Annotated in this window: 56 protein-coding genes and 1 other RNA gene (1 of these 57 only partly in view); 22 read left to right on the forward strand and 35 right to left on the reverse strand. The window is 61.7% G+C overall.

Features of this window, described 5'->3' with window-relative positions:
* The 5 genes from ACR0NY_RS08585 to ACR0NY_RS08605 form a co-directional block, all read left to right on the forward strand.
* Positions 1 to 606, forward strand: partial view of an FAD-dependent oxidoreductase gene (locus tag ACR0NY_RS08585; protein WP_170368114.1) — the end only. 759 nt of this gene lie to the left of the window's left edge; only the last 606 of its 1,365 coding nucleotides appear in the window; its start codon lies beyond the left edge, outside the window; the stop codon is at positions 604 to 606.
* Positions 606 to 1,580 carry an isopenicillin N synthase family dioxygenase gene (locus tag ACR0NY_RS08590; RefSeq protein WP_170368112.1) on the forward strand — a complete coding sequence of 325 codons (975 nt, stop codon included), beginning with the start codon at positions 606 to 608 and terminating at the stop codon, positions 1,578 to 1,580. The genes ACR0NY_RS08585 and ACR0NY_RS08590 overlap by 1 nt, the downstream gene beginning before the upstream one ends.
* A gap of 87 nt (positions 1,581 to 1,667) precedes the next feature.
* Positions 1,668 to 2,741 carry an AI-2E family transporter gene (locus ACR0NY_RS08595; RefSeq protein WP_170368108.1) on the forward strand — a complete coding sequence of 358 codons (1,074 nt, stop codon included), beginning with the start codon at positions 1,668 to 1,670 and terminating at the stop codon, positions 2,739 to 2,741.
* A complete protein-coding gene (locus tag ACR0NY_RS08600; protein ID WP_170340214.1) occupies positions 2,742 to 3,431 on the forward strand; it encodes an HdaA/DnaA family protein in 690 nt (229 codons plus the stop codon).
* Positions 3,432 to 3,480: 49 nt separating this feature from the next.
* Positions 3,481 to 5,016, forward strand: a complete 1,536-nt coding sequence (locus ACR0NY_RS08605) for a Ppx/GppA family phosphatase (RefSeq protein ID WP_170340212.1) — start codon at positions 3,481 to 3,483, stop codon at positions 5,014 to 5,016.
* Positions 5,017 to 5,031: 15 nt separating this feature from the next.
* Here the strand turns inward: ACR0NY_RS08605 and ACR0NY_RS08610 are convergent, their stop codons facing one another.
* The 6 genes from ACR0NY_RS08610 to scpA form a co-directional block, all read right to left on the reverse strand.
* Positions 5,032 to 5,391: a hypothetical protein gene (locus tag ACR0NY_RS08610; RefSeq protein WP_254432848.1), complete on the reverse strand. Its 360-nt coding sequence runs from the start codon at positions 5,389 to 5,391 to the stop codon at positions 5,032 to 5,034.
* Positions 5,392 to 5,442: 51 nt separating this feature from the next.
* A complete protein-coding gene (locus tag ACR0NY_RS08615; RefSeq protein ID WP_170340536.1) occupies positions 5,443 to 6,456 on the reverse strand; it encodes an endonuclease/exonuclease/phosphatase family protein in 1,014 nt (337 codons plus the stop codon).
* Between the two features lie 4 nt (positions 6,457 to 6,460).
* Positions 6,461 to 7,141: a molecular chaperone DjiA gene (locus ACR0NY_RS08620; protein ID WP_170340209.1), complete on the reverse strand. Its 681-nt coding sequence runs from the start codon at positions 7,139 to 7,141 to the stop codon at positions 6,461 to 6,463.
* Positions 7,142 to 7,186: 45 nt separating this feature from the next.
* The gene (locus ACR0NY_RS08625; protein ID WP_170340207.1) at positions 7,187 to 7,675 is read right to left on the reverse strand and encodes a GNAT family N-acetyltransferase; all 489 of its coding nucleotides are present in this window, start codon (positions 7,673 to 7,675) and stop codon (positions 7,187 to 7,189) included.
* On the reverse strand, positions 7,672 to 8,274 hold the full coding sequence (locus tag ACR0NY_RS08630) for a VOC family protein (RefSeq protein WP_170368106.1): 603 nt from the start codon (positions 8,272 to 8,274) through the stop codon (positions 7,672 to 7,674). Before ACR0NY_RS08630 ends, ACR0NY_RS08625 begins: the two co-directional genes overlap by 4 nt.
* 156 nt (positions 8,275 to 8,430) lie before the next feature.
* On the reverse strand, positions 8,431 to 10,596 hold the full coding sequence (gene scpA / locus ACR0NY_RS08635; protein ID WP_170368104.1) for a methylmalonyl-CoA mutase: 2,166 nt from the start codon (positions 10,594 to 10,596) through the stop codon (positions 8,431 to 8,433).
* Between the two features lie 144 nt (positions 10,597 to 10,740).
* Between scpA and ACR0NY_RS08640 the strand changes: the two genes are divergently transcribed.
* Positions 10,741 to 11,178 (forward strand): DUF4174 domain-containing protein, encoded by a 438-nt coding sequence (locus ACR0NY_RS08640; protein WP_170368102.1) that lies wholly within the window; start codon positions 10,741 to 10,743, stop codon positions 11,176 to 11,178.
* A gap of 115 nt (positions 11,179 to 11,293) precedes the next feature.
* Here ACR0NY_RS08640 and ACR0NY_RS08645 read toward each other — a convergent pair whose 3' ends face one another.
* The 5 genes from ACR0NY_RS08645 to ACR0NY_RS08665 form a co-directional block, all read right to left on the reverse strand.
* Positions 11,294 to 13,339: an acetyl-CoA carboxylase biotin carboxylase subunit gene (locus ACR0NY_RS08645; RefSeq protein ID WP_170368100.1), complete on the reverse strand. Its 2,046-nt coding sequence runs from the start codon at positions 13,337 to 13,339 to the stop codon at positions 11,294 to 11,296.
* A 117-nt stretch (positions 13,340 to 13,456) separates the two neighbouring features.
* A complete protein-coding gene (locus ACR0NY_RS08650) occupies positions 13,457 to 13,660 on the reverse strand; it encodes a hypothetical protein (RefSeq protein WP_093964781.1) in 204 nt (67 codons plus the stop codon).
* 485 nt (positions 13,661 to 14,145) lie between these two features.
* Positions 14,146 to 14,499 (reverse strand): hypothetical protein, encoded by a 354-nt coding sequence (locus tag ACR0NY_RS08655; RefSeq protein ID WP_170368098.1) that lies wholly within the window; start codon positions 14,497 to 14,499, stop codon positions 14,146 to 14,148.
* 127 nt (positions 14,500 to 14,626) lie between these two features.
* Positions 14,627 to 15,112 carry a DUF6497 family protein gene (locus ACR0NY_RS08660; protein WP_170368097.1) on the reverse strand — a complete coding sequence of 162 codons (486 nt, stop codon included), beginning with the start codon at positions 15,110 to 15,112 and terminating at the stop codon, positions 14,627 to 14,629.
* A gap of 70 nt (positions 15,113 to 15,182) precedes the next feature.
* Positions 15,183 to 16,715, reverse strand: coding sequence for an acyl-CoA carboxylase subunit beta (locus ACR0NY_RS08665; protein ID WP_093964779.1), 1,533 nt, complete (start codon positions 16,713 to 16,715; stop codon positions 15,183 to 15,185).
* A gap of 172 nt (positions 16,716 to 16,887) precedes the next feature.
* Between ACR0NY_RS08665 and ACR0NY_RS08670 the strand changes: the two genes are divergently transcribed.
* On the forward strand, positions 16,888 to 18,093 hold the full coding sequence (locus tag ACR0NY_RS08670) for a multidrug effflux MFS transporter (RefSeq protein WP_170340193.1): 1,206 nt from the start codon (positions 16,888 to 16,890) through the stop codon (positions 18,091 to 18,093).
* Between the two features lie 65 nt (positions 18,094 to 18,158).
* Complete coding sequence (locus ACR0NY_RS08675) at positions 18,159 to 19,559, forward strand: helix-turn-helix domain-containing protein (RefSeq protein WP_093964777.1); 1,401 nt, start codon at positions 18,159 to 18,161, stop codon at positions 19,557 to 19,559.
* 46 nt (positions 19,560 to 19,605) lie between these two features.
* Here the strand turns inward: ACR0NY_RS08675 and ACR0NY_RS08680 are convergent, their stop codons facing one another.
* The 6 genes from ACR0NY_RS08680 to ACR0NY_RS08705 form a co-directional block, all read right to left on the reverse strand.
* Positions 19,606 to 19,845 carry an HP1242/YdcH family protein gene (locus ACR0NY_RS08680; protein ID WP_093964776.1) on the reverse strand — a complete coding sequence of 80 codons (240 nt, stop codon included), beginning with the start codon at positions 19,843 to 19,845 and terminating at the stop codon, positions 19,606 to 19,608.
* A 127-nt stretch (positions 19,846 to 19,972) separates the two neighbouring features.
* Positions 19,973 to 21,631: a choline dehydrogenase gene (betA, locus tag ACR0NY_RS08685; RefSeq protein WP_170340191.1), complete on the reverse strand. Its 1,659-nt coding sequence runs from the start codon at positions 21,629 to 21,631 to the stop codon at positions 19,973 to 19,975.
* An 86-nt stretch (positions 21,632 to 21,717) separates the two neighbouring features.
* Positions 21,718 to 23,226 (reverse strand): choline-sulfatase, encoded by a 1,509-nt coding sequence (gene betC, locus ACR0NY_RS08690; protein ID WP_170368095.1) that lies wholly within the window; start codon positions 23,224 to 23,226, stop codon positions 21,718 to 21,720.
* Entirely contained in the window at positions 23,223 to 23,795 is a 573-nt protein-coding gene (gene betI / locus ACR0NY_RS08695; protein ID WP_170364644.1) for a choline-binding transcriptional repressor BetI, read from the reverse strand. The genes betC and betI overlap by 4 nt, the downstream gene beginning before the upstream one ends.
* A 94-nt stretch (positions 23,796 to 23,889) precedes the next feature.
* Positions 23,890 to 24,798 (reverse strand): DMT family transporter, encoded by a 909-nt coding sequence (locus tag ACR0NY_RS08700; RefSeq protein ID WP_170357230.1) that lies wholly within the window; start codon positions 24,796 to 24,798, stop codon positions 23,890 to 23,892.
* Between the two features lie 40 nt (positions 24,799 to 24,838).
* Positions 24,839 to 25,438 carry a LysE/ArgO family amino acid transporter gene (locus ACR0NY_RS08705; RefSeq protein ID WP_093964771.1) on the reverse strand — a complete coding sequence of 200 codons (600 nt, stop codon included), beginning with the start codon at positions 25,436 to 25,438 and terminating at the stop codon, positions 24,839 to 24,841.
* A gap of 84 nt (positions 25,439 to 25,522) precedes the next feature.
* Between ACR0NY_RS08705 and ACR0NY_RS08710 the strand changes: the two genes are divergently transcribed.
* Positions 25,523 to 26,407: a LysR family transcriptional regulator ArgP gene (locus ACR0NY_RS08710; protein ID WP_170368093.1), complete on the forward strand. Its 885-nt coding sequence runs from the start codon at positions 25,523 to 25,525 to the stop codon at positions 26,405 to 26,407.
* Positions 26,408 to 26,428: 21 nt separating this feature from the next.
* Here the strand turns inward: ACR0NY_RS08710 and ACR0NY_RS08715 are convergent, their stop codons facing one another.
* Together ACR0NY_RS08715 and ACR0NY_RS08720 are read right to left on the reverse strand one after the other, a co-directional pair.
* Positions 26,429 to 27,694: an MFS transporter gene (locus tag ACR0NY_RS08715; RefSeq protein ID WP_170368091.1), complete on the reverse strand. Its 1,266-nt coding sequence runs from the start codon at positions 27,692 to 27,694 to the stop codon at positions 26,429 to 26,431.
* Between the two features lie 180 nt (positions 27,695 to 27,874).
* The gene (locus tag ACR0NY_RS08720) at positions 27,875 to 28,615 is read right to left on the reverse strand and encodes a YebC/PmpR family DNA-binding transcriptional regulator (protein WP_170340180.1); all 741 of its coding nucleotides are present in this window, start codon (positions 28,613 to 28,615) and stop codon (positions 27,875 to 27,877) included.
* 110 nt (positions 28,616 to 28,725) lie between these two features.
* Here ACR0NY_RS08720 and ACR0NY_RS08725 point away from each other — a divergent pair, with 110 nt between their 5' ends.
* The 4 genes from ACR0NY_RS08725 to ACR0NY_RS08740 all read left to right on the forward strand — a co-directional run bounded on the left by ACR0NY_RS08725 (position 28,726) and on the right by ACR0NY_RS08740 (position 33,876).
* The gene (locus ACR0NY_RS08725) at positions 28,726 to 30,498 is read left to right on the forward strand and encodes an SLC13 family permease (RefSeq protein WP_170368089.1); all 1,773 of its coding nucleotides are present in this window, start codon (positions 28,726 to 28,728) and stop codon (positions 30,496 to 30,498) included.
* A 40-nt stretch (positions 30,499 to 30,538) separates the two neighbouring features.
* Positions 30,539 to 31,273: a glutamine amidotransferase gene (locus ACR0NY_RS08730; RefSeq protein WP_170368087.1), complete on the forward strand. Its 735-nt coding sequence runs from the start codon at positions 30,539 to 30,541 to the stop codon at positions 31,271 to 31,273.
* 72 nt (positions 31,274 to 31,345) lie between these two features.
* Complete coding sequence (locus ACR0NY_RS08735; protein WP_170368085.1) at positions 31,346 to 32,203, forward strand: bile acid:sodium symporter family protein; 858 nt, start codon at positions 31,346 to 31,348, stop codon at positions 32,201 to 32,203.
* 11 nt (positions 32,204 to 32,214) lie between these two features.
* On the forward strand, positions 32,215 to 33,876 hold the full coding sequence (locus ACR0NY_RS08740; RefSeq protein WP_170368083.1) for an FAD-binding dehydrogenase: 1,662 nt from the start codon (positions 32,215 to 32,217) through the stop codon (positions 33,874 to 33,876).
* A 13-nt stretch (positions 33,877 to 33,889) separates the two neighbouring features.
* On the opposite strand, the gene ACR0NY_RS08745 is transcribed toward ACR0NY_RS08740, so the two are convergent.
* The 3 genes from ACR0NY_RS08745 to ACR0NY_RS08755 all read right to left on the reverse strand — a co-directional run bounded on the left by ACR0NY_RS08745 (position 33,890) and on the right by ACR0NY_RS08755 (position 37,408).
* Complete coding sequence (locus tag ACR0NY_RS08745) at positions 33,890 to 34,627, reverse strand: YbaY family lipoprotein (protein WP_170368082.1); 738 nt, start codon at positions 34,625 to 34,627, stop codon at positions 33,890 to 33,892.
* Positions 34,628 to 34,726: 99 nt separating this feature from the next.
* Positions 34,727 to 36,505: an SLC13 family permease gene (locus ACR0NY_RS08750; protein WP_170368080.1), complete on the reverse strand. Its 1,779-nt coding sequence runs from the start codon at positions 36,503 to 36,505 to the stop codon at positions 34,727 to 34,729.
* A gap of 90 nt (positions 36,506 to 36,595) precedes the next feature.
* Positions 36,596 to 37,408 (reverse strand): TIGR00282 family metallophosphoesterase, encoded by an 813-nt coding sequence (locus tag ACR0NY_RS08755; RefSeq protein WP_170368078.1) that lies wholly within the window; start codon positions 37,406 to 37,408, stop codon positions 36,596 to 36,598.
* 128 nt (positions 37,409 to 37,536) lie between these two features.
* Between ACR0NY_RS08755 and ACR0NY_RS08760 the strand changes: the two genes are divergently transcribed.
* Complete coding sequence (locus tag ACR0NY_RS08760) at positions 37,537 to 37,767, forward strand: putative hemolysin (RefSeq protein WP_217354725.1); 231 nt, start codon at positions 37,537 to 37,539, stop codon at positions 37,765 to 37,767.
* 3 nt (positions 37,768 to 37,770) lie between these two features.
* Here the strand turns inward: ACR0NY_RS08760 and ACR0NY_RS08765 are convergent, their stop codons facing one another.
* Entirely contained in the window at positions 37,771 to 38,328 is a 558-nt protein-coding gene (locus tag ACR0NY_RS08765) for a 5-formyltetrahydrofolate cyclo-ligase (RefSeq protein ID WP_093964760.1), read from the reverse strand.
* A complete protein-coding gene (mgtE, locus tag ACR0NY_RS08770) occupies positions 38,325 to 39,719 on the reverse strand; it encodes a magnesium transporter (RefSeq protein WP_170340164.1) in 1,395 nt (464 codons plus the stop codon). Before mgtE ends, ACR0NY_RS08765 begins: the two co-directional genes overlap by 4 nt.
* Before the next feature lie 138 nt (positions 39,720 to 39,857).
* Here mgtE and guaD point away from each other — a divergent pair, with 138 nt between their 5' ends.
* Positions 39,858 to 41,147 (forward strand): guanine deaminase, encoded by a 1,290-nt coding sequence (gene guaD / locus ACR0NY_RS08775; protein ID WP_170368076.1) that lies wholly within the window; start codon positions 39,858 to 39,860, stop codon positions 41,145 to 41,147.
* 7 nt (positions 41,148 to 41,154) lie between these two features.
* Here the strand turns inward: guaD and ACR0NY_RS08780 are convergent, their stop codons facing one another.
* The 3 genes from ACR0NY_RS08780 to ACR0NY_RS08790 all read right to left on the reverse strand — a co-directional run bounded on the left by ACR0NY_RS08780 (position 41,155) and on the right by ACR0NY_RS08790 (position 43,810).
* Positions 41,155 to 42,489, reverse strand: coding sequence for an 8-oxoguanine deaminase (locus tag ACR0NY_RS08780; RefSeq protein ID WP_170368073.1), 1,335 nt, complete (start codon positions 42,487 to 42,489; stop codon positions 41,155 to 41,157).
* A 113-nt stretch (positions 42,490 to 42,602) separates the two neighbouring features.
* Positions 42,603 to 43,394 carry a histidinol-phosphatase gene (gene hisN, locus ACR0NY_RS08785; RefSeq protein ID WP_170340760.1) on the reverse strand — a complete coding sequence of 264 codons (792 nt, stop codon included), beginning with the start codon at positions 43,392 to 43,394 and terminating at the stop codon, positions 42,603 to 42,605.
* Between the two features lie 44 nt (positions 43,395 to 43,438).
* Positions 43,439 to 43,810 (reverse strand): helix-turn-helix domain-containing protein, encoded by a 372-nt coding sequence (locus ACR0NY_RS08790; protein ID WP_093964756.1) that lies wholly within the window; start codon positions 43,808 to 43,810, stop codon positions 43,439 to 43,441.
* Between the two features lie 301 nt (positions 43,811 to 44,111).
* Between ACR0NY_RS08790 and ACR0NY_RS08795 the strand changes: the two genes are divergently transcribed.
* Positions 44,112 to 45,068: an NADPH:quinone oxidoreductase family protein gene (locus ACR0NY_RS08795; RefSeq protein ID WP_170368071.1), complete on the forward strand. Its 957-nt coding sequence runs from the start codon at positions 44,112 to 44,114 to the stop codon at positions 45,066 to 45,068.
* Positions 45,069 to 45,073: 5 nt separating this feature from the next.
* Here the strand turns inward: ACR0NY_RS08795 and ACR0NY_RS08800 are convergent, their stop codons facing one another.
* Positions 45,074 to 45,955: a LysR family transcriptional regulator gene (locus tag ACR0NY_RS08800; RefSeq protein ID WP_093965049.1), complete on the reverse strand. Its 882-nt coding sequence runs from the start codon at positions 45,953 to 45,955 to the stop codon at positions 45,074 to 45,076.
* A 127-nt stretch (positions 45,956 to 46,082) separates the two neighbouring features.
* On the opposite strand from ACR0NY_RS08800, the gene ACR0NY_RS08805 reads away from it, so the two are divergent.
* Positions 46,083 to 46,298, forward strand: a complete 216-nt coding sequence (locus tag ACR0NY_RS08805; RefSeq protein ID WP_093964754.1) for a DUF1127 domain-containing protein — start codon at positions 46,083 to 46,085, stop codon at positions 46,296 to 46,298.
* Positions 46,299 to 46,471: 173 nt separating this feature from the next.
* Positions 46,472 to 47,209, forward strand: coding sequence for a Bax inhibitor-1/YccA family protein (locus ACR0NY_RS08810; RefSeq protein WP_170340154.1), 738 nt, complete (start codon positions 46,472 to 46,474; stop codon positions 47,207 to 47,209).
* Positions 47,210 to 47,348: 139 nt separating this feature from the next.
* Here ACR0NY_RS08810 and ACR0NY_RS08815 read toward each other — a convergent pair whose 3' ends face one another.
* On the reverse strand, positions 47,349 to 47,855 hold the full coding sequence (locus ACR0NY_RS08815; RefSeq protein ID WP_170340151.1) for a lipoprotein: 507 nt from the start codon (positions 47,853 to 47,855) through the stop codon (positions 47,349 to 47,351).
* Positions 47,856 to 48,073: 218 nt separating this feature from the next.
* The gene (gene rpmG / locus ACR0NY_RS08820; RefSeq protein ID WP_007799108.1) at positions 48,074 to 48,241 is read right to left on the reverse strand and encodes a 50S ribosomal protein L33; all 168 of its coding nucleotides are present in this window, start codon (positions 48,239 to 48,241) and stop codon (positions 48,074 to 48,076) included.
* A 292-nt stretch (positions 48,242 to 48,533) separates the two neighbouring features.
* Between rpmG and ACR0NY_RS08825 the strand changes: the two genes are divergently transcribed.
* From ACR0NY_RS08825 to ACR0NY_RS08835, 3 genes are all read left to right on the forward strand, one after another.
* On the forward strand, positions 48,534 to 49,169 hold the full coding sequence (locus ACR0NY_RS08825; protein ID WP_170368069.1) for a DUF1326 domain-containing protein: 636 nt from the start codon (positions 48,534 to 48,536) through the stop codon (positions 49,167 to 49,169).
* Positions 49,150 to 50,010, forward strand: coding sequence for a DUF2182 domain-containing protein (locus ACR0NY_RS08830; protein WP_170340149.1), 861 nt, complete (start codon positions 49,150 to 49,152; stop codon positions 50,008 to 50,010). The genes ACR0NY_RS08825 and ACR0NY_RS08830 overlap by 20 nt, the downstream gene beginning before the upstream one ends.
* Before the next feature lie 77 nt (positions 50,011 to 50,087).
* A complete protein-coding gene (locus ACR0NY_RS08835) occupies positions 50,088 to 50,420 on the forward strand; it encodes a GYD domain-containing protein (RefSeq protein ID WP_170340147.1) in 333 nt (110 codons plus the stop codon).
* Between the two features lie 7 nt (positions 50,421 to 50,427).
* Here the strand turns inward: ACR0NY_RS08835 and rnpB are convergent.
* The 5 genes from rnpB to gatC form a co-directional block, all read right to left on the reverse strand.
* Positions 50,428 to 50,843, reverse strand: an RNA gene (rnpB, locus tag ACR0NY_RS08840) — RNase P RNA component class A.
* Positions 50,844 to 50,855: 12 nt separating this feature from the next.
* Positions 50,856 to 51,605 carry an N-acetylmuramoyl-L-alanine amidase gene (locus ACR0NY_RS08845; RefSeq protein ID WP_367646336.1) on the reverse strand — a complete coding sequence of 250 codons (750 nt, stop codon included), beginning with the start codon at positions 51,603 to 51,605 and terminating at the stop codon, positions 50,856 to 50,858.
* On the reverse strand, positions 51,562 to 52,260 hold the full coding sequence (locus ACR0NY_RS08850; protein WP_093964748.1) for a hypothetical protein: 699 nt from the start codon (positions 52,258 to 52,260) through the stop codon (positions 51,562 to 51,564). Before ACR0NY_RS08850 ends, ACR0NY_RS08845 begins: the two co-directional genes overlap by 44 nt.
* Positions 52,261 to 52,300: 40 nt before the next feature.
* Positions 52,301 to 53,788, reverse strand: a complete 1,488-nt coding sequence (gene gatA / locus ACR0NY_RS08855; RefSeq protein ID WP_170368065.1) for an Asp-tRNA(Asn)/Glu-tRNA(Gln) amidotransferase subunit GatA — start codon at positions 53,786 to 53,788, stop codon at positions 52,301 to 52,303.
* Between the two features lie 3 nt (positions 53,789 to 53,791).
* On the reverse strand, positions 53,792 to 54,079 hold the full coding sequence (gatC, locus tag ACR0NY_RS08860) for an Asp-tRNA(Asn)/Glu-tRNA(Gln) amidotransferase subunit GatC (protein WP_005981734.1): 288 nt from the start codon (positions 54,077 to 54,079) through the stop codon (positions 53,792 to 53,794).
* 227 nt (positions 54,080 to 54,306) lie between these two features.
* Here gatC and ACR0NY_RS08865 point away from each other — a divergent pair, with 227 nt between their 5' ends.
* Entirely contained in the window at positions 54,307 to 54,468 is a 162-nt protein-coding gene (locus ACR0NY_RS08865; protein ID WP_170340142.1) for a hypothetical protein, read from the forward strand.
* The last annotated feature ends 88 nt before the right edge of the window (positions 54,469 to 54,556 follow it).

The raw sequence follows: 54,556 nt of genomic DNA on the forward strand, positions 1-54,556 counted from the left end.
ACCATAGCGGGCACCTGGGGTGCAATGCACGACACGGGCGAGCTGACTTACATGAACCTGATCCACCTGGCCGGGATCGACGGGACGGACCCGGACAGCCTGACCAGGGGCGAAATCGAGGGCCGCCGCCAGACCATGCTGGCGATTGACGCTCTGCGCCGGTTCATGCCCGGATGCGAAAACGCACGGCTGCGCAACTTCGGCATGACCATCGGCATCCGTGACACCCGCAAGATCGACGCGGTCTACAACATGACCGAGGACGACGTGCGCCATCAGGGCCGGTTCGAGGACACGATCGGCATCTACCCCGAGTTCATCGACGGTTACGGCATCCTGATCCTGCCCACCACCGGTCGCTACATGCAGGTACCCTACCGTTCGATGCTGCCAAAGGGGGTGCGCGGGCTGCTGGTGGCTGGCCGGTCTCACGGGGCCGACCGCATCGCCCACGCGGCGACACGCAACATGGCCTGCTGCGCGGTGATGGGCCAAGGGGCCGGCATCGCGGCCGCCATCGCACTGAAAAGCAATCAGGAGCTGTCCGAATTGAACCTGACCCCGGTTCATTCCGAATTGGACAGACAAGGCGTGAGGATCCACTGATGGAACGCATCCCGACGATCGACATTGCGCCTTTGATGCAGGAGAACCACCCTGACCGCGGGAAAATCGTCCAGCAGGTCATGGATGCGTGCACCGGGATAGGTTTCCTTTCGATCACCGGCACCGGCATCCCGCCAGAGCTTGTCGAAAGGGTCCGGATTTGCGTTCGCGCAATCTTCGACGTGGACGAAGCCAGCAAATGGCAGCAGGCGATCACACGCGAGAACTATCGCGGATATATCCCGATGGGGTTCTTCACGCCCAATGACGGGTCGGGACATGCGGACAAGTATGAGGGCTACAAGCTGCACAACGAAGTGGCCGAGGATGCGCCCATCCGCCGGGATTGCGCGCTGTACGGACCCAATCTCTGGCCCGCAGAAGTACCGGATGCGCAGGACATCATCCTTGAATACTGGGTGCGATTGGATCAGGTGACCGACAGCTTGCTGGGCGCGTTGGAGGCCGGGCTGGAACTGCCTGCGGGTTGCCTGCGGAATGCCTTCTGCGACCCGTTGACCAACATGACTTTGCTGCACTACCCGCCGCAGGCCCCCGAAGAAGGCGGCTATGGCATCCACCCCCACAAAGACACTGACGCGTTGACCATCATCGCCCCCGACCCGGTGGGTGGGCTGGAGGTCCAGACGCGGGGTGGCGGCTGGATCACTCCCGACTGCCCGAACGGTGGTTTTGTCGTCAACATCGGGGACATGCTCGAGCTCTGGTCCGGCGGGCGCCTGAAATCGACCCCGCACCGCGTGGTCAACCGATCCGGAAAGGAGCGCTACTCCTTTCCCTATTTCGCGGTACCGCGGCACGACGTGGTGGTTTCTCCGCTGCTGCCGCCGCTGCCGGGATTTGACCGCCCGTCCGTGCATTGCGGTCACTGGTCCGCCGAGATCTGGCGCACCAACTGGTCCGACGAGACCGCCGCCGAAGACACGCCAGAACTGGGCACTCTGCACGACTGAGACACAAAAACACTGATCCATGAACCGCTTGCATCGCGGGCCTTCATCAGCCAAGAACAAGGGCAACGACGCAGTCAGGAGGCCGCGATGGCGTTGCCGGTTCGGGATCAATTCAGATATTGGGGCATCGCCGCTGCGATATTCATATTTCTGTTGTGGCTGCTGGGCGACGTTCTGCTGCCATTCGTGATCGGCGGCGCAGTGGCCTATTTCCTGGATCCCGTAGCCGATCGGCTGGAGAACATGGGGCTTTCCCGCGCGGCTGCGACGGCGATCATTACCGTCTTCAGCATTCTTGCCTTTGCCTTGATGATCCTGATGGTGGTTCCGGCCCTGATCACTCAGCTGATCGATCTGGTAGACGTACTGCCCAGCCTGTTCCAGGAATTGCGAGCCTTCGTCGAGCGGCAATTCCCGTCGCTGCTGGACCGGGAATCGAACACCCACCAGTTCCTTCTTTCAATGGGCGACACGCTGAAGGGCAAAACAGGCGACATCCTCGAAACGGTCATGGCCTCGGTCGGGTCAGCGGTGAACATCGTGGTCCTTTTGGTGATTGTTCCCGTCGTGGCCGTCTACCTTTTGCTGGATTGGGACCGGATGATCGCCCGGATCAACGATTTACTGCCCCGGGACCATGCGCCGACGATCCGCAAACTGGCGGCCGATATTGACGCTGTGCTTGCCTCGTTCGTGCGCGGCATGGGTACGGTTTGCCTTATCCTGGGCACCTACTATGCAGTTGCCTTGATGATCGTCGGCCTACAATTCGGCCTGGTGGTCGGTTTCATCGCCGGGTTGGTCACCTTCATTCCCTATCTGGGCGCTTTGATCGGCGGTACGCTGGCTATCGGCCTGGCGCTATTCCAATTCTGGGGTGACTGGGCTTCGATCGGGCTGGTGGCCGGGATATTCGCCATCGGCCAGGTCGTCGAAGGCAATTTCCTGACCCCCAAGCTGGTTGGTGACTCGGTCGGCCTTCACCCTGTCTGGTTGCTTCTGGCCTTGTCCGTCTTTGGCGCGCTGTTCGGGTTTGTCGGCATGCTGATCGCCGTTCCGGTCGCTGCGGCCTTGGGCGTGCTTGCACGTTTCGGAACTTCGCAATATCTGACAAGTCGCCTGTACACGGGGCGTGACGAGCTGGATCCGGAAAGCGAGTGAATGGCCAAACAGCTGAGCTTTGATCTTCCGGCGATGACGGCGCTGGGGCGCGAGGATTTTTTCGTATCCCCCGCGAATGCGCTGGCCGTCGCAATGATCTCGGCCAATTCATGGCCGGGCAATAAGCTGGTCCTGAGCGGCCCGGCCGGATCAGGTAAAACCCATCTTGCGCATGTCTGGGCCGCCGAGACAGGCGGGCGTATCGTGCAGGCCGCTGATCTGAAACACGAAGATGTTCCCGCACTTGCGCAAGGTCCCGTGGCGGTCGAGGACATCCCCATGATCGCCGGGGATATAGACCAGCAGAAAACCTTGTTTCACCTGCACAATCTGGTTCTGGCCGAGGGGCATGCCTTGCTGATGACCGGGCGCCTTGCTCCCAAATATTGGGAACTTCCGCTGGCCGATCTGCAAAGCCGGGTCGAGGGGGCCCATCATGTGGCGCTTGATCCGCCCGATGATGCCTTGCTGTGCGCGGTTCTGGCCAAGCTGTTCGTCGACCGACAGTTGAACCCGGGGCCGGACGTCATCGCCTACCTCGTCAAGCACATGGATCGCCGGTTTGAAACCGCAGCCGACGTGGTGGCCCAACTGGATCAGGTCGCTCTGGCCGAAAAGCGCGAGATCACACGGACCTTGGCCGTGCGCGTTCTGAACAACGAAATCGACACGGCGGTTTCCGGTGATTGACCCGTGGGGTCCGATTTCGCATCCTGCGCGAGGCAACGTTGGGGAGATCATGGAACAGAGCGCTGCAAGGATCCCGGACTGGGGACCATTCGGAAAACCGCTGTTCGACCATCCGGGAATCCGCGATCTCTCGCGCGTTGGCGTGGTGGATGTCGGGTCGAACTCGGTCCGGATGGTTATCTTTGACGGCGCGGCCCGGTCTCCCGCATATTTCTACAACGAAAAAGTCATGTGCGAGCTTGGCGCCGGGCTGTCGGAAACCGGCAGGCTGAACCCGCGCGGTCGCGTACGTGCGCTGGCGGCGCTGCGGCGCTTTGAGCACCTGTCCCGCGATCTTGGCCTTCCCGGACTGCACGTTGTGGCCACCGCCGCCGTGCGCGAGGCGGAAGACGGTCCGGAGTTCTGTCAGGAGGTTCTGGCCGAGACAGGGCTGCATATCTCGGTCATCGACGGCGAGGAAGAGGCCCGATTGTCGGCACAGGGTGTCCTGCTGGGCTGGCCCGGCGCCTACGGCCTGATCTGCGACATCGGTGGTTCGTCCATGGAGCTGGCAGAGATCGGCGGCGGATCGGTCGGACGGTGCGTGTCCTCGTCTCTGGGGCCGCTCAAACTCCGGGATATCAAGGGCGGACGCCGCGCCCGCAAGGCCCACATCAAGGAAACACTCGAGGCGCTGCGTGACCAGATGGGGCCGCAGCGCGACCGACTGTTCCTGGTCGGCGGAAGCTGGCGAGCCTTTGCAAGGTTGGACATGCTGCGCCGCGGATATCCGCTGAACGTGCTGCACGAATACCGCATGACCACCAAGCAGGTGCGCGAAACGATCAAGTTCATCGAAAAGGGCGACCACGAACACCTGCGCTCTCAGGCCGGGGTCTCAAGCTCGCGGATGGCCCTGATTCCCTACGCCATGGACGTGCTGTCGCGGCTGATCCGCACCTTCAAACCCAAAGACATCGCAATATCCAGCTATGGTATCCGCGAGGGCCTGTTGTACGAGCAGATGCCCCAGATTCTGCGGGATTGCGACCCTTTGATCGAGGCCTGCCGGTTCTCGGAACAAAAGGACGCTCGCCTGCCAGGTTTCGGGCCGCATCTTTATGATTTCGTGATGCCGCTGTTCCGGTCCGCCCCTCCGGCCCGAGTTCGGCTGATCAAGGCGGCCTGCCTGCTGCACGATGTCAGCTGGCGCGCCCACCCCGATTATCGGGCCGAGGTCTGTTTCGACAATGTGACTCGCGCCAACCTGGGCGGCCTGAAACACTCGGAACGTGTCTTCATCGGACTTGCCCTGCAGCATCGGTACCGGAACAAGCGAGAGGGCAACCGGTTCGCCCCTCTGTACGAACTGCTGGACGAGCGCGACCAGAAGCAGGCCGAGATTCTGGGAAAGGCCATGCGTTTTGGCGCAATGCTCTGGATGCAGAACGACGCGGCCACCGGAAAGTTGCGGTTCTACCCCAAGAAACGCGAACTGGAGTTTTATCTGCCCAAATCGCTCAGCCCCTTGTTCAACGAAGTGGCCGAGGCAAGGTTCGAGTCACTGGCGAACGCGCTGAAATCACGCCCGATCGTCAAAATCTAGGGCTGATCTGGACTATTAGATATCCGTTGCGCCTTCGTCGTCCTCTTTGGGGGCAACCTCGTCGGGCTGGTCGGGAACGTCCGGTTTCCTGCGGATGATAATGTCGCCATTGGGCAGCATCTCGGGCGCCTCATAGGCGCTCCAATCCTTGACCTTGCCGCCGATCTCGGCAAGGGCCGGGCCCATCTCCTCGATAAAGGACTGCATGGCCGGGCCGAATTCCTCGGCAAGCCCCAGAAGGTCCTCAAGGGCGGGCTCCATTTCCTTTCGCAGGCCCTCGAAGAACAGTTCGGCCCCCTGCTCCATCAGGGACTTACCGCCTTCGTCCTGGGCCGCGGCCGGCGCGGCAAAAAGGGCCGTGGCACCTATCAGCATCAATCGTTTCATGACCTGAAATATAAGGGGCGCGATCAGTTGTTGAAAGGGTCAGATGTCGATGTCCAGCGTCACCGGGAAATGATCAGAGGCCGTGACCAAGGCATCGCGCAATTCCGGCACCGTCCAGCAGTGCTCGTCCCGGAACGGGTGCCAAATGCGCCAGACCGGATTGCGGACCCTCAGATCCTCGCTGATCATGATGTAGTCCAGCAGCGCCTCCAGATATTGGCCTTCCTTCGGGCGGGCAAAGCGCGCGGTCGATGGGATCCAACCCGGCCGAGGTCGAAGTGCCTGTGCGGGATGCGGATCGTACAGGCCGGTTTCCAGAAGGATTTCCACCGATGACCGCCCGAAAAGATGTTCGAATTCATCCAATCCCGGCCCGTCATTCAAGTCTCCCAGCAAGATCACCGGTTCAGCAGCGGCTGTGTGCGCGCGCACACGGCGCGACAGCCAGACGGCCTGAGCCAACTGCTTGCGTCGGTTCGCGATAGAGATGCGCAAGGCTTCGTCGCGTGATTGGGCTCCGTGCGGCGCCTTGGACTTCAGATGTGCACCGATCAACCGGAACTCGAACCCGGCCCGGGTGCGGACCGCCAGTTCCATGGGGGGTTTTGAAAACCGCACCAGATCCTCGGTCGCGTCAATGTCCAGGTCGATCCGAAACTCGCGGTCAAAGCGTGGAAGATCGTCGGGGTCGTGGCCGCCATCTTGCACTCCTTTTGGGTCGTGCCGGGCGGTCAAGGCATCGGGATCATACAAGAGTGCCAGTTCCTGATGCGTATCGTTGGCGAAACCCATGATCGCATTGGATGTACGCAGATCGAACGTCTCGGCGAAATGCTGCAAGGCGCGCACCGTGTTTTGCGATTTGCCCGTATTCGGCGCCTCGACGATCAGCATGGCGTCGGCGTCGACGGCCGTCAGCACCGTCGCAATGGCCTCGATCTGCTGAGCCTTGGTGACATTGTGCCGCCCCGACCAGCTGTCATCGACAACCAGTTCATCATTGCGGTCGAACAAATTGGCGAACCATTCGATATTGTAGGTCGCCAGACGCATCGCCTCAGACCCGCGCGCCGTTGATTTCATCCCAGGCGCGGTTGATGTCGATCATCTTTTTCTCGGCAAGGCGAATTGCTTCTTCGGGAACACCCCGGGCCATCATCGCATCGGGATGTGTATCACGTACAAGCCTGCGCCAGATTTTTCGGATCTCGGGTAGCGGAGTGTCAGGGGTCACGCCCAGAACGGTGTAAGGATCCTTGGGCGCATCTGGAACGAAGCGCGCACGCAGGGCTTTGAACTGTGCATCAGTCTGGCCGAAAATCCGCGCCACATCCTCCAGAAACTCGTTTTCGTTGGGATGATAGAACCCGTCCGCCATGGCGATGTGAAACAGCCCCTCCATGAGGTCGCACAGGGTGGTGCTGTCTTCGGCGAACATGCGCGCGATCTTGCGTGCGTATTCCTGATACCCGGCCACATCCGTCCGGGCCATGTTGAACACGCGCGCCGCGCCGGCCTCTTCCTCCGGCGGAATGCGAAACACCTCGCGAAACGCGGTCACCTCGTCGCGGGTCACCTGCCCGTCCGCCTTGGCCATCTTTGCGCCCAAAGCGATGACAGCAATCGCGAAGGCCACCGAGCGTTCGGGCGGCGTGCGCAGCTTTTCAAAAACAGCCGTCAGGCTTTCACCTTTGGCAAGCGCGCTCAGCGCTTCGGATATGCGGGACCAGATCGACATGGGCGCACACTAGCGCGCCGAGTACGGACTGTCAGGTGCGACCATTCATTCCGGAGCCAGAATTTTCTGCATCAGCACAAGATCCAGCCAACGCCCCCATTTATGACCAACTTCCGGCATTCGGCCGACCGCCTCAAAACCGACCGCCGCATGAAAGGAAATCGCGCCCGGGTTCTCGGCCGAGATTCCAGCGACCAGAACATGCACGCCTTGCGATCGCGCCACCTCCTCCAAGGTTCGGATCAGCGCGCGACCCGCGCCCCGCCCCCGGCCTTCAGAAGCCAGCAGGATGGTGTGTTCCCGGCTGTGCGCATATCCGGGACCCGAGCGAAAACCGCCGTAAGTCGCATATCCCACGACACGGCCGTCAAGCTCGGCAACTTGGAACGCCAGCCCTCGCTCGTCGATATCCCGCGCGATTTCTTCGGGGCTTCGCTCGGTCGTGGTAAACGTGATCAGCGTCTCGCGGATGATCGAATTGGTGATCTCCGCAATTTCAGCCGCATCCCGGGGCAGAGCCGGGCGAATGATCATTCCAGTACCCGCGGTCCGTGCGGCGTTTCAAATTCAGCCCGCAGAGCCGCAGGCCCGGAATCAAAAACTACCCTGTCGAGCGGGCCGAGCAATTGCGCCAAATCCAGCGCGTCCGGGTGAAAGACCACCAGCCGCCGCAGGTGGCAGCCACTGGCCCGCAGCATGCCAGCCGGATGCAAGTCACCTTGCCATTGAATTAAGGCGGGAAACAGGTTGTCGAACGGCAAACGCCCCGATCCCGGCACCGCCATCCTCCACCGCAAGGCACCACGATCAAGTTCATGGATATCGCCTATGTCGATTGAGAATCCATCGACATAGGCCTGCAGATCCGAAACCTGGCAGACCCAGTTGCTGAGCCTCGGCGGCCCCGAGAAACGATCAAGATCAAACCAACGTGGCCGCCCAGGATCGGCAGCGTCCGGGTCAATCGCGATCGCTTCAAGATACAGGCCCTCGTCCAGCCCAAGAAGCTTGTTGTAGGTGCCGAATTTTCCATGTGTGCCACCGGGCACCATCGGAATACCCAAGGCCTGCTCTACATGCGCGACCGCCTCGTCCAAGGTCGACGCGGCCACCGCCAGATGATCAAGCTCCATAATTCCGCCTCCAGCGTCCAAAACCGACCTCATGCCATCGGATACCATGAAAAGTCCGACTTGGGCACTTCATCTGACACCAAACATCCCCGCGGGCGATGCCCGAGGCCACAGGCATCGCGCACAAGGGGGCAGAAAGCCCCCAAAAGTCACAGCTCAGGCGCGCGCCTCGCGGATCAGGCGCAGAATGTCCTGCGCCGCCTCGGGGATGTTGGTCCCCGGCCCGAAGATGGCCTTGACCCCGTGATCATACAAGAACTGATAATCCTGCTGGGGGATGACGCCACCACAAATCACGATGATATCCTCGGCGCCCGCCTTCTTCAGTTCTTCCACCAATTGCGGTGCCAGCGTCTTGTGGCCCGCCGCCTGGCTGGAAATGCCAACCACATGCACGTCATTGTCGATCGCGTCCTGCGCGGCTTCGGCCGGGGTCTGGAACAGCGGCCCCACGTCCACGTCGAAACCGATATCGGCGAAGGCGGTGGCGATCACCTTGGCCCCGCGGTCGTGACCGTCCTGGCCCATCTTGACCACCAGAAGACGCGGGCGGCGGCCTTCTTCCTCGGCGAATTCCTCGATCGATTTCTGGATGGCGGCAAAGCCCTCGTCACCTTCATAGGCCGCGCCATAGACACCAGCCAGCGTTTTCACTTCGGCCCGATGACGGCCGAATTCCTTTTCCATTGCCATGCTGATCTCTCCTACGGTTGCGCGGGCACGCGCGGCCTCGACCGCGGCTTCCAGCAGGTTGCCCCCCTCTTTCGCGCGCCGGGTCAGTTCGTCCAACGCAGCCTGACAGGCGGCCTCGTCCCGGGTCGCGCGGATGCGTTCCAGCCGGGCGATCTGCGCCTCGCGGACGGCCTGGTTGTCGACCTCGAGGATCTCGATCGGGTCTTCCTTGTCCTTGCGGTACTTGTTGACGCCGACGATTACTTCTTCGCCACGGTCGATCATGGCCTGACGGCGCGCGGCGCTTTCCTCGATCCGCAGCTTGGGCATGCCGCTGGCAACCGCCTTGGTCATGCCGCCCATCTCCTCGACCTCTTCCATCAGGGCCCAGGCTTTTTCGACCAGCTCATTGGTCAGGCTTTCCACATAGTAGGAGCCGGCCAACGGATCGACCACATCGGTAACGCCGGTTTCTTCCTGCAACACCAACTGTGTATTCCGCGCAATTCGGGCCGAGAAATCGGTGGGCAGAGCAATCGCCTCGTCCAGCGCGTTGGTATGCAGCGACTGTGTACCGCCCAGCACCGCGCTCATCGCCTCGTATGCGGTCCGGATCACGTTGTTGTAGGGGTCCTGTTCCTGCAACGACACGCCCGAAGTCTGGCAGTGGGTGCGCAGCATCTTCGAGCGGTCCGACTTGGCCCCGAATTCGGTCATCACCCGGTGCCACAGCGTACGCGCGGCGCGCAGCTTGGCGATCTCCATGAAAAAGTTCATACCTATGGCAAAGAAGAACGACAGACGGCCAGCGAACTTGTCCACGTCCATTCCCGCGTCGATGGCTGCGCGCACATATTCGCGCCCGTCGGCCAGGGTATAGGCCAGCTCCTGCACCAGGTTCGCCCCGGCCTCTTGCATGTGGTAGCCCGAGATCGAGATCGAGTTGAACTTGGGCATCTCGTTCGAGGTATATTCGATGATGTCCGAGATGATCCGCATGGAAGGCTCAGGCGGGTAGATATAGGTGTTGCGGACCATGAATTCCTTCAGAATGTCGTTCTGAATGGTACCCGCAAGAACCGATTTGTCGTGGCCCTGCTCTTCGCCGGTGACGATGAAATTGGCCAGGATCGGAATCACCGCGCCGTTCATCGTCATCGAGACCGAGACCTGATCCAGCGGGATGCCGTCGAACAGGATCTTCATGTCCTCGACGCTGTCGATGGCCACACCGGCCTTACCCACATCACCCACCACGCGCGGGTGGTCGCTGTCATAGCCGCGGTGCGTGGCCAGATCGAACGCGACCGAAACGCCCTGCTGACCGGCCGCAAGGTTGCGGCGGTAGAAGGCATTCGATTCTTCAGCCGTGGAAAACCCCGCATACTGGCGGATGGTCCACGGACGCCCTGCATACATGGTTGCCTTCACACCGCGTGTGAAAGGCCCGAAGCCGGGCAACGACCCGATATGCGGCAGGTTCTCGATGTCGTCCTGCGTGTAAAGCGGCTTGACCTCGATCCCCTCCAGCGTCGTCTTGGAGAGGTCTTCGACAGGGCGCCCACGCAGCTCCTTTTCGGCCAGGGCGCGCCAATCCTTCGTGTTGGTCATAGCGTAATCCTCTTGTCTGTTCCCGTCGCGGGCCCGCATGGCACGCCGAGGGGCTGGGTATGTGTATGAAGGGGCCGACCAGACGCACGGCAGATCCGATCATTCATTTTTTTGATAGTCGCACGCATTTCGCCGGTCGCATTCGCGGCAACTGGGTCTATATTCAAAGGAACAGGAGACCACATGACCCGCACGCTTGCCCTTGTTTTGTCAGCTTTTTTGCCTGTGGCCGCCGTCGCCGCCGACGGTGCGGCCCCGGATGAAACCGCGTATATCCGGCCAGCCGGAGACAGCGATCTGAACGAGTTTCTGTGGACACACCGCCCCATAGTGGTGTTCGCCGATACGCCAGCCGACCCCAGATTCCAGCAACAGATCGACATGTTGCTGGAGGGCGAAGACATGATGCGTGACCGGGACGTCATCGTTCTGACCGACACCGACCCTTCGGCGCGCTCCCCGATCCGGACGCAACTGCGCCCGCGCGGGTTCGCGATGGTCTTCGTCGACAAGGACGGTGTGGTGAAGCTGCGCAAGCCCACGCCGTGGAGCGTGCGCGAGATCAGCCGCTCCATCGACAAGACCCCCCTGCGCGAGCGCGAAGTCCGCGAGCGGCGCTGACGACCGCAATCCGCCCGGCGGAGGGGGTCTGCCACGCCCGCCTCATCCGCACCGACGGTGCAGATGGCGGCCGAACGGGCAAAACCCACATTTTCCGGGCAGGCACACATGGGCGTTATTCGAACTCCATGATCACGTCATCGACGGCCAGGCTGTCGCCCGGACCGGCGTTGATCTTGGAGACAACGCCTCGGCGCTCGGCGCGCAGGATGTTCTCCATCTTCATCGCCTCGACCGTGCACAGCGCCTGACCTTCCTGCACCTCTTGGCCGACCTCGACATCGATCTTCACGATCAGGCCCGGCATCGGGCACAGCAGCATCTTCGAGGTGTCTGGCGGCAGTTTCTCGGGCATCAGCTTGGCCAGTTCGGCAGCGCGCGGCCGGCGCACATGCACCTTCATATCCGCCCCCCGGTTACGGATGCGGAACCCGCCCGAGATCTTGCCGACCTTCAGCACAAGCGGGCTACCGTCCACGTCCAGAACCGCCAACTGGTCACCTGGCGTCCAGTCCGAGCTGACGCGCAGGGCGGATCCGTCCTCGAACTTGACCGTGGCACCGTCGCGGTCTGCATTCACCTGCACCGCATATTCCTGCCCCTGCAGCGTGACCACCCAACGCTTGCCGACTTTTCGCTCGTGATTGTCCATCCGGCCCGACACACGGGTGCGACGGATCTCGGCCACCCGGTGCATCGCAGCGCACGAGGCCGCGATGCGGCGCAGGTCGCCTTCGGGCAGTTCGACACCGTTGAACCCATCGGGATATTCCTCGGCGATGAAGGCGGTGGTCATATCACCACTGACGAATTTCGGATGATCCATCACCGCCGACAGGAACGGCAGGTTGTGGCCGATGCCTTCGACCTCGAAACTGTCCAGCGCCACGCGCATCGCCTCGATCGCTTGCTCGCGGGTCGGCGCCCAGGTGCACAGCTTGGCGATCATCGGGTCATAATACATGCTGATCTCGCCGCCTTCATAGACGCCGGTATCGTTGCGCACAGCTGTCTCGCCACTGGGCGCATCGCCCTGCCATTTGCCGTTTTCCAGCAGCGGCCCCGCGGCCACCTCCTGCGGCGGACGATAGCGGGTCAGCCGCCCGATTGAGGGCAGGAAGTTGCGATAAGGATCCTCGGCATACAGCCGGTTCTCGATCGCCCAGCCGGTCAGCTTGACGTCGTCCTGGGTGATCGACAGAGGCTCGCCTGCGGCGACGCGGATCATCTGTTCGACCAGATCGACACCGGTGATCAGCTCGGTCACCGGGTGTTCCACCTGCAGGCGGGTGTTCATTTCCAGGAAGTAGAAATTCTTGTCGCCATCCACGATGAATTCCACCGTGCCCGCGCTGGCGTACCCCACGGCCTTGGCAAGCGCCACGGCCTGTTCGCCCATCGCGCGGCGGGTCGCCTCGTCGAGGAAGGGCGACGGGGCCTCTTCCACCACTTTCTGGTTGCGGCGCTGGATCGAGCATTCACGCTCGCCGAGGTAGATGCCGTTGCCATGCGTGTCGCACAGAACCTGAATCTCGATGTGGCGCGGTTGCGTCACGAATTTCTCGATGAAGATCCGGTCATCCCCGAACGAATTCGCTGCCTCGTTCTTCGAGCTTTGAAAACCCTCGCGCGCCTCCTCGTCGTTCCAGGCGATGCGCATGCCTTTGCCGCCCCCGCCGGCGCTGGCCTTGATCATCACCGGATAGCCGATCTGCTGGCTGATCTTCACCGCCTCGTCCGCATCCTCGATCAGGCCCATGTATCCGGGAACGGTGCTGACATCGGCCTCCTGCGCGATCTTCTTCGAGGTGATCTTGTCACCCATGGCTTCGATCGCCCCTTTCGGGGGGCCCACGAACACGACGCCTTCGGCCTCAAGCGCTTCGGCGAATTTCGCGTTTTCGGACAGGAAGCCATAGCCCGGATGCACCGCCTGCGCGCCCGTCTGGCGGATGGCGTCCATCACCTTGTCGATCACGATATAGGACTGGTTCGCCGGCGGGGGGCCGATGTGAACAGCCTCGTCGGCCATTTCCACATGCAACGCGTGCTTGTCGGCATCCGAGTAGATGGCGACAGTACCGATTCCCATTTTCCGAGCGGTCTTGATGACCCGGCAGGCAATCTCGCCTCGGTTGGCGATCAGGATCTTGTTGAACATGGAACGTCCTCTGTCTTTGTGTTCTGGACAAACGAAAACGCCGCTGCCGGGCTGATGCCCCGCAACGGCGTTCCGTCAAGTGATGACCGGGACGGCGCGCGCCCCGGAAAACCGGTATCAGTTACAGTTGTTTTGCGTCTTGCAATATAGCACGTTGCCGGCTGCGCCGACCGCAGCCCCAAGGATCGGGTCCGCGCTGAGAACCGCAGCCCCGACAGCCCCGACACCGCCGCCAAGCAGCGCCTGTTCCCCGGTTGAATCGCCGCAGGCTGCCAACCCGCCACAGGTTGCGAGCGCAAGGAAAACTCGTGAGATTCGCATGTATACTGCCCCTTTTGGTTTCTTGTCGAATTGAACAGCAAATGCCTGAATCGGGCTTTGTTATTCAATATCAAACGGGGTGAAACAGGGCTTTGCGCAGGTTTTTGCCGCCTTGGGTCCGCAGTTCGGGCAAAGAAAAGCGCGGGCAGGTCTGTGTTGGAAACACGGTCCTGCCCGCGGAAGGAAGGGGTACGGAATAGTAGGTGCATGTGCGGCGCAGGCAAAGTCGAGCCGCACGGCCCGTTCACCTTGCACAGCAAAAATGCGGCCGCCAACGGATCAATTGCACTGCCGGAAATTCCGGCTGGAAATTGCCCATTCCCGGAAACGGCGCGCAGGTTCGTGCCGAAAGAGCCCGGTTTGCAACGGGTTCCGGCACAGACTTCAGCCATCACTGGGCGCCGACTGGACCGCATATCCGGTCGCCGCCGGATCGCGCTCCAAGCAGATGAACCCATGATATTTGGCTGAAGGCTCATGCCGAACTATGCCTCCTCACCGAAGATATCGGGGAAGGATTGCCGCGCGGTCTCAACGTCGATCATCAGCCACGCATCATAGCTGGCCGGATCGAACGGATCCTCGGCCGGCACGACCTCGCGCCCAAACAGCCAGCTGAGGCGACCAGCGTCCAAATTTCCGCGTTCAAACGGCCGGTCACCGAAATGCTCCCACAAAGCTTCGAGGAATGCCGTATCGGCACGCTTGTCCGCGGCTTTTCGGTCCCGAAAGCGTTCACGGCGGGTCAATGGCGTCACGCCCTTGGGGTTGGCCCGGCGGATCGTGAACTGGAAATCGGTTCCCGGCAGCCGTCCCGGGAATCCACGGTGCTTCAACATGCCGGCACCTCGTTCAAAAAACCGGTCCGCGACGGGCACCCGCGCAGGGATGAATGTGTCATGCGTATCTCCAAAGCCGCATCAGTTTCTCGGAATGCTCCGACGACATGAGATCGGGAAATCATGTTCAGAGTCCCTCCCAGATACATGCGGATTGGTCCAACCGGTAGGCTTCAAAATACTGCGTCGCGTCCGGAGACGAGTTGCCGAATTCCACCGGGCGGTCGGACAGCGAGATCACGACCCGCGCCGGGCTGAGTTGATGGTGCTCGACATAAGGAATGGCCAGAGTCTGACACAGGTGCTCCATGTCGGTCGCGGCCACGTCATAGCCGATACCACCCACCTCATCGCCGATCTTGGGCGCGACAAACCGAAACCGCAGCCAGAGTTCGCCCGGGTTGGTATCGACCAGAACATCCTCAAGTGTCACCGGCTGGCCGGATGGAACCGGCAACAGGTTCCCGTCCTGCGCGATACCGGGCGATCCAAAACACATTAAAGCCAGAACAAGAGCGCGACCCCGGACCCGCCATAGGCAGGCTCCTCCTTCCGGGGTCGCAGGCGCCAGGATCATCTCCTGCGCTGTTCCGTATCTGGTGGCTGGGATCATGAAACGGTTTTGTGTCAGCGGTCAATCGGGAACATTCGTGGATCGAACCGGGGCAAAGCGCCCCGGCGGATTACAGCGGAATGTTGTCGTGTTTCTTCCAAGGGTTCTTCAGCTGCTTGTTGCGCAGGCTGGCAAAGGCCCGCGACACACGGCGGCGCGTCGAGTGCGGCATGATCACCTCGTCGATGAAGCCGCGTTCGGCGGCAACAAACGGGTTGGCGAACCGATCCTCATAGTCCTGAGTGTGCTTCGCGATCTTGCCCGGGTCTCCCAGATCGGCGCGGTGGATGATTTCGGTTGCACCCTTCGCGCCCATCACCGCGATTTCGGCGGTTGGCCAGGCATAGTTGAAATCACCGCGCAGGTGCTTTGACGCCATGACGTCATAGGCGCCGCCGTAAGCCTTGCGGGTGATCACGGTCACCTTGGGCACAGTCGCTTCGCCATAGGCAAACAACAGTTTGGCGCCATGTTTGATAACACCGCCGTATTCCTGACTGGTGCCGGGCAAAAAGCCGGGAACATCCACCAGGGTTAGGATCGGAATCTCAAAGCAGTCGCAGAACCGAACAAACCGTGCGGCCTTGCGGCTGCTGTCAATGTCCAGACACCCCGCCAGAACCATCGGCTGGTTTGCCACCACGCCGACGGTCTGCCCCTCAAGTCGGATGAAGCCAGTGATGATGTTCTTCGCGAAATCCTCCTGGATTTCGTAGAAATCACCCTCATCGGCTACCTTGGTGATCAGTTCCTTCATGTCGTAGGGGGTGTTGGGGTTTTCCGGGACCAGCGTGTCCAGAGAAGTCTCGATCCGCCCCGGCTCGTCAAAGAACGGGCGCACGGGCGGCTTTTCCCGGTTGTTGAGCGGCAGGAAGTCGACCAGCCGCCGCACCTCGGCCAGCGCCTCGACATCGTTTTCGAAAGCGCCATCAGCCACACTGGACTTTTTGGTATGGGTCGACGCCCCGCCCAGCTCCTCGGCGGTGACGACCTCGTTGGTGACGGTCTTCACCACGTCGGGGCCAGTCACGAACATATAAGAAGTGTCTTTGACCATGAAAATGAAGTCGGTCATCGCCGGGCTGTAGACTGCGCCACCGGCACACGGGCCCATGATCACCGAAATCTGCGGCACCACACCCGAGGCCATGATGTTGCGCTGGAACACCTCGGCATAGCCCGCCAGCGAGGCAACGCCTTCCTGGATTCGCGCACCACCCGAGTCGTTGATGCCGATTACAGGCGCGCCGTTCTGCATGGCCATATCCATGATCTTGCAGATCTTCTGTGCATGGGTTTCCGACAGAGAACCGCCAAACACGGTAAAGTCCTGGCTGAACACATAGACCATGCGGCCATTGATCGTGCCCCAGCCGGTCACTACACCGTCGCCCGCAGGTTTTTGTTTTTCCATGCCGAAATCGGTGCAGCGATGGGTCACGAACATGTCGAACTCTTCAAAGCTGCCCTCATCGACCAGAAGCTCGATCCGCTCGCGCGCCGTCAGCTTGCCCCGCGCATGTTGCGCATCGATCCGTTTTTGCCCGCCACCCAGGCGCGCGTCCTCACGGCGGTTCTCAAGCTCGGCAAGGATGTCCTTCATCACGATTTTCCCCTGTCAAATTTGTCGCGACAATATAGATTGCTCCGCATCACCCAAAGGCCTTTTCGGCAAATTTGCAAATTTTTGGCAATTACATTTCTGAGAATTGCAAATCAGTTAATGTTTGTGCATCGGCATGGCCTTTCCCGAATACCGGAATTATGAGTGAACCATGCAGTTCAGTTCCACGTCTACGCACCGCTCTCCACCCAAGCTGCTAACGCTTGTCCTGCTGTCGGGACTGTCGGCGCTCAGCATGAACCTGTTCCTTCCCAGCCTGCCTTTCATGGCAGCCTATTTTGAGGCCGACTACAAGGTCATGCAGCTGTCGATTGCGTTGTATCTGCTGATCAACGCCGTTCTGCAGATCCTGATCGGTCCGATCGCCGACAAGGCCGGGCGGCGGCCGGTGCTGCTGTGGGGGCTGGTGCTGTTTCTGCTGGCAACGCTGGGGTGCATCTACGCCCCAAACGTCGAGACATTTCTTGCCTTTCGCATGGGGCAGGCCGTTATCGTCGTGGGGATCGTCCTCAGCCGCGCAGCGGTGCGCGACATGTATGACCAGGATCAGGCCGCATCCATGATCGGTTATGTCACCATGGGCATGGCCGTCGTGCCGATGATCGGACCGGCCATCGGGGGTATTCTGGAGGAAAGCTTTGGCTGGAAGGCCAATTTCTGGCTGCCTTTCGGACTGGCCGCCTTCGCGCTGGCGCTGACCTATCATGACTTCGGAGAAACCTCGGCCAAGAGCGGCAAAACCCTGATCCAACAGTTTCGGGAGTATCCCGAACTGCTGACCTCTCCGCGATTCTGGGGGTATTCGCTGTCATCCGCGTTGTCGTCTGGCGCGTTCTTCGCCTATCTGGGTGGCGCGCCTTTCATCGGCACCGAGATCTTTGGCCTAACCGCCGCCGAAGTCGGAATCTATTTCGGCGCCCCTGCCGTCGGTTACTTCTTCGGAAACTTCATCAGCGGCCGGTACTCGGTGCGTTATGGCGTCAACCGGATGGTGCGCTGGGGCTGCTGGCTGAACGCAATCGGCGTCGCGTTGTCCGCGGTTCTGTTTCTGGCGGGTTGGGGCTCGGCGCTCAGCTTTTTCGGGTTCATGACATTCGTCGGCTTGGGCAACGGCATGTCGATCCCGAATGCAACCGCCGGATCGCTGTCCGTGCGACCACATCTGGCTGCGACCGCATCCGGGCTAAGCGGCGCGATCATGCTGGGCGGCGGCGCAGCTCTCAGCGCCCTAGCCGGTGCAATGCTGACCAATGAAACCGGCGCCATGCCGCTGTTGTGGTTGATGTTGGCCACATCGGTCCTGGCCATAGTCGCGATCAGCAGCGTGATCTGGCGGGAACGTCAACTCGGCATCTAGCCACCTTGCACCCGGGACTTTGCAAAGTTAGCCTGCGCAGGCGGAATAACTGCAAAGAAAACCCGATGGCCACTCAGAAACTCTACGCCGGTGCAAAGCTGCGCGAAATGCGGACGCGTCTGACGCTGACGCAAAAGGAATTTGCCGCAAAGCTGGGTGTTTCCCTGCCCTATCTGAACCAGATGGAGAACAACAACCGGCCGATCTCGACCACGGTTGTTCTGGCGCTGGCGCAGGAATTCGGCATGGATGTAACCGAGCTGAGCACCGGCGATAGCGAGCGTCTGGTCTCGGACATGCGCGAGGCGTTGGCCGATCCTGTCTTCGCGGATGCCATCCCCCCTCTGGCGGACCTGCGGCTAACGGCGTCCAATGCCCCCGCATTGGCGCGGTCCTTCATCGAGCTGCACAAAGCCTACCGCCAGACCCATGAGAGGCTCGCCTCGCTGGACGAGGCCCTCGGACGCGAGGATGCCCGCATCCAGGCCAGCCCGTGGGAAGAGGTTCGCGATTTCTTTCACTATTGCGACAACTACATTGACGCGGTCGATCGAGCCGCTGAACGGTTCGCCGCCCGCGCCGAAGGACCGGGAGGCATCCGACAGGCAGCACTGGACAGCCTGAAGGAACGCGGGGTTCAGGTGATGTTCGAAGACATTCCGGCCCTGCGCAGCTATGACAACGCTACAAAAACATTGCGCCTGTCTTCGCGCGCAGCGCCGCAGACCCAAGTGTTTCAACTGCTGCTGCAGGTCGCGCTGATCAGCCAGGACAAACTGCTCGAGGCCACGCTGGACTTTGCCAAGTTTCAAAGCGACGAAGCCCGCTCGATCGCCAAGATCGGCCTCGCAAACTACTTCGCTGGCGCGTCACTGATGCCCTACACCGCCTTTCTGTCAGCAGCGCAGGAAGACCGGCACGATCTTGAATTGCTGAGCAACCGGTTCGGCGCTTCGATCGAACAAGTCGCCCACCGGTTGTCCACGCTGCAGCGACCGGGCGCCAAGGGCATCCCGTTCTTCTTTGTGCGGGTCGATCAGGCGGGCACGATCACCAAACGCCATTCGGCCACACGGCTGCAATTTGCGCGGTTCGGCGGGGCCTGTCCGCTTTGGAACGTGCACCGGGCCTTTGAAACGCCTGGTCATTTCCTGCTGCAATTGGCAGAAACACCCGACGGGGTTCGTTATATCTCAATCGCGCGCGACGTTTCAAAGTCTGGCGGGTCCTTCGGTGCGCCAGTGCGCCGCTATGCCATCGCCCTCGGGTGCGAGGTCCGGCACGCCGAAGCACTGGTCTATGCCGACAATTTGGACATCAACAACACCAGCGCCTACGAACCGATCGGGATTTCCTGCCGCATCTGCGAACGCCAGACCTGCCACCAACGGTCCGTGCCACCGCTGGAGCGCCGACTGAAGATCGACGCCCATACGCGCGGCACGCTGCCCTACGAAGTCACCTGAGCTGAAAAACGGAAAAGGGCAGGATCAGTTCCCGCCCTTTTTTGGTTCACGCTTTGCTCAGGATCGACCAGATCTGATCCTTGAGCGCGGCCCGCTTTTTGCGCAGTTCGCCCTCGGCCAGGTCTTCCATCGGCTCAACATTGGTTTCCGCCCGATGCACCATACGGTTGAGTTCGTGATATTCGTCCGCAAGCCGGGCGAAATGGGCATCGGTCTGCTTGAGCTGGCTCATCAGTTCAACCTTGTCCGGGAATTCCTCGGCCAGTTCATGCGGGGTATGGGACATTCCTGCTCGCTCCTTCAGTTTGGTTTCGCACTACAGCTAGACCCTAATACCAAAGCTGACTTTGACTCGGATCAATTGAAAGGGGAATGTTATCTTCGCGGTCGCGTTCCCCTCCCCGGCAATGCCTTCAACGCTGTGCCTCAGCCCATTTGGGGTGAATCCATGGCCGGCCATTGGCCCGGGGCAGCGGGTCTTTGCCCAGCAAATGATCCGACATCTTTTCGCCCACCATGATCGACGGCGCGTTCAGGTTGCCGTTGGTGATCTGCGGAAACACCGAGCTGTCCGCCACGCGCAGCCCATCCACCCCGATGACTCGGCCCTGCGGGTCGACGACCGCGTTCGGATCGTCCGCCCGCCCCATCCGGCAGGTGCCGCAGGGATGGTAGGCGCTCTCGGCATGTTCGGCGATGAACGCGTTCAGTTCTTCGTCGGTCTGCACGTCCGCTCCGGGCTGGATCTCCTTGCCAGCATAGGGCTTGAACGCGTCCTGGCCGAAAATCTCGCGGGTCAGGCGGATGCAGGTGCGGAAATCCTCCCAGTCCTGCTCGGTGCTCATGTAGTTGAAGCGGATCACCGGCGCGTCCTCGGGCTTGGCAGAGCGCAGCGTCACAGCCCCGCGCGAGGGGGAGCGCATCGGCCCCACATGCGCCTGGAAGCCGTGCCCCTCGGCTGCGGCCTTGCCGTCATAGCGCACAGCGATGGGCAGGAAGTGGTACTGGATATCCGGGTACTCGACCCCCGGCTTCGACCGGATGAACGCCGCGCTTTCAAACTGGTTCGACGCGCCAAGGCCGGTCTTGGTGAACAGCCACTGCGCCCCGATCAGGCCCTTGCCGAACAGGTTCCAGTATTTGTACAGCGTGATCGGCTGCAGCGAGGCCTGCTGGATATACAGTTCCAGGTGATCCTGCAGGTTCGCGCCCACGCCGGGCCGGTCGGCGACCACGTCGATGCCGTGCTCGGCCAGATGCGCGGCGGGTCCGATCCCCGACAACATCAGAAGCTTGGGCGAGTTGATCGACGAGGCCGCCAGCACCACCTCGCGCCGGGCGCGCACGATCTGCGTTCGGCCACCACGGATCAGTTCGACCCCGGTTGCGCGGCCCTCCTCGATCACCACGCGCGTGGCAAGGCCCCGTACGATATCGCAGTTCGGGCGTTTCAGCGCGGGCTTCAGATAGGCATTGGCCGCCGACCAGCGCCGCCCTTTCCAGACGGTCTGCTCCATCGGGCCGAAGCCTTCCTGTTTCTCGCCGTTGTAGTCATCGGTCAGCTCGTAGCCGGCCTGCCGCCCGGCCTCGACGAAGGCCTTGAACAGAGGGTTCTTGCGCGGCCCCCGCGACACATGCAGCGGGCCGTTGGTACCGCGCCATTTGGGGTCACCACCATGGCCGCCGTCGTGCCAGCTTTCCATCCGTTTGAAATAGGGCAGAACATCCGCAAAGGACCAGCCATCCGCGCCCATATCGGCCCAGGTGTCAAAGTCGCGCGCATGGCCGCGCACATAGACCATCCCATTGATCGAGGACGACCCTCCGATCACCTTTCCGCGCGGGCAGGCCAGCCGCCGGTTGTTCAGGTGGGGTTCGGGCTCGGACTGATAGCCCCAGTCATAGATCGGCATGTTCATCGGATAACTCAGCGCCGCCGGCATCTGGATGAACGGCCCTGCATCGGTGCCGCCATGCTCGATCACCAAAACCGAGGCCCCCGCTTCGCTCAGACGATAGGCCATCGCACATCCGGCGGATCCGGCGCCGACGATGACGAAATCTGCTTCCATGGTCGTGTCTCCATTGGCCCCGACCGGTGGCGCGGGATGTCCCGTGCGTTGCCACCGGTGGGCGTATCTTCAAAATGTGAAAGAGGTCATTCGCCGCGCGGGAAGCGCTGGTTTTCCTCGAGGTTGTCCAGATTCATGTGGTTGCGCATGTAGCGCTCAGACGCTTGCTGCAGCGGCTGATAATCCCACGGGTAATAGCCGCCCTGCCGCAGCGCCTCGTACACGACCCAGCGCCGCGCCTGGCTGGCGCGCACCTCGGCGTCGAACCGGTCCAGATCCCAGCGCGCCTCGGACTTGGCGCGCAGGGTTTGCAGCGTGCCGGCGTGCTCGGGCTTGTCGGCCAGGTTCTCCAACTCGTGCGGGTCGGCCTCGAGGTCGAACAGCTGATCGGGGTCCAGCGCGCAGCGGTTGTATTTCCACTTTCCATAGCGCATCGACACCAGCGGGGCATAAGACGCCTCGGCCGCGTATTCCATCAGAACCGGCGCCGCGCGCTCGGTGCCGTTGGCCAGCGGCACCAGGCTTTCGCCATCCGTCCACGGAGCGATCTCCGCCATGTCCACCCCCGCCAGTTCACCCAGCGTCGGGGTCACGTCTATCGTTGAAACCGGGGTGTCGATGCGGCCCGTCGGCAGGCCCGGCGCCGAGATCATCAGCGGCACCCGGGCCGAGCCTTCGTAGAAGTTCATCTTGAACCAAAGGCCCCGCTCGCCCAGCATGTCGCCGTGGTCCGAGACGAAGAGGATGATCGCCTCCTGCCGGGTGGACTCCAGCACTTCGAGGATCTCGCCGATCTTGTCGTCCAGATAGGTGATGTTGGCGAAATAGGCCCGGCGCGAGCGGCGGATGTCTTCTTCGGTGATGTCGAAACTGCGCCAGTCATTGGCGTCGAAGATGCGCTGGGAATGTGGATCTTGGTTTTCATAGCCCAGATCGCCGACCTCGGGCAGTAGGTGCTCGCAATCCTCGTACAGGTCCCAGTATTTGCGCCGCGCAACATAGGGGTCATGCGGGTGGGTGAAGCTGACGGTCACGCACCACGGGCGGTCATCCTTGCCACGGGCCAAATCATACAGCTTGGCCTTGGCGTGATAGGCGACCTCGTCGTCATACTCCATCTGGTTGGTGATCTCGGCCACGCCTGCCCCGGTAACCGAGCCCATGTTGTGGTACCACCAGTCGATGCGCTCGCCCGGTTTGCGGTAATCCGGGGTCCAGCCGAAATCGGCCGGGTAGATGTCGGTGGTCAGGCGGTCTTCGAACCCGTGCAGCTGGTCCGGGCCGACGAAATGCATCTTGCCCGACAGGCAGGTGTAATAACCCGAGCGGCGCAGGTGGTGGGCATAGGTGGGGATGTCGCTGCGGAACTCGGCCGCGTTGTCATAGACGCCCGTGCGCGAGGGTAACTGGCCCGACATGAAGCTGGCCCGCCCCGGCGCACACAGCGGCGAGGCCGTATAGGCATTGGCAAACCGCGTTGACCGCGCCGCCAGTTTCTTGAGGTTGGGCGCGTGCAGCCACTCGGCGGGACCGTCGGGAAAGAGGGTTCCGTTGAGCTGATCCACCATCAGGATCAGAATGTTGGGTCGTGTCATTTTTCGGCCTCGAGCAAGGTCGTCAGGACGCGCATGGCGTGGGTAACCGCCAGTTGCGGTTCCTCGGGCGCGGACAAAGCGGCGCGGATGTACAGACCGTCGATCAGAGCGATCATGTTCTCGGCCGCTTCGACCGGGTCCTTCATCAGAGGGCGCAACGCGTGGATCAGGTTCGACCGGATCCGCGCTTGATAGATCTGCCACAGGCGCAGCGCGTCATCGTTGGTCTGGGCCAGAACGTAAAAGGTCATCCACGCGGCGATCACGTCGGGGGTAAAGCAGGACGGCGCGAAACAGGCGCGGATGATGGCCTGGGCGCGCTGGTCCGGGGCCGCGGCCTTCAGTTCGGTTCGGGCTTCGGCGCCGAAATCGCCAAGGATGCGCCGCATCGCCGCCAGAAAGATCTGGTCTTTCCCCCCGAAGTAATGGTGCGCGAGGGCGCTGGACATGCCGGCGCGTTTGGCGATCTGACTGACGGTTACATCCAGGGACTTCTTGGACCCCAACTCGGCAATCGTCGCCCTGACGATCGCATCGCGCCGGATCGGCTCCATTCCGAGTTTTGGCATAACCGCCCCCAAACCTAGTCTCAACAGAACAAACGCTAAGGGCTTTTTATTGACTCGTCAATCAATAACGTTGCCCTTGGGGGCTCCGGGGCGGTTACAGCTTGGGGGCAAGGCTTGGAGGGGTCAAGCCACTGCGGTTCAGGACGGCTTCGCGCCAGGTTATGAAACTGACCGCTGCGAGGATCAGCGTCCCCCCAGCGACGACCCAGATATCGATGCCCTCTTGGAACACAAGCGCACCCAGAAGCGTGGCCCAGATCAGCTGCAGGAAGGTGACCGGCTGGGTCACCGCGACGGGTGCAGCCTGCAAAGCCAAGGTCATGAAATAGTGCCCCGCCGTTGCAAAACTGGCGATCATGAACAGCACGCCGATGTCGCGCAGGCTGGGCGGAGTCCAGACGGCGATCGCAAAAGGGATAAGAAACAACGTCGTCCAGATCGACAGATGCGCCACAACGACCGAAGGCCGCACGTCCTGCACCATCGCTTTGGCCAGCAGGTACGACCCCCCCAACATCAGCGAGGTGCCCAGCATCGCCAGATGTCCGGCGGAAATCTCGCGGAACCCGGGACGTAGAATGATTACAGCGCCCACGATGGCGACAAGCACGGCCGCGATACGGCGAAAGGCCATCGTCTCGCCCAGAAAAAGCGCGGCGCCCAATGTCACATAGACCGGCGTCAGATAGTTCATCGCAGTCACTTCCGCCAGCGGGATACGGGTCATCGCAAAGAACCACAACATGACCCCGACGGCGTGTATGGCCCCACGCAGTCCAAACAAGGCGATATGCCGGCGGGTCAAATGCGTGGTCAGGATCGCTCGCATGGCTGGCAGCAGAAAGACCAGCCCCAAAGCATACCGCAGGAACGCAGCCTCAATCGGATCCATCGAGGTACCCAGAGATTTGACCAAGGCTGTCATCGCCACAAAGGACAGCCCAGCGCTGAACATCCAGAACATTCCGGCAAGCGGGCGGGATTGGGTGGCGATCGTTGTCATGGCTTCGGTTGAACACGGAAACCCGGCGACGAACAAGCCTCTACATTGCGACCAGCTTCCAGGCGATCGCCAACATGACGATACCGATCAGCACATCCAGCACCTGCCATGCCCTGGGTCGGGCGAAAATGGGAGACAGCACCCTGGACCCGTATCCCAGAGAGAAGAAGAAAACGAAACTGGCGGACATGGCGCCGATGGCGAAACCCATCCGGTCTTCATACTGCGCCGAAATCGAGCCAATCAGCACCACCGTGTCCAGATAGACATGCGGATTGAGCCAGGTGAAGGCCAGAACGGTCAGCAAGGCCGCGCGCAGACTTGTACGCTTCGCCTCTCCGACCTCAAGCGCTGCGCCGCCGCGCCAGGCTGATGCCAGACTGCGCAGTCCGTACCACGTCAAGAACAGCGCGCCGCCGTATCGCATCATCGGCTCGAACCACGGCGCCGCAGTTGCCAGGCTGCCGAAGCCCGCGACACCTGCGGCAATCAGAATGGCGTCTGACACGGCGCATGTCAGGCACAACACAAAAACATGCTCGCGTCTGAGCCCCTGCCTGAGGACAAACGCGTTCTGAGCGCCGATTGCCAGGATCAAACTGAAGCCAAGCGCAAAGCCGGCGATGACGGATGTAGACATGGACCCTCCTGTTCAGGTCCGTTGACTACGCGACAGATACGCATGTATCAAATTAAAGATAATGAGCCATAATTAGATTCTCTAATGCACTTGGACCCACATCACTTGGCCGCGTTGGCCGCTATTCTGCGGCATGGCAGCTTTGACGCCGCCGCCGCGGAACTGGCGGTAACGCCATCTGCGATTTCGCAACGGATCAAAGCGCTGGAGGATCGGGTCGGCGTATCGTTGATTCACCGCGGCACGCCCTGCACCGGAACCCCGGCTGGCTTGCGGCTTGCCCGCCATGCCGAAGACATCGGCCTGCTTGAGGCGCAACTCAATCGCGAGCTTTCGCTGGAACAGGGCACAGGCCCCACCCGGGTCAGGATCGCGGTTCCGGCGGATGTTCTGTCCACCTGGTTCATAGACGCGATGGCAGCCGTTGATGATATGCTGTTTGACCTTGTGATTGACGATCAGGATCACTCGGCTGAATGGCTGCGGCGCGGGGATGTCAGCGCCGCCATCTCGGTCGGCGGGCAAACCGTCCCGGGATGCGATTCCATTGCCCTCGGCACGCTCAGATACCTGCCGACGGCAAGCCCCGAGTTCATGGCTCGTTGGTTCCCGGGAGGAGTGAATGCTCAGAGCCTGTCACGGGCACCCTGCCTGACCTTCAACAGGAAGGATGCCCTGCAAAAAGCCTGGATCCATGCGCAAACGGGTAGCCGGCTGTCTCCTCCGACCCACTTCCTGCCCTCGTCTCACGGGTTCGTAGCAGCCGCCGCAGCAGGTTTGGGTTGGGGGATGAACCCCGCGCATCTGGTCCAAAGCGCGATCGCGGATGGCCGTCTGCGCGAGCTTGTGCCCGACACCCCGCTGGATGTGCCTCTGACATGGCAAGTCGGGCGTATCCTTGCACCGGCGCTTTCACCGTTGACGCGAGCGGTCCGGAAAGTCGCGGCGCAAGTGCTGGCAAACCCGTAACACCATGCTGTGATCGATGGCTCAAGTGACGCCTTCCGCATCCTTCGGCTGCGGCGTGACCAGACGATAGCATGCAATTGCGGACCAGAAACTGCACAGCGTGAGGAAAGCGACGGCCAGTGCGACCTCGTTCATATGCGCAACCGCCGCCAATCCCGCCGACCCGACAATCGCCACAAGCCTGCAAATGCTCTTGATCGCGGCTGACGCCTTGACCCGCTGTTCCTTGGGCGCGGTGTCGATGAAATACAGCTTGCGCGCACTGCCGATGCCGGTTGTCGCGACGGTCGCCACGAACAGGGCAATCGCGTGCAGGTGAACGTCGTGGTCAAGATGCAAATAGTGAACCGCAACCAGAACGACGCCTGTCACCCCCACCATCAACGATCCGGCCACCATGACCGCCCGGTGTGATTTCATGTTCACGAGCTGCCACAGGGGCGCGGCGACCAGATAGCCGGTCGCCGACGAAATGATCAACGCCGTCAGCCCCTTGGCCGATCCATGATGCGCCTCGGCTGCGATCAATGCAAAAAACGGCACCGACAGAGAAACCCCGACCAGCGGCAGCCGCATGGTCAGATACCGCCGGAACCAGGCGAACTCGAACATGGCTCGAGCGTCCGACAGGAACTGCCCCGCCGCTCGGCGACCGGTTCGAGGCTGGGGTTGCGACCGCGACAGTTCGGCCAGGGCAAGAATGGATAGTCCGGACAGCACAAAGAACCCGGCAGATACCGCGATCACGGTCGAGTGACGCGAGAATGGCGGGTTGTCCGAAGTCAGATGATGCAGCGTCAATGTCAGGCCGATAGCCCCGAGCCCCCCTGCCCCCAGTTGAAGATAGCTCATCCAGATCCGGGATTTCGAGCGCAGGTGATCCCCCCAAAGGTCAGTGAACATCAGCGCCTGGACCTCTTCGATCATGCCGATTGCAAAGAAGGCTAGGACGAAAGCCGCAGCCACCATGGGCGAGCCCCCGATCGCCGCAACCACGATGGCTGCCAGGAGGCATGCACCAATCGCGACCTCGGTCAGGGCAATGGAGCGTTTCTTTTGCTGTTTCGCGGACACAGGGATCGCAAAGAACATGTCCGAAATCATGTTGCCTGCCTGACGTACGGAAACCAACGCCCCGGCAAGAAACATGGGCATTTCCAGTGAGACCGCCAGAAACGGCAAGACGATCGAAGGGCTGCCCATCGTCCACGCAACCTGGGACAGCACGCTTTGGCTTGCCAGAACCGGCACATTTCGCCGCTCCAATTCCGTGGATTTGCCTGTCATGTCCTGTCGTGCCGGCCCCGACCTGTCTGTCGCAAGGTCTCTGCCAGATCCTTTCTGCGCGGTTCAACCCTAAGGGTATGCGCAGGACCCACATGCGCCAAGGACCAACTGCGACGCAGGCAAAAAAAAAAGAAACCCGGCCGTGTTCGGCCGGGCTCCTAATGCAACCGAGTGCGGCGCTTAGAGTTGCGCCATCACCTCGTCGGTAGCCTCGAAATTGGTGGTCACGCGCTGAACGTCGTCATCGTCCTCAAGCGCTTCGACCAGCTTCATCAGGCGCTGCATGTCCTCAAGGCCCAGTTCGGTGGTGGTCGTGGGTTTCCACACCAGCTTGGTGGATTCAGATTCACCCAGAGCCGCCTCGAGCGCACTGGACACTTCGTTCAGGTCAGTATCCGCACACCAGATGATATGACCGTCTTCCGAGCTTTCCACATCCTCTGCCCCCGCCTCGATGGCCGCCTCGAAGATCGTGTCGGCATCGCCCGCCGATGCGGGATAAATGACTTCGCCCTTCCGGTCGAACATGAACCCGACCGAGCCGGTCTCGCCCAGATTTCCGCCATTCTTGGAAAAGGTCGAACGCACGTTCGACGCAGTACGGTTGCGGTTGTCGGTCATTGCCTCGACGATCACGGCCACACCGTTGGGACCATAGCCTTCGTACCGGATTTCCTCGTAATCCTCACCGTCGCCCGCCTGGGATTTTTTGATCGCGCGTTCGATCACGTCCTTCGGCACCGAGTTCGACTTGGCCTCTTTGACCGCCAGACGCAAGCGCGGGTTCTTGTCGGGATCGGGGTCGCCCATCTTGGCGGCCACGGTGATCTCTTTCGACAGCTTGGAAAACAGCTTGGACCGCGCGGCGTCCTGGCGCCCCTTGCGGTGCTGGATGTTGGCCCATTTTGAGTGGCCTGCCATGTTGCGTCCTCGTAATCGTGATTGCGTATTCGGCGCACATATAGACGTTTGCGGGGCAAAGGATCAAGACACCCGCTTGCTCGTGCAGTCAGCGCGTTTATGGTGGCCCAATGACGACAGATCAGATCATTCTCTTTGCACTCTTTATTACCGTATTCGGTCTGCTGCTGTGGGGTCGGTTCCGCTATGACCTTGTGGCGTTTGCCGCCTTGATGGTCGGCGTGATACTGGGTGTTGTGCCGGTTGACAAAGCCTTTGCCGGGTTCGGCCATCCGGCCACGATCATCGTGGCGCTGGTGCTTGTGGTCTCGGCCGGGCTGGTGCGGTCGGGGGCGGTGTTCCTGATCACCCGCACGCTGGTCGATGCCTCGCGGAGCCTGGGTGCGCATATCGCTCTGATGGGCGGGATCGGAGCCGTTCTGTCCGCCTTCATGAACAACGTGGCGGCGCTTGCGCTGTTGATGCCTGTCGATATTCAGACCGCGCGCAAGGCCGGGCGCCCCGTTGGTCTGTCGCTGATGCCGCTGAGCTTTGCCACCATTCTGGGCGGCATGGCCACATTGATCGGCACACCGCCCAACATCATCATCGCGTCAATCCGGCAGGAGACCCTTGGCGAGCCGTTCCAGATGTTTGATTTCGCCCCAGTTGGCGGGCTGGCGGCCATCGCAGGTCTGGCCTTCGTCGCCCTGATCGGCTGGCGGCTGATCCCAAACCGCGGCGAACAGACCGAGAGTTCGGAGACGCTGGCGGAGTACATCGCTGAACTGACGGTCCCGGCCGGGTCGCCTCATATCGGCAAGCGCGTCGCCGAGTTGGACGAGATGGCCGAGAAATCCGACGTCGCCATCATCGGCCTGATCCGGGACGGCAAACGCCGCTATGGCCGCGCGGCAAACGCGATCCTTCAGGAAGGCGACGCGCTGGTGCTGGAAGCCAGCCCCGAGGCGCTGGATGAATTCCGCGCCGCGCTGAACCTGGATTTCTCGGATGCCCGCCGGCAAGAGCTGCTAACGGCTGCCGGCGACGGGTTGGAAGTTATCGAAGTCGTCGTACCCGAAAGCGCCCGCATCGCGGGTCGTACCGCACAGGGGTTGGGGCTGGCCTGGCGGCAGAACACGATCCTGATGGGCATTTCCCGCCAAGGTCGGCGCATCACCGAACAGGTCCGCAAGACCGAGGTGCAGCCGGGCGACATTCTGCTTCTGCTGTGCCCGCGCGACCGAGGCGCGGACGTGACCGAGTGGCTGGGCTGCCTGCCTCTGGCCCAACGCGGCCTGAACGTGACCGCCAATGACAAGGCATGGCTGGCCATCGGCTTGTTCGCCGCTGCCGTTCTGGCCGCCAGCATCGGGCTGATCTACCTGCCCATCGCGCTGGGGCTTGTGGTTATCGCCTATGTGCTGACCAAGATCATCCCGATCTCCGAGATCTACAATCAGATCGAGTGGCCGGTCGTGGTTCTGCTGGGCTCGATGATCCCGCTGGGCAGCGCGTTGGAAAGCTCGGGCGGGACGGAACTGATCGCGAATGCGCTGGTTCAACTGACCGACGGCCTGCCGGCTTGGGCTATTCTGACGGTTTTGATGGTCGTGACCATGACGCTGTCGGACGTGCTGAACAACACCGCAACCGCCATCGTGGCCGCGCCGGTGGGCATCCAGATGGCGCGCACGCTCGAGGTTTCGCCCGATCCCTTCCTGATGACGGTGGCGGTGGCCGCCTCGGCGGCATTCCTCACACCGATCGGACACAAAAACAACACTCTGGTCCTGGGGCCCGGCGGCTATCATTTTGGCGACTATTGGCGCATGGGCCTGCCCCTGGAAATTCTGATCGTGGCGGTTTCGGTGCCGGCGATCCTCGTGTTCTGGCCGCTGTGAGGGCTTGCGTGACCGCCGGACCGCGCGCTAAGGGCAGCGCATGAAACGCTTTCTGATCCTGCAGCTGCGCCCCGAGACCGATGCCTCGGACGCCGAATATGCCTCGATCCTGAATCGGTCCGGGCTGACGCCCGAGCGCACCCACCGCATCCGGCTGGATTGCGAGGCCCTGCCCGAAGGTCTTGACGTGACCGACTATGCCGGCGTGATCGTCGGCGGCGGGCCGGGCTGCGTCAGCGACGACCCGGCCAGCAAATCTCAGATGGATGCCCGGATCGAGGGCGCGATCATGGGGCTGATGCCGCAGATCACGGCGCACGATCATCCTTTCATGGGCTGCTGCTATGGCCTGGGCATATTGGCTGCGCATCTGGGCGCGCCGGTCAGCAAGGACCGTTATGGCGAGCCGGTCGGCCCGTCGCGCTGCCACCTGACCGAGGATGGCGCCCGCGACCCGCTGACAGCCGGTCTCGAGCCCGAATTCGATGCCTTCGTCGGCCACAAAGAGGCGGTGCAGGCCCTGCCCGAGGGCTGCGTGCATCTGGTCGCGTCAGACCCCTGCCCGTTCCAGATGATCCGCTGGGGCCAGAATGTCTATGCCACGCAGTTCCACCCCGAAGCCGACGCCAAGGACTTTGAACAGCGCATCCACATCTACAAGAACCACGGCTATTTCCGCCCCGAGGACGCCCAGCCGCTGATCGAACGCTGCCATGCCGCCGAGGTCACGCAGCCCGGCGAAATCCTGCGCCGTTTCGCCCAGCGCTTCGGGTGACCCAACGGCGCGGTTGCCTGACCGGGGACCGCGCGCTTAGGTTGGACCGAAACGACTTTGGGAGGGGTTGTTTTGGATCTTCTGATAAACGTGGGCCTGCCGGTTTCGCTGGCCATCATCATGCTGTCTTTGGGTATCGGGCTTGAGGCGGCGGATTTCCGGCGCGTGATCAGCCGGCGCTATCCATTTGCGATCGGCGCGGTCTGCCAGGTGGTTCTCCTGCCGGTCGCGGCCTTCATCACAGTCAAGATGTTCGCGCTGCCGCCGGCGATTGCGGTCGGGTTCATGCTGCTCAGCTTTTGCCCGGGCGGTGTCACCAGCAACATTCTGTCGAAGCTGGCGAAGGCCGATGTGGCGCTGTCGGTCAGCCTGACGGCGGTGATCAGCCTGCTGTCGATCGTCACGGTGCCGGTTCTGGCGGCCTGGTCGATCGACCACTTCATGGCCGAGGACGCGCCCGAAGTGTCGATCAGCGGTCTGGCGCTGGCGATGTTCCTGATCACCACGCTGCCCGTCGCCATCGGCGTTGGGCTGCGCCACTTTGCAACCGGTTTTGCCAACCGGATCGACGGCCCCCTTTCGAAACTGGCCACCATCCTGTTCGTGCTGATCGTGATCGCTGCTTTGGCTGGAAACTGGCAGCTTTTCGTCGACAATCTGGGCATCATGGGCGCCGGGCTGATCTCGCTGAACCTCGCGCTGCTGCTGATCGGATTGGGGCTGGCGCGGGCGGCGAAACTGTCGTGGAATGAGGCCAAGACAATCTCGATCGAAACCGGCATCCAGAACTCGACCCTGGGCATCACTCTGGCGGCCCTGATCACCGGAACCGAAAGCGGCTTCAGCCCGCTGGCCCTGCCCTCGGCCGTCTACGGGATCACCATGTACGCCGTCGCGATCCCCTTCATCGCCTGGTACCGCAACCGCTGAAAGGACAGAGCATGACCGAAAACACTGCTGATGCGATCGTCGTGGGCGGCGGGCTGGCCGGGCTGGCCGCGGCGGCCGAACTGGGTGACCGCGGCAAGAAGGTGATCGTGCTGGACCAGGAACCCGAGCATTTCCTGGGCGGTCAGGCATTCTGGAGCCTGGGCGGCCTGTTCATGGTCGACACGCCCGAGCAGCGCCGCATGGGCATCCGCGACAGCCGCGACCTGGCCCTGCGCGACTGGATGGGCAGCGCCCAGTTCGACCGGGACGAGGACGCCTGGCCCCGCAAATGGGCCGAGGCCTATGTCGAATTCGCCGCCGGCGAGATGCGCCCCTGGCTGCACGAGATGGGCCTGCGCTGGTTTCCCGTGGTCGGCTGGGCGGAACGTGGCGGGTCCTATGCCGACGGTCACGGCAACTCGGTCCCGCGGTTCCACATCACCTGGGGCACCGGTCCGGGCGTGCTGGAGCATTTCATCCGCCGGGTCCGCGAGCATGTCAGCGCCGGCCTGATCCAGTTGAAGTTCCGCCATCAGGTCAGCCACATCATCATGCAGAACGGCGAGGCCAAGGGCGTCTCGGGTGAGGTTCTGGCCGATGACGCGGCCCAGCGCGGCGGCAAGACCAACCGCGACGAAGTGGGCGAGTTCGAGGTCTATGCCCCGTCGGTCATCGTCACTTCGGGCGGGATCGGTGGCAATTTCGAGATGGTGCGCCAGAGTTGGCCCCGCGACCGCCTGGGCGAACCGCCCAAGGACATGGTGGCGGGCGTGCCCTTCCACGTGGATGGTCGGATGATCGCGATCAGTGAAAAGGCCGGCGGCCACGTGATCAACGGCGACCGCATGTGGCACTACACCGAAGGCGTGCGCAACTGGGACCCGATCTGGCCCGCGCATGGTATCCGCATCCTGCCCGGCCCCAGCTCCATGTGGTTCGATGCGCGCGGCAACCGGCTGCAGCCCCCCTGCCTGCCCGGGTTCGACACGCTGGGCACCCTGCGCGAGATCCTCAAAACCGGCTATGAATACAGTTGGTTCGTTCTGACCCAGAAGGTCATCAAGAAGGAATTCGCCCTGTCCGGGTCTGAACAGAACCCCGATTTCACCTCGGGCAGTTGGAAGGAGGTCATCCGTCAGCGGGTCCTTTCGGGGTCGAAGGCCACCGCGCCGGTCGAAGCGTTCAAGGAAAAGGGCGAGGATTTCGTTGTCGCCAACACGCTTACCGAACTGGTGAACGGGATGAACCATCTGGGCGGCGGCCTGATCGACGAGGCGCATCTGCGCGCCCAGATCGAAGCCCGCGACTCACAGGTGGACAATCCGTTCTCGAAAGATGCTCAGATGATGGCGATCCTGGCGGCGCGGAACTATCGCGGCGACAAGCTGATCCGCACCGCCAAACCGCACAAGTTCCTTGATCCGAAAAACGGCCCGCTGATCGCGGTCAAGCTGCATGTGCTGACCCGCAAGACGCTGGGCGGTTTGCAGACCAATCTGGACAGTCAGATGATCGGTGCGGACGGCCAGGTGGTGCCGGGCCTGTTCGCGGCCGGAGAGGTCGCAGGCTTCGGAGGCGGGGGCTATCACGGCTACAACGCGCTGGAGGGCACGTTCCTGGGCGGCTGCATCTTCTCGGGGCGCAACGCGGGACGGTCGCGGGCCGTCGCCTGACGGCCCTTGGGCATTATTGGTCGCGGCGGAACTGCAAAACCGGGTCACCTGCCGCATTGAGCAGAACCAGAGTGTCCCCGCGCTGAACAAAGCTTGCGACCTTTGGCAGAGCAGCAAGGAATTCCCGCTCAACCTCGTCCAGCGGCGGCGGGCAGGCCATCAGGGTGGCGGCCATGTTGTCGGGGAAGGACATCGACTTGCCCGATATCTCGGCCTGTCCGCTGAACCGGTTGCACCCGCCCGTTCCCCCAAAGGCTCCGCCTTCGGCAAAGGTAATCTGCGGGCGTTTCTCCGTGTCCAGCGCAACGCCGTTCACCTCGGTTGCGGTCCATTGCGTGTTCTCAAGCATCGCCGCACCCCGTTCCTGAACCTTGACCATGACCAGATCGACCGAGTTTCCGGCGTCGTTGGTCAGAACCGGGTAAGCGGTATCGGTGGTGAACAGCAGTTTGCCGTCCTGATGCACCGAGGCCCGCACCACATAGCGGTGCCGATCCTGAATCAACGCGTCGTCATAAGTCAGCTCGAACTGGGCAGGCACACCCGTCAAAGCATAGCGCTGCGCAGCCAGCGTGACGGCGGGCGCGTCAGCCAGTGAAACGTCCTGCAGTTCGACGAACAGGGTTGCCCCGGGCGGAACCGCGATACGTTCGCGATATGTGGCTGTTCCCTCGACGGTCCCCGCCTGGGCGGCGCCCCACACGGCTGCCCACAACGCGGTTCCTGCCAGCAGGCTTTTTGCGGTTTGCATTGTCCGATCCCTTTGTCACCAGTTTCCAGCACAAAAGATCGGGACATCAGCGCGATTTACAAGGTTTTTCAGTTCCAAGCGGCAAATTCGTGCCGGAGATCAAAGCGGCCAGAGGAAGGGGATGATCAGCGAAGCCAGCAATCCAACCGTCAGGTTCAGCGGAATCCCGACCTTCATGAAGTCCGTGAACCGGTACCCGCCGGGGCCGTAGACCATCATGTTGGTCTGATACCCGATCGGCGTTGCAAACGAGGCCGAAGCCGCGACCATCACCGCAACCACCAGCGGCCGCGGATCCACCCCCACAGCCTGCGCCAGACCGATGGCGATCGGCGTCACGACAACCGCCACCGCGTTGTTCGAGACCAGTTCCGTCAGCACAGAGGTCAGCAGATAGATCGCCCAAACGATGAGGAACGGCGGCAGGTTAGCAAAGGACGGAGCAATCGCGTTGGCGATCAGGGTGACCGCACCCGAGCTGTCCAGCGCAGCCCCAATAGCCAGCATGGCAAAGATCAGCGCCAGCAGACGGCCTTCGACAAAGGAAAACGCCTCGTCCGCGTCGATGCATCGCGTCAGCAGCACAACTGCAACCGCCAGAATCGTCAGCAGGAAAATCGGAGCCACGCCGAGCGCCGCCAAAACCACGATCCCAATCAGCGCGGCAATCGCGATCGGAGCATGACCGCGCCGGAAGGCGCGGGCCGATGGCTGGGTGACGTCGACCATGTCCATGTCGGCAGCCAGTTTGCTGATATCGGCCGGCGAGCCTTCGAGCAGCAGCGTATCACCGACCCGGACGACCAGATCGTCAAGTTGCCCCCCGATATTCTGATTTCTCCGGTGCACGGCCAAGACATAAACCCCGTAGCGACGACGCAGCCGCAACGCGCCCAACGTGCGCCCGACCATGCGACAACCGGGGGTGATCAGAACCTCAACCGTGCGTGTTTCGACCGCCGAAACCTGATCAACGCGCTTGAGTTCCTTGTTGCTTTGCAGGCTAAGCAGCTCGGTCATTTCCGTGCGCAACACCACGCGGTCACCGACCTTCAGTTCGACCCCTTTCAGGTTCCGCCGCAACGACTCGTCGCCGCGGATCACGTCGATGAGCCGCACGCCCGGACGTTTAAACAGCTGCACGCCGGTCACTTCACGGCCGATCAGGTTGCTGTCGGGCGGAATGACTGCTTCGGTGAAGAATTTCATCTTCGACCGATCGCTGAGCATGGTTGCCATGCTGTTACGCTCAGGCAGAAGGCGCGGCGCGATGAAGCGCAGGTAAATCATGCCGTAGATGACAAGAATGATGCCCAAAGGCGTGACCTCGAAAATCGTGAAGGCCGGCAGACCCTGTGCCCGGGCCACACCATCGACCAACAGGTTCGTCGAAGTTCCGATCAGGGTCAGCGTCCCGCCGAGAATCGCAGCATAGCTGAGCGGGATCAGCAGCTTCGACGCTGGAATATTCAGCGTGCGGGCAATCTGGATGAACACCGGGATCATCACGACGACGACGGGCGTGTTCGAGACGACCGCCGAGGCCAGGACGACAAATGCCATCAGCAGACCGATGGCAATGCGCGGGTTGACCTGCGCCTGTTTCTGCGCCGTCGCTGTAAAGGCGTGCAAGGCACCGGTCCGGACCAGCGCGCCCATGATGATGAACATCGCCGCGATGGTCCAGGGCGCCGGGTTCGACAAAACCGCCAGTGCGCTTTGGTATGGAAGCACGCCGGTGACCAGCATCACCGAGACGCCGCCTATGGCAACGACCTCGGTCGGATAGACCTCGCGCATGAACATGATGAACATGCCCGCAACAACCGCCAGCGCAAGTATCGCGCTGCCCATATCTGACAATTGAAGGAGTTGCATTCGTGGTGTTCTGTCCGAAACCTGTCCCGGCCCAAGCGCCTGAGAGTCAGTTTCACGTATTGCAGGCCGCAGAGCAAGCCTGACGTGCATTCACGGTGCTGCCTGCTGCAGGCGCCCGCCAACCCGTACCATGCTGATCGTCTTGGCTTGCCCGTCACGGTCATCAGTTTCCACGAAAACGCCGCTAAGCGTCGCTTCGCCATTGGCCGGGGTGAACCGAGCCTTGGGCATCCCCGTGATGAAGCGGCGCATCGGCTCCTGCTTGTCCATTCCGATCACCGAGTCATAGTCGCCGCACATGCCCGCATCGGTCAGGTAAGCGGTGCCGCCGGGCAGGATCTGGGCATCGGCGGTCGGGACATGGGTATGGGTTCCCACGACGAGGCTGGCGCGTCCGTCGCAATAGTGGCCCATGGCCATCTTCTCCGAAGTCGCCTCGCAATGCATGTCCACGATGATGGCCTGCGCCTGACCGCCCCGCGGGTGGGACTTCAGGATCGGTTCCACCGCCGCGAACGGATCGTCGAACGGTCGTTTCATGAACACCTGTCCCAGAACCTGAACCACCAACACCTTGCGTCCGCCCGGCGCGGTGAACAGTCGATGTCCGCGACCGGGAGCACCCTTGGCGAAATTCACAGGGCGCACGATCCGGGGTTCGCGTTCGATGAATTGCAGCATGTCTTTCTGGTCGAAAGCGTGGTCGCCCAACGTCAGACAATCTGCGCCCGACTCCAGCAGCAGCTTGGCATGATCGCCGGTCAACCCCATGCCGTTCGAGGCATTCTCGCCGTTGACCACCACGAAATCCAGCCGCCACTCGTCGCGCAGACGGGGCAGATGCTGCTGAACGGTGGCGCGGCCCGCGCGCCCCATGACGTCACCCAGGAACAAGATTCTCATATCGCGGTCCTAGGCCCTGCAAACGGCAATAACAAGGCGGAACGATGCAATTCGCGGGCCGCATGCGGGTTGAATTCCGGTGGAAACCTGCAATTCTGACGCAACCGGTTTTTCACTCGGAGATTTCGATGAAACGCATAGTCCTGACCGCAACTGTTTCTCTCGCTATCTCGGGCGGCTTTGCTCACGCGACGACCAAGACAACAATGGCAAATCCGGCCGCGACCTTCTGCATCGAAAACGGCGGCGAATATCAGATCCGCAAGAACACCGATGGATCGGAATACGGCGTGTGCATCCTTGAGGATGGAACTGAGGTTGATGCCTGGGACTATCTGCGGAGCCACTTTGAGAACTGAAGCCTAAAACGTCAGGACCCTGGTCTCGGTAACGATCATGTCCAACGGCTGGTCCGTCGGTTCCAGCGGCAAGGCTTCGGCCTCTTGCGCGTCGAAGGCGAAACCGATGGCCAATGTGGGACGTTTGGCGCGCAGCCCTTCAAGCGTGCGGTCATAAAACCCGCCCCCATAGCCCAATCGCCCGCCTTGCGGATCGAATGCCACAAGGGGCACGATCAGGATTTCAGGGTCAAAATAGTCGTCCGTCTCGGGCACCTTGGCGCCAAATGGCCCATCTTTCAACGGCCCTTCGGGTGTCCAGCGCGAAAACCGCAGAGGCCGTCCGGCGCCTTGGATGACCGGAACACCCACGGGACCATAGGCTGCGGCCTCGGCCATGGCGGGCAGAGGGTCGATTTCGGTGCGGATCGGCATGTAGCCAGACAGCGGAACGCCACGAAATCCGGCCAGCACCTCGGACAGGCGGCCCGCGGCGGCCGGCGGCCCCGCGTCGAAGGCCGCTTTGCGCCGGGCAAAGGCAGCCTTGCGCGCCGCGGCCTTGATTTCAGTCAGATCGGTCACAGCAGCACCACGCTTGCAAGCCCTAGAAAGATGAAGAACCCCATTACATCCGTCGTCGTCGTAACGAAGGTTCCCGAGGCCAATGCCGGGTCTACACCCAGGCGATCCAGCACCACCGGTACTACCGTACCCGCGAACCCGGCGATGATCATGTTCACGACCAAGGCGGAACCGATCACGACACCCAGCAGCGGGGATTCGAACCACATCATCCCCACCGTCCCCAGAACGATGGCGAAACACAGCCCGTTCAACATGCCCACCAGCAATTCTCGGCGGATGACTCGCGCCACGTTCGAGCCCGTCAGGTCGCGGGTCGCCAACGCACGTACGGCAACGGTCAGAGACTGAGTTCCGGCGTTACCACCCATCGAGGCAACGATGGGCATCAGAATTGCCAGCGCCACGATCTGCTCGATTGCCGCCTCGAACTGTGAAATCACCAGCGAGGCACAAATGGCGGTGCACAGGTTGACCGTCAGCCAGGGCAAACGGCGACGACTGGTTGCTGCAACACTGTCTGAAATCGAGCTGTCATCACTGACACCTGCCAGTCGCAGCATGTCTTCCTCGATCTCTTCATCCAGAACGGCCATTGCGTCGTCTATCGTGATTACCCCGACCAGCCGTTTGTCACTGTCCACCACCGGCGCGGAAATCAGGTGGTACTGGTTGAAAGCATAGGCAACGTCTTCTTCATCCTGATCGACCGGGATGATGTGAAACTCGTCCTCGGCGATGTCCAGCAACTTGGTGTCGCGCCGCGCGGCCATCAACTTGCCCAACATGACCTGCGCCACCGGCTTCAGCCGTGGATCGACCAGCACAACGTGATAGAACTGCTCGGGCAGATCGTCCTGCGAGCGCATGTAGTCGATCGCCTGCCCGACCGTCCAATGATCGGGAGCCATGACCACCTCGCGCTGCATCAGTCGGCCTGCGGAGTTCTCGGGATAGGCCAGCGCCTGCAGTGCCGCGATCCGTTCCGAGGCCTCAAGGGCCTCCAGCACCGCTTCCTGCTGCGGCTCCTCCAGATCCTCCAGAAGGTCCACGACATCGTCGCTTTCCATCTCACGGACGGCTTCGGCCAGAACGTCGGGTCGTAGAACGCCAATGACTTCTTCGCGAACGGATTCGTCCAGTTCAGACAGAATGTCCCCGTCAAATTCCCGGTCATACAGGCGGATCAGCCGCGCTCGGTCGTAGGGGTTGATCTGTTCCAGAAGGTCGGCAATGTCGGCCGCGTGCAGTGGCTCCATCAGCTCGATCAGCTTCTCGCGATCCTCGACATCGACGGCGTAAAGGATTGCGGCAACCGTTCGCCGGTCCAGCGCATAGACGTCATCATCGCGAGAGGGGTCGGTTCTGTTGTCTTCGGTGCCGGTCGTCATGCGCTGCCCCTTGTTCTGGGAATTGGCCCCTAAATAGAAGAAGCAGCTACCGGAAAACAATGACAATGGTGCGATTTACCCGCATCTTTCACATCCCTATGCTGCAAGCCGGATTCACCAAGGCGGAGATCAAGGCGGATGGCGCAAAAGACGCTTTTGACAGGGCGCGTACTGAGTTTCGAACACTCCCCCTTCGAAACGCAACCGGATCAGGCGGTCCGGCTGCACGAAGCCGTTCTGATCGAGGGCGGGAAAATCCGGGAGTTGGGAAGTACCGTTGACCTGCAAACCGCGCACCCCGAGGCCGCCATTCATCACCATGGCGAAAACCTGATCCTGGCTGGTTTTGTCGACCCCCATGTCCACTATCCCCAGACGGCGATGATCGCGAGTTGGGGCAAACGGCTGATTGATTGGCTGAACACCTACACCTTTCCAGAAGAGATGAAGTTCGGTGATGCAGCCTACGCAGCCGAGATTTCGAACCGGTATCTTGACCTGACCGCCGCACACGGCACCACGACCATGTGCAGTTTCTGCACCATTCATCCCGAAAGCGTCGATGCCTTTTTCACGGCCGCCCAGGAGCGCGGTCAGCGTGTCGTGGCCGGCAAGACCTGCATGGACCGCAACGCGCCCGAAGGTCTTCGGGACACGGCTCAAGCAGCCTATGACCAGTCCAAGGCTCTGATCGAAAAGTGGCAAGATGTCGACCGGATAGCCTATGCGATCACGCCGCGGTTTTCCCCGACCTCGACCCCAGAACAGCTTGAGGCGATGGGCGCGCTTTGGGCGGAACACCCCGATTGTCTCTTGCAGACGCATCTCAGCGAGCAGACGGACGAAATCGAATGGGTTCGGTCGCTGTTCCCCGAGGCGCGTGACTACCTGGACACCTACGAAAAGTTCGGGTTGCTCGGCGCGAACGGCCTCTATGGCCACGTGATCCACCTGGAACCGCGCGAGCGAGACCGCCTGCGTGAGGTCGATGCGTCGCTGATCCATTGCCCCACCTCGAACACTTTCATCGGTTCGGGTCTGTTCGATTTGCACGGGCTGATGCGGGATGGCCATCGTATCGGCCTGGCAACCGACACCGGCGGCGGGTCCAGCTTTTCCATGTTGCGGACCATGGCGGCCGCCTATGAAATCGGCCAATTGCGCGGACATCCGCTGCACCCGGCGCAACTGCTGTGGCTGGGCACCGCAGGCTCGGCCCGGTCGCTGCGGATGGACGACCGCATCGGCAATATCGCCCCCGGAATGGAGGCGGACCTGATCGTGCTCGACCTCGCCTCGACCCCCGCGATTGCCCAGCGAGAAGCCAATGCCGAGTCCCTTTGGGAGGCGGTGTTCCCGACAATCATGATGGGCGACGACCGCGCCATCGCCGATGTGTGGATCGGCGGACGGCGCGTTTCGACCTGAAGGCAGATCAGCCCTGCAAGGCGAGGGCCAACCTGTTCTGCCGTTCGATCGCGCGCGGCAGGTCAAATGTAGCAATGTTGCCGTCCCGGACGACCTGTCGCCCCTCGACAAACAGGTGTTTGACGTGCACCGGACCTGCCAGCAGCAGAGCAGCCGGGTCCCAACTGCCCGCGCACTCCACACCCCTTGTGTCCCAAACAGCGATATCGGCACGTTTGCCCGGCATCAGGCGGCCGCAGTCCGGCCGGTTCAGCACGTCCGCCCCACCCCGCGTCGCAATTTCCAGAGCTTCGCGCGCGGACATGGCATCGGCACCGTTCGCCACGCGTTGCAGAAGCATCGCCTGCCGCGCCTCGGCCATCAGGTTGCCGCTGTCGTTGCTTGCGGAACCGTCAACACCCAAGCCAACCCTGACCCCGTTGTCACGCATCGCGCGCACAGGTGCGATCCCCGAGCCCAGACGGCAATTCGAGCAGGGACAGTGCGCAACCCCGGTGCGTGACCGAGAGAACAGGTCGATCTCTGCCCCGTCCAGCTTCACGCAATGGGCGTGCCAGACATCGGGGCCGGTCCAGCCAAGTTCCTCGGCATACTGGCCGGGTCGACAGCCGAACTGGGATTCCGAATACAGGATATCCTCGTCGTTTTCCGCCAGATGGGTGTGCAGCATGACCCCCTTGTCCCGTGCCAGCAGTGCGGCGTCGCGCATCAGATCCCGACTGACCGAGAAGGGCGAACAGGGCGCAAGTCCAACCCTGCACATTGAGCCTTCGGACGGGTCATGGAACGCGTCGACCACACGGATCATGTCATTCAGGATGTCGGCCTCGGCCTCGACCAACGTATCGGGCGGCAGACCGCCGTCGCTTTCGCCGATGCTCATCGCGCCGCGGGTCGGATGGAACCGCAGCCCCACCTCCGCAGCGGCCGCGATCGTGTCATCCAAGCGTGACCCATTCGGATACAGGTACAGATGGTCGGAACTGAGCGTACAGCCCGACAAGGCCAACTCGGCCAGACCGATCTGAGCCGAAGTGAACATTTCGTCAGGACCGAACCGCGCCCAGATCGGATAGAGCGTCTGCAGCCAGCCGAACAGCAGCGCATCCTGGCCCGCGGGAACAGCTCGGGTCAGTGTCTGGTAGAGATGGTGGTGGGTATTGACCAACCCCGGCGTCACGACACAGCCGCCAAGGTCATGCACCTCTCCGTCGGTGGTCAAACCTTGGCCGATGCGGGCAATTTGCCCGTCACAGATCAGCAAATCGGCGCCGGCCAGTTCTTGCCGGTTGTCGTCCATGGTCAGGATCGCATCGGCGTTTCTAAGAAGGATTTCGGGCATCTCGCACTCCTGCATCTGCCCGCCTCATGCCAGAAATGCGTGTGCCGGTGGAAAACGGGCGCAAGAACCGGCGCATAGACCCTAATCAATCGCGGCCGCAGCGGCAACCGTCGTCAGAAGTCGCGCAGAATCTCGAGGGCCGCGGCGTGGATCTCTGGGTTCGCAGCCGCCAGTGCCCGCCCCCCCTGATGGGCCGGCCCGCCCTGCCAGTCGGTCACGACGCCACCGGCCGCCTTGATCACCGCGATCGGTGCCTGAATGTCATACGCGTTCAGTCCAGCCTCAATCACCAGGTCGACCTGCCCGGCCGCCAGCAGCGCGTATGCGTAGCAGTCCATGCCGTAGCGCGTCAGTTGCACCTGTCCGGCCACGGCGCGAAAGGCGTCTCCTTCGGCGGTCGTGCCAACTTCGGGGAATGTCGTGAACAGGATTGCGTCCCGCAGGGCATCCGTCCGGCGGGTCGCCAAGCTCGTTCTGCCCAGAGGACCGGTCATGAACGCACCGTCTGCATGACCCACAAACCGTTCGCCGATATAGGGTTGGTCAATCACCCCCATGATCGGCCCGCTATCGTCGCCTAGCGCGATCAGAACGCCCCATGTCGGTGTGCCGCTGACGAAACCGCGGGTGCCGTCGATCGGGTCCAACACCCAGGTTCGCCCCGATTTGCCTTCGACCGCACCGTACTCTTCGCCCAAGATGCCGTCGTCGGGGCGCAGCTCGGCCAGAACGGATCGCATGGCCTGCTCGGCTGCGCGATCAGCCACGGTCACCGGGTCATACCCGCCTTGCAGCTTGTTTGAGGTTTCAAGATTCGACTGGCGAAAATACGGCAAAATGGCCGCACGCGCCGCGTCGGCCATTTTCTCGGCAACTTCAAGGTCACTTGCAGAGGCTTTGGTCATGCGCCACTGGTGCGCTTAGCCCTGTGCGAAGTCAAGTCCCGGTCTCAGGCCACGTCGCTGAGAACGCGCGCAAGCTCAAACAGGCGGCGGCGCTGGTTTTCCGGGATCGCGTAATAGGACCGAACCAGATCCAACGCTTCCTTGTCGCCCATCAGGTCAGCAGGAACCGATTTCTTGCCCGAGTCTTCCTTCTGGGCGTCCTCCAGACCTTCAAAGAAAAAGCTGACCGGAACGTCCAGAGCTTCGGCAATATCCCACAGGCGTGATGCGCTGATGCGGTTGGCCCCGGTTTCGTATTTCTGGATCTGCTGGAACTTGATACCGACCTGCTGTGCCAGCTGCTGCTGCGTCATGCCAATCAACCAGCGGCGATGCCGTACGCGCTTGCCCACATGGACATCGACGTGATGGGTCATTGGTATTCTCCTCTGTTACACACAACCGCCCGGGAAAACGCTAACTGAACCATGACCGCACACTAGCGAGACGCTTGTAAAAAACTCTCTAATACGGAACGTGCCCCCCGAAACAGCACTGACAAGCAATATTGCCGCTTTTTGGAAAATTTTCAAGATGGTTGAATCTGCGCGCCCGAAGGAAGGTTTACGGTTGTGCACGATTTGGCCAGTGCGACAACGACGCCCGGGCCGTTCCCTTCCGGAATGATTGACAAGTCAGGGGCGGCCCCGATCAATGGCGCCAACATGGAGATTTGAGATGCTGGCCTACCAGATCCAGTCTGCCGGAGAGCAGGCCAAATTGCGCGAGATACCCGTGCCCGCACCCGCCGAAGGCCAGATCCGCGTGGCCATTCGCGCCTGCGGGCTGAACTTTGCCGATCTTCTGATGCAGAAGGGCACGTATCAGGATACGCCAGCGGCCCCTTTCACATTGGGGCTTGAGGTTGCGGGGGTCGTAGACGCGGTCGGCGCAGGGGTCAGCCATCTGAAGCCCGGAGACCGGGTCGCGGTATACTCAGGCCAGGGCGGATTGGCGCAATACGGGGTTTTTGACGCCGACCGTGCCGTGCTCATCCCCCAGTCGTGCAGCTTTGAAGACGCGGCAGCCATCCAGATCGCCTACGGCACCAGCCATATGGCGCTGGACCATCGGGCGCGACTGCAGCCGGGCGAGACTCTGTTGGTAACCGGTGCCGCCGGCGGGGTCGGGCTGACGGCGGTCGAGATCGGCAAGCTTATGGGCGCGACGGTGATCGCACAGGCCCGTGGCGCCGATAAACTGGCGGTCGCCCGCGCGGCCGGGGCCGATCACCTGATCGACGCGGACGAAGATCTGCGCGAGCGCGTGCTGGCATTGGGTGGCGCAGACGTTGTCTATGACGCCATCGGTGGCGACGTGTTCAAGGCTGCCTTCCGGGCGACCAATCCCGAAGGCCGCCTGCTGCCGATAGGTTTTGCCGGCGGCGAAGTCCCGCAGATACCGGCCAATCATTTGCTGGTGAAGAACCTGACCGTGATCGGGTTCTACATCGGTGGCTATCTGAGGTTCCGGCCCGAGGTCGTTCGCAACAGCTTTGAGACCCTCTTTGCCTGGCATGCCGAGGGACGCATCCGGCCCCATATCAGCCACAGCCTGCCGCTGTCCGAAGTGGCGCAGGGCATGGCTCTGCTGAAGGAACGAAAGTCGACCGGGAAAGTCGTCATCACGATCTGACCGGATCAGCCCACCACGGCGCGCAGTGGTGTACCACCAAGCATGTGGAAGTTCTGCCGCACCAGCGCAGCGAGGGCCTCCACCACTTCGCCGCGCCCCTGATCGCCTCCGTAAAGGTTGATCATATGCGCCGGCAACTCGGGCAGAACCCCACCTGAATCGATCTTCTCCAGATGTGCCGCCTCGGTCCCCTCAAGCATGGCGTGGACGGCGAGGTCCGCGCTGACGGTTGCCTCGATCGTGCGGTCGTTCTCGGTTTCAACCGACAGCTCCCATGGAATGCCTGCTGCATCCAAGGCGGCAATGACCTGAGGCCGGAAGAGGCAGCGCCGACCCAGCGCCAACGGAAGCGGCCGCCGTCGCCAAGCCGAGCCTCCTGACGCGCCGATCCAGCGCAGAGGCAGCTCTGCAATGGTTTCACCGCCGTCCGAATTCGCAGCCTCGGTCGTCAGGATCACGTCACATTCACCACGCCGAAACATCTCTTTCAACTGGATTGAATAGGACGAAACCAACTGCACCCGCACGCGCGGGAAGTCAGCATTGAACCGCTGCAGAACCCGTGGAATGGCCGGGTAGACGATATCGTGCGGCACCCCAAGCACCACCTCGCCCTCAAAGGCCTGATCGGTCAGCTTCGAGATGACCTCGTCGTTCAACGCCACCATTCGCCGGGCATAAGCCAACAGCTGTTCGCCAGAGGCCGTCAACGCGATGGTGCGCCCAGACCGGTCCAGCAATTCCAGGCCCAACAGCTCTTCCAGACGTTTCAGCTGCATGGACACAGCCGACTGTGTCAGATGCAGGAAACCGGCGGCACGCGTCACGCCCCCGTGGTCCGCGACCGCCACGAATGAGCGCAGGGTGGTGATGTCTAGGTTCCGCATCATCAACAATCCTTATGGATGAATTCAAAAACATTCATTTTTAAAATATGCCACAACCCGCCATATAGTTCAAGGAAGCTGATAAGAAAACAGATTTACATCACAGACCGATGAAAGGACACAAGTCATGACCCAAATCGCTGCACACCGACCCTGTGCCTCGGCATCGATCAAAACGGGCAATTGGCTTCAGCGCATGCTTGCGGCCGCTCATCAACGGCGGGAGCTGGCCCGGCTGGATGACCGCGCCCTGCAAGACATCGGGATCACCCGATCAGAGGCCCTGACAGAAGCATCCCGCCCGTTCTGGGACGCGCCCGAAACCTGGCGCAAGCGGCCCTGAATGCACGGCCTGCAACGGATTTCAGCGCCACCTTCCAAAGCGGCGCTGAAATTGTTGACCATATTGCTGAGTTTTGGCCCCAAAACCCTTGAAACATGCGCTACACTCTCCGATATTTGCAGGGAAATCGCCCCGCAACCGGGGGCTGAAAGCTGAATTCAAGGGAGACCTCTATGGCACAATTCGATACGATCCGGACGGCGACTGGCGCGCGCGCTGCCGAGATTGACGAGGGCCTGCGCGCCCACATGAACAAGGTCTACGGCACGATGTCCGTGGGCATGCTGATCACCTTTGCGGTTGCATGGGCCGTCGGCACCAGCCCGCAGCTGTTGTCAGTATTCCGCGATCCGGTGACCCTCAGCCCGAACATTCTGGGCTGGATCGTCATGTTCGCTCCGCTGATCATGGTGTTTGCCTTCGGCGCGGCCATCAACCGCCTCAGCGCAGCTGGCGCTCAACTGTTCTTCTACGCCTTCGCGGCGGTGATGGGCCTGTCGCTCAGCTGGATCTTCGTGGCCTTCACTGGCATTTCGATCGCCCAGGTCTTTCTTGTGACCTCGATCGCCTTTGCCGGTCTGTCGCTGTATGGTTACGTCACCAAGAAGGACCTGTCCGGTATGGGCACGTTCCTGATGATGGGTGTGATCGGCCTGATCGTGGCAATGGTCATCAACCTGTTCCTGCAATCGCCGGCCATCATGTTCGCCGTGTCGATCCTGGGCGTTCTGATCTTTGCGGGCCTCACCGCCTATGACACGCAGAAGATCAAGACCACCTACATCCAGATGGCCCATGCGGGCGATCAGGAGTGGCTGGGCAAAGCCGCCATCATGGGCGCGCTGAACCTGTACCTGGACTTCATCAACATGTTCATGTTCCTGCTGCAGCTGCTCGGCAATCGCGAGTAAGACTGCCGGAGCACCAAATCAAAGGGCGGGCCCGCAAGGCCCGCCCTTTTTTGTTCCGGCGCCAGCAAAGCCAGCCCAAAGAAAAAGGCCCCAGCCAAATGGCAAGGGCCTTTCATCATTGTAATCGCAAAAGATCCGATCAGCTGCAGTTCAGCGGAACCGCGAAACCCGAGCTGCGCGACGAGCCGCCTTTGCGGTATACGTCGCCCGCAGGCAGACAGCCTGTAAAGCGTTCGGTCTGGCTGCCGAACGCGGCCCCAACCGAGTTGTCCACCTTGGTGCTGTTGTTTTCGGTGCGCAACACGCCGAACAGGGTTCCGTTCACGCTCACCGTGCTCAGGAACATGGTACTGCTGCTGCCGGTCAACTGAACGGCAGTAGTGTCGGACCGTCCGCCATTGTCGATGGCAACGCCAGCGACCTTGTCGAATTCTGTCTTGTCAGTGCTGGCCTGAATGGTCGGCAATTCAGCCAACTCAGCCGGGACGTTCGTAGCAGGCGGAACAAAGGCAACGGCGCCTTTGACGTCCGAAACGGTTCTTGGTTCGCCATCAATGCCGGTGAACCCGACGCCTTGGCGGTTGAACGGGTCCTCACAGGCCGAAAGTGTCAGAATGGCGATTGCGGGCAACAAGATTTTTTTCATGGCGCTCAACATTTTGTGGCGGTTTGCTGAACCGTACTGGCAGGCGGGGCAAAAAAGCAAGCCAACACCAATCAGAATACCTGTCGGCCTGATGCGCCTCTGCAACGGCCCGAAACGGCCGGTTCAGGCGGCTTGAGGACCACACGACCCGGTCAAAACAACGAAAAAGGGTCCTGCCGAAGCAGAACCCCTTAAGCTTTCACGTCGAAAAAGGCAGATTACTTGATCTTGCCTTCTTTGTACTCGACATGTTTCCGAACGACCGGGTCGTATTTACGAACGGTCATTTTCTCGGTCATGGTGCGAGCGTTCTTTTTGGTCACGTAGAAGTGGCCCGTGCCCGCGGTCGAGTTCAGACGGATCTTGATTGTCGTCGGCTTCGCCATGGTTATCTCCTGCGTCCGGAAAGGCAGGGGCCTTTCGGTTGAATTCCTATGAGCGTGCGCTTTTACCCGGTCGCGCGCCCGAGTCAACCGGAATCGGCGGTGTTTCAACACAAATCACAGTATCCGACACACAGTGGATCAGCGCCCGGTTTGGACAGATCACGGTTTCGTGATATGATCGCGTCACAGCATCCCAGAACGCCGCGGTCCAAGGTTGTGCGGCGTGAGGCAGCGAAACCGGGCAAGACCCTCTGTCAGCAGAGTTTTCTTGCACGTCTGCTTGGGGGAAATCATGACAGAATGGAAACTTCAGGGCGAGACGCTGGCCAATTGCAACTGTGATTTCGGTTGCCCCTGCCAGTTCAGCAGCCTGCCCAGTCACGGGAATTGCGAGGCCGTGGTCGTCTTTGACATCACAAGCGGCCACTACGGGGACACGGATCTTTCCGGCCTGCGGGCTGCGGGTGTCTACCACTGGCCAGGCCCGATTCACGAGGGCAACGGGCAGATGCAACTGATCATCGACGAACGGGCGGACGCCGATCAGCGGGCCGCCCTGCAGGCCATCATGTCCGGTGAGGACACCGATGAAATGGCCACCATGTGGTATGTCTACAGCGCCATGGCGCCGACCAAGCAAGAGACACTGTTTGCTGAAATCGACGTGAACTGGAGCCGCGAAGACCGGACCGGCTACGCGAAGGTCAAGAACGTGTTCGATGTGGACGTCAAGCCGATCGCACATATCGTCTCGGGCCAACCGCATCGCGCGTCGATCCAGTTGCCGCATGGATTCGAATACCGCCACGCCGAGGTCGCCTCGGGAACGGCCAGGACAAGCGGTTCAGCCATAGACCTGACCTTCGAGTCCTCACATGCCCATCTGGCGCATTTAAACATCTCAGGTCATGGCGTTGTCGGGCCATAGTGCAGACGCGTCGGAACAGGCCCGCCCTGCCCGAACGATCAGCCTCGAGCGAGTACTGCGAAAAGAACGTCTGATCGTCGCTGGAAGTGTCCTTCTGATCGTTTCGGGTGCGGTCTGGTACACGGTCGCCGGTGTCGGGATGCAGATGTCGGCCGTCGAGATGACTCGGATGGCCGGTCCAATTGGCCAGCCCATGCCGATGGGGGCCGGTGCCGTCTGGACGCTTTGGTACGCCGCATTGGTCTTTGCCATGTGGTGGGTGATGATGGTCGCAATGATGACGCCCAGCGCGGCCCCGACTGCCCTATTGTTTGTGGCGTTGAAACGGGTTGGACCCGACAGGCAGCGCAGCGCCAGCTTCGGATTGGCCTTTCTGTCGGGGTATCTTTTTGCCTGGGCCGTGTTCAGCCTTGGGGCAACCGGACTGCAATGGGGCCTGCAACAGATCGGAGCGATGGATGGCCCGATGATGACCATCCGGTCCGGAATCTTGGCGGGCATCGTTCTCTGTGCTGCCGGGATGTATCAGTTCAGCGGGTTGAAATCCGCGTGCCTCCGCCATTGTCAGAGCCCGGCTGCCTTTCTGACCCGCCACAACCGGCCCGGGCATTGGGGTGCGTTTCGATGCGGCGCCCTGCACGGAGCCTACTGCTTGGGCTGCTGCTGGGCCTTGATGGCACTGCTGTTCGTCGGCGGCATCATGAACCTTTGGTGGATCGTCACAATCGCCGTCTACGTCGCGCTGGAAAAGCTGTTGCCCCGGGCGGGATGGCTGACGCCGGTCGTCGGTGTCGTTTTGATCGGATTGGGAGCCTGGGTGTCGATCACCGCATTGGTTTGATGCGGCAAGCCTGTCTTCCGGGCCAAGGAGCCGGCCAATTGGAGCGCTCTGCACATTTCATTCACGAGGAGATCGTCATGCCTGTCTTCATCACCTATGCCTCTTATTCCAACGCCGGTGTCAAAGGGATGCTGAAGAAACCGGAAAACCGCACCGGGCCGGTGGCGGCGCTGCTGGAGAAGGTTGGCGGCAAACTGCTGGCCTTCTACGTGACGACCGGAAGCAATGACGTGGTGGTCATCAGCGAAGCTCCGGACGGAACGGATGCCGTGGCAGTCGGTATGGCCGTTGCGGCTTCGGGGGCGGTTTCGCGGGTCGAGACGGTTCGGGCCTGGTCGGCCGACGAATTTGTTGCCATCACCGAGAAAGCCGCGAAACTGGTCGCGGCCTACACGCCGCCCGGAGGATGAAGAAAATACGCGCGGAGGGCCTGTAAGCCGGATCCTGTTCCGGGGTTGCCCCCTTCGATGACCATTCCTCTAGGCCGAGCATTGCTGCGCGGCTCGAGCTGCCAACCCGGTCCCTCTCGGCCAAGGCGAGCCTAGCGGCGGTATCGGCTGACGCCGACCGGCCCGCGCGGGGACCCTATTCGGCATTGCTCCCGGTGGGGCTTGCCGTGCCGCCGCTGTTGCCAGCGGCGCGGTGGGCTCTTACTCCACCGTTTCACCCTTGCCATGATGTGCCAGAGGCGAACCTCCGATCCGTCATGGCGGTCTGTTTTCTGTGGCGCTTTCCGTCGGGTTTCCCCGCCCGGGCGTTACCCGGCACCGTTGCCTTGTGGAGTCCGGACTTTCCTCTCGGGCCTGAGCCCCAGCGGCCATCCGGCCCTCCGCGCGGTTGCCGGGTTAAACGTCCACCCGAATACCGTCAAGGTGTTCCATCAAGGCAGCCAGTCGTTCGATGTCGCCCATATCCTTCTTGGACAGGGGCCCGCGCCGCCACGGGGCAAACCGGCTTCGGAACGCTTTCAGCAGATCAGCTATAGGGGCTTTGGGATACCCGGCCCTCATCGCAACCAATGCAAAGTATTCGTCGTCTGGCTGCATTTCTTCAAGGTATATACCCTTCAGAACGGCCGGCCCGGCCGCCAGTTTCTGGTGCGCGAGACGATCCCAATCAAACTTGGGACCGGGATCAAACTTTCGCTCGGGGGCCATGTCCGAATGGGCGATAACGTTCGAGGGCTTGATCCCCAACCGCTCTTGCAGATGTGAAAGCAGGTTTTCCAGCACCGCCATCTGCGGTTCGGAGAAAGGATGATCGCCGCGATTGTCGAGTTCGATCCCGATGGAGCGGGAATTGATGTCGCTGAACCCCCGCCATGCACCTGCACCGGCGTGCCAGGCGCGATCTTCCTCACGGACCATCTGCCAGAGCGTTCCGTCGCAGCCGATCAGATAGTGGGCCGATACCTCGGAGTCCGGGTCGCACAAACGCTCCAGCGCGGCTTGAGCGCCGTTCATCGCGGTGTAGTGAAGCACCACCAGCGACGGCTTCAACCCATCTCGGCGGGGGCCGAAATTGGGGGATGGGTGCCAGATCGGCGAGAGTTCAGTTGCCGACGGCACTGCGGAATGGGCTGGGGTCCCAGCCACAGGCAAATCCGTCGCCATCCGGGTCCAGGCCCTTGCGGTCGCGCTGGGGGCCACCATTGGCCAGGAAATCGATCTGGGCCTGGTCGGGCGATGCGTAGCCCGCGCAATTGCGTTGTGCCTTGGCCTGCAAATTGAACCCGGCTCGGCTATAGAGTTGTGTGCCTACTGGGTTGGTCGTGGTCAGAGCATATTGGACGATATTGGGCTGTCCGTCCGACCCGCGCTGCGGAACTGCTGTCGGCGCGACAACCTCGTATGTCTGACGGTTCTGCTGAATCAGCGCGGCATCATCCTGGATGCTGCGGCTGCTTGAAACCGCTGCGAAATCCTGCTCGTTCGAAATGCCGTTTGAGCTTACAGCCACCGGTGCAGTCGGCTGAGCCGATGTGCTCGCCAATGCCGCCGCAGTCTGGTTGGCAATGTCCGTGGCGCTGTCGCCCGTCGTGAAGGGGGCGGGACCGGCTTCGGCATTCAACTGCTCCTGCGAAATGGCCGGGGGCGGCAGCAGCGGGTTGCCTGCTGCGCCCTGCCCGGCCAGCTGCGCCTCGCGTTCGGCCTGATACTGCGGCGTATTGAAGCCGGAGTCCGTGACTGGTGCCACGGTATCGCAAGCCGCGACGAACCCGAAGGCCGGAATGAGAAGCATTTTGCGCATGGAACTGCTCCGTCCTCGCGTTGTTACCGCTGCCTGAGGGTTACCACCATTTGCCCGGCTTGGCCACAAACCCGGCGGCATTCTCAAGCGCGTAGGCGGTATTCAGAAGGTCACCTTCTTCCCACGGACGACCGATCAGCTGCAGCCCCAGCGGCAAGCCCTGCCCGTCAAGACCGGCGGGAACCGAGATGCCTGGAAGACCCGCGAGGTTGACGGTCACGGTGAACACGTCGTTCAGATACATCTGCACCGGGTCAGCCTCGGTCATTTCGCCCAGACCGAACGCCGCCGAAGGTGTCGCCGGTGTCAGGATCGCATCGACGCCTGCGGCAAAGACATCCTCGAAGTCTTTCTTGATCAGGGTCCGCACCTTGCGCGCGCGGTTGTAATAGGCGTCATAGAAACCGGCTGACAGCACGTAGGTGCCGACCATGACGCGGCGCTGCACCTCGTGGCCAAAGCCTTCGGCGCGGGTCTTTTCATACATCTCGGTGATGCCGTCGCCCTGCGCCAGCTGCGCACGGCGGCCATAGCGCACGCCGTCATAGCGCGCCAGGTTCGACGACGCCTCGGCCGGCGCGATCACGTAATAGGCGGGCAGCGCGTATTTGGTGTGCGGCAGCGAGATGTCGACGATCTCGGCCCCCGCATCACGCAGCATTTCGGCCCCATCGGCCCAGAGCTTTTCGATCTCGGCGGGCATGCCATCCATCCGGTATTCCTTTGGAATGCCGATTTTCTTGCCCTTGATGTCTCCGGTCAGCATGGCCTCAAAATTCGGAACAGCCAATTCTGCGCTGGTCGAGTCCTTCGGGTCGTGCCCGCACATCGCCTCAAGCATGATGGCCGCATCGCGCACGTTCTTGGTCATCGGCCCGGCCTGATCCAGCGAGGACGCAAAGGCCACGATGCCCCAGCGCGAGCAACGGCCATAGGTCGGCTTGATGCCGGTGATTCCGGTAAAGGCGGCGGGCTGCCGGATCGAGCCACCGGTGTCGGTTCCGGTCGCTGCCAGGCACAGATCGGCTGCGACGGCAGACGCCGAGCCACCCGAGGAACCGCCCGGGGTCAGCTGCGCGTCATCATTGCCGCGCCGCCAAGGGTTCACCGCATTGCCATAGACCGAGGTTTCGTTGGACGAACCCATGGCGAACTCGTCCATGTTCAGCTTGCCCAGCATCACCGCGCCCGCATCGGCCAGTTGCTGCGAGACCGTGGATTCGTATTCGGGCTTGAACCCGTCCAGAATCTTGGACGCAGCCTGCGAGGGCACGCCCTTGGTGCAGAACAGATCCTTGATGCCGATCGGAAGGCCACACATGGCAGGCGCGTCGCCCGCCTTGATCCGCTCGTCTGCGGCCTTCGCACGCTCCAGCGCGATTTCCGGGGTCTTGTGTACGAAAGCGTTCAGGACATCGGCTGCGTCAATCGCCTTCAGGCAGGCCTCGGTCAGCTCGACCGAGGTCACATCTCTGTTGCGCAGGGCGTCGCGGGCCTCGGCAAGGCTCAGTTTGTTCAGATCGGACATGTCTTACTCCACCACCTTGGGAACCGCGAAAAAGCCCTCGCGCGCGTCGGGGGCGTTGGACAGGATCTTGTCCTGCATGTTCCCGTCGGTCACCACGTCCTCGCGCCGCTTCAGCCGCATCGGCGTCACCGAGACCATCGGCTCGACCCCTTCGACGTCAACTTCGTTCAGCTGTTCGATGAACCCCAGGATCGTATTGAATTCCGAGGCCAGCGCGGGCAACGCGTCATCCTCGACCTTGATCCGGGCCAGTTTGGCCACCTTGGCGGCGGTGCTTTGGTCAATCGACATGGGAAACCTCATATGCGTTACAGGGGCATTTACCCGTCTGATGCAGCAGTCGCAAGACCACTGAGCCACAGCGATTTGTCCAAAGCCCACGCGGTTGCCGCCAAGCCAAACAATTTTGAATACCCGCTATGCAAAAAAGTGAACGAATTAGTTCACTTTGACGATTGAAGCCGGCGCAAAAAGTTACTTTATGTACTGAACGAAACAGTTCAGTCCGGAGAATAATCATGAAACGCATGTTGATTGCTGTGTCCGTTGTTCTGACAACCGCTGCCGCACCGGCGCTCGCGCTGGGGGTTCCCATGGGCGACCTGACACCGACGCTGACCTTCCCCGATCAGCACCCCTCGGACCAGGTGAGCCAGGAGAAATCTTCGCTCCGCAACTAACCCTACCGCTTCCCTGTTGGATCGGGCCGGTTCTCCCCCCTTTTTCCGCCCCGATCCTGCACCTGCCCTCGTGGCGCCGCCGGCCCTG

Source organism: Ruegeria sp. BJ5 (assembly GCF_056537865.1).

Bases quoted from the DNA above. Each gene is read 5' to 3' on its own strand.
- ACR0NY_RS08590 (WP_170368112.1), top strand. From the start codon at position 606: ATGGAACGCATCCCGACGATCGACATTGCGCCTTTGATGCAGGAGAAC.
- ACR0NY_RS08595 (WP_170368108.1), top strand. From the start codon at position 1,668: ATGGCGTTGCCGGTTCGGGATCAATTCAGATATTGGGGCATCGCCGCT.
- ACR0NY_RS08600 (WP_170340214.1), top strand. From the start codon at position 2,742: ATGGCCAAACAGCTGAGCTTTGATCTTCCGGCGATGACGGCGCTGGGG.
- ACR0NY_RS08605 (WP_170340212.1), top strand. From the start codon at position 3,481: ATGGAACAGAGCGCTGCAAGGATCCCGGACTGGGGACCATTCGGAAAA.
- ACR0NY_RS08610 (WP_254432848.1), bottom strand. From the start codon at position 5,391: ATGCTGATAGGTGCCACGGCCCTTTTTGCCGCGCCGGCCGCGGCCCAG.
- ACR0NY_RS08615 (WP_170340536.1), bottom strand. From the start codon at position 6,456: ATGCGTCTGGCGACCTACAATATCGAATGGTTCGCCAATTTGTTCGAC.
- ACR0NY_RS08620 (WP_170340209.1), bottom strand. From the start codon at position 7,141: ATGTCGATCTGGTCCCGCATATCCGAAGCGCTGAGCGCGCTTGCCAAA.
- ACR0NY_RS08625 (WP_170340207.1), bottom strand. From the start codon at position 7,675: ATGATCATTCGCCCGGCTCTGCCCCGGGATGCGGCTGAAATTGCGGAG.
- ACR0NY_RS08630 (WP_170368106.1), bottom strand. From the start codon at position 8,274: ATGGAGCTTGATCATCTGGCGGTGGCCGCGTCGACCTTGGACGAGGCG.
- scpA (WP_170368104.1), bottom strand. From the start codon at position 10,596: ATGCGGGCCCGCGACGGGAACAGACAAGAGGATTACGCTATGACCAAC.
- ACR0NY_RS08640 (WP_170368102.1), top strand. From the start codon at position 10,741: ATGACCCGCACGCTTGCCCTTGTTTTGTCAGCTTTTTTGCCTGTGGCC.
- ACR0NY_RS08645 (WP_170368100.1), bottom strand. From the start codon at position 13,339: ATGTTCAACAAGATCCTGATCGCCAACCGAGGCGAGATTGCCTGCCGG.
- ACR0NY_RS08650 (WP_093964781.1), bottom strand. From the start codon at position 13,660: ATGCGAATCTCACGAGTTTTCCTTGCGCTCGCAACCTGTGGCGGGTTG.
- ACR0NY_RS08655 (WP_170368098.1), bottom strand. From the start codon at position 14,499: ATGTTGAAGCACCGTGGATTCCCGGGACGGCTGCCGGGAACCGATTTC.
- ACR0NY_RS08660 (WP_170368097.1), bottom strand. From the start codon at position 15,112: ATGATCCCAGCCACCAGATACGGAACAGCGCAGGAGATGATCCTGGCG.
- ACR0NY_RS08665 (WP_093964779.1), bottom strand. From the start codon at position 16,715: ATGAAGGACATCCTTGCCGAGCTTGAGAACCGCCGTGAGGACGCGCGC.
- ACR0NY_RS08670 (WP_170340193.1), top strand. From the start codon at position 16,888: ATGCAGTTCAGTTCCACGTCTACGCACCGCTCTCCACCCAAGCTGCTA.
- ACR0NY_RS08675 (WP_093964777.1), top strand. From the start codon at position 18,159: ATGGCCACTCAGAAACTCTACGCCGGTGCAAAGCTGCGCGAAATGCGG.
- ACR0NY_RS08680 (WP_093964776.1), bottom strand. From the start codon at position 19,845: ATGTCCCATACCCCGCATGAACTGGCCGAGGAATTCCCGGACAAGGTT.
- betA (WP_170340191.1), bottom strand. From the start codon at position 21,631: ATGGAAGCAGATTTCGTCATCGTCGGCGCCGGATCCGCCGGATGTGCG.
- betC (WP_170368095.1), bottom strand. From the start codon at position 23,226: ATGACACGACCCAACATTCTGATCCTGATGGTGGATCAGCTCAACGGA.
- betI (WP_170364644.1), bottom strand. From the start codon at position 23,795: ATGCCAAAACTCGGAATGGAGCCGATCCGGCGCGATGCGATCGTCAGG.
- ACR0NY_RS08700 (WP_170357230.1), bottom strand. From the start codon at position 24,798: ATGACAACGATCGCCACCCAATCCCGCCCGCTTGCCGGAATGTTCTGG.
- ACR0NY_RS08705 (WP_093964771.1), bottom strand. From the start codon at position 25,438: ATGTCTACATCCGTCATCGCCGGCTTTGCGCTTGGCTTCAGTTTGATC.
- ACR0NY_RS08710 (WP_170368093.1), top strand. From the start codon at position 25,523: ATGCACTTGGACCCACATCACTTGGCCGCGTTGGCCGCTATTCTGCGG.
- ACR0NY_RS08715 (WP_170368091.1), bottom strand. From the start codon at position 27,694: ATGACAGGCAAATCCACGGAATTGGAGCGGCGAAATGTGCCGGTTCTG.
- ACR0NY_RS08720 (WP_170340180.1), bottom strand. From the start codon at position 28,615: ATGGCAGGCCACTCAAAATGGGCCAACATCCAGCACCGCAAGGGGCGC.
- ACR0NY_RS08725 (WP_170368089.1), top strand. From the start codon at position 28,726: ATGACGACAGATCAGATCATTCTCTTTGCACTCTTTATTACCGTATTC.
- ACR0NY_RS08730 (WP_170368087.1), top strand. From the start codon at position 30,539: ATGAAACGCTTTCTGATCCTGCAGCTGCGCCCCGAGACCGATGCCTCG.
- ACR0NY_RS08740 (WP_170368083.1), top strand. From the start codon at position 32,215: ATGACCGAAAACACTGCTGATGCGATCGTCGTGGGCGGCGGGCTGGCC.
- ACR0NY_RS08745 (WP_170368082.1), bottom strand. From the start codon at position 34,627: ATGCAAACCGCAAAAAGCCTGCTGGCAGGAACCGCGTTGTGGGCAGCC.
- ACR0NY_RS08750 (WP_170368080.1), bottom strand. From the start codon at position 36,505: ATGCAACTCCTTCAATTGTCAGATATGGGCAGCGCGATACTTGCGCTG.
- ACR0NY_RS08755 (WP_170368078.1), bottom strand. From the start codon at position 37,408: ATGAGAATCTTGTTCCTGGGTGACGTCATGGGGCGCGCGGGCCGCGCC.
- ACR0NY_RS08760 (WP_217354725.1), top strand. From the start codon at position 37,537: ATGAAACGCATAGTCCTGACCGCAACTGTTTCTCTCGCTATCTCGGGC.
- mgtE (WP_170340164.1), bottom strand. From the start codon at position 39,719: ATGACGACCGGCACCGAAGACAACAGAACCGACCCCTCTCGCGATGAT.
- guaD (WP_170368076.1), top strand. From the start codon at position 39,858: ATGGCGCAAAAGACGCTTTTGACAGGGCGCGTACTGAGTTTCGAACAC.
- ACR0NY_RS08780 (WP_170368073.1), bottom strand. From the start codon at position 42,489: ATGCCCGAAATCCTTCTTAGAAACGCCGATGCGATCCTGACCATGGAC.
- hisN (WP_170340760.1), bottom strand. From the start codon at position 43,394: ATGACCAAAGCCTCTGCAAGTGACCTTGAAGTTGCCGAGAAAATGGCC.
- ACR0NY_RS08790 (WP_093964756.1), bottom strand. From the start codon at position 43,810: ATGACCCATCACGTCGATGTCCATGTGGGCAAGCGCGTACGGCATCGC.
- ACR0NY_RS08795 (WP_170368071.1), top strand. From the start codon at position 44,112: ATGCTGGCCTACCAGATCCAGTCTGCCGGAGAGCAGGCCAAATTGCGC.
- ACR0NY_RS08800 (WP_093965049.1), bottom strand. From the start codon at position 45,955: ATGCGGAACCTAGACATCACCACCCTGCGCTCATTCGTGGCGGTCGCG.
- ACR0NY_RS08805 (WP_093964754.1), top strand. From the start codon at position 46,083: ATGACCCAAATCGCTGCACACCGACCCTGTGCCTCGGCATCGATCAAA.
- ACR0NY_RS08810 (WP_170340154.1), top strand. From the start codon at position 46,472: ATGGCACAATTCGATACGATCCGGACGGCGACTGGCGCGCGCGCTGCC.
- ACR0NY_RS08815 (WP_170340151.1), bottom strand. From the start codon at position 47,855: ATGAAAAAAATCTTGTTGCCCGCAATCGCCATTCTGACACTTTCGGCC.
- rpmG (WP_007799108.1), bottom strand. From the start codon at position 48,241: ATGGCGAAGCCGACGACAATCAAGATCCGTCTGAACTCGACCGCGGGC.
- ACR0NY_RS08825 (WP_170368069.1), top strand. From the start codon at position 48,534: ATGACAGAATGGAAACTTCAGGGCGAGACGCTGGCCAATTGCAACTGT.
- ACR0NY_RS08830 (WP_170340149.1), top strand. From the start codon at position 49,150: ATGGCGTTGTCGGGCCATAGTGCAGACGCGTCGGAACAGGCCCGCCCT.
- ACR0NY_RS08835 (WP_170340147.1), top strand. From the start codon at position 50,088: ATGCCTGTCTTCATCACCTATGCCTCTTATTCCAACGCCGGTGTCAAA.
- ACR0NY_RS08850 (WP_093964748.1), bottom strand. From the start codon at position 52,260: ATGCGCAAAATGCTTCTCATTCCGGCCTTCGGGTTCGTCGCGGCTTGC.
- gatA (WP_170368065.1), bottom strand. From the start codon at position 53,788: ATGTCCGATCTGAACAAACTGAGCCTTGCCGAGGCCCGCGACGCCCTG.
- gatC (WP_005981734.1), bottom strand. From the start codon at position 54,079: ATGTCGATTGACCAAAGCACCGCCGCCAAGGTGGCCAAACTGGCCCGG.
- ACR0NY_RS08865 (WP_170340142.1), top strand. From the start codon at position 54,307: ATGAAACGCATGTTGATTGCTGTGTCCGTTGTTCTGACAACCGCTGCC.